We start from the raw sequence: 57,671 nt of genomic DNA on the forward strand, positions 1-57,671 counted from the left end.
CGGAAATCATTGCAAAGCACCTGCGTTCTTTGGGTATCGAGGTTAAAACAGGCGTAGCTACCACGGGTGTAGTTGGTTTATTGGTTGGAGGGAAGCCCGGCCCGGTTGTTGCACTGCGTGCCGATATGGATGGCCTCCCCGTTATAGAGCGTACCAATGTGCCTTTCGCATCAAAGGCTACATCAACTTATATGGGTAATCCTGTGGGCGTAATGCATGCCTGCGGGCACGATTCGCACATGGCGATACTGATGGGTGTGGCAGAAGTATTATCTTCTATGAAAGCTGACATCCACGGTACAGTTAAATTCATTTTCCAACCCGCCGAAGAGGGCGTACCCCCCGGCGAAGTGGGCGGCGCGCAGGAGATGGTAAAACAAGGCGTAATGGAAAATCCTAAAGTTGATGCCATATTTGGCCTGCACATACAATCATACCAGCCGGTAGGTACTATTACCTACAGCTCGGGCCCTGATATGGCGGCGGTGAACGATATGCAAATTGTGGTAAAAGGCCGCTCGTCGCACGGGGCCTACCCCTGGAACAGCGTTGACCCGGTAGTTACTTCGGCCGAAATCGTTACCGCTCTGCAAACGGTGGTGAGCCGTAACCTGCACATTACCGATAACCCCGCCGTGGTAACCATAGGCGCTATTAATGGTGGTAACCGATCAAACATTATCCCCGAGCAGATCACCATGTTGGGCACCATCCGTACGTTTAGCGATGCGGATGAAAAAATGATCATCGAACGCATCAAAACCATAGCCACCAAAATTGCCGAAGCCAATGGCGCTACTGCCGAGTTAAAAATACCTTACAGTGCCCATTACCCCGTAACCTATAACGACCCGGCCCTGGTGGCAAAAATGCTGCCTACGCTGCAAGCTACCGCCGGCCCGCAAAATATTGTACCCCGCCACCCCGAAACCGGTGCCGAAGATTTTAGCTTTTACCAGCAAAAAGTACCGGGCATATATTTGCACTTAGGCGGCTTACCCAAAGGCGGCGACCCGCTAACCGCCCCAGCTCACCACACCCCCGATTTTTTTATTGATGAAAGCGGGTTTACGCTGGGCGTTAAAGCGCTTTGTAATTTGACTTTGGATTATATGGGGATGAATGTTAAAAAATAATGTGCAAATGTGCAGGTGTGAAAATGATGAAATTGATTTGACCAGGGTTTACTAAAAATGGTATATCCCTGATGGTATATTTAAATCGTTACACTTTCAATAATGCCTAACCTCCTCTTCATCTGCAGCAAAAACCAATGGCGCAGCCCAACGGCCGAATTGTTGTTTAAAAACCATCCAAACCATAATGCGCGCTCTGCGGGTACAAGCGGGCAGGCCCGCATCAGGGTAAGCGAAAAGCTCATTTTATGGGCGGATGTAATATTTGTAATGGAGCGCAAACACCGCGACATTATAAAGCAACGTTTTGCTTCGGCTATAGCCGGAAAGAAGTTGGAAGTGCTGGATATTGAAGATAACTACCCGTTTAACGATCCTGAACTTATTGAATTGTTAAGACATGCCTTGGCGGCTTATATTAATTAAGTGCAAAGTTTACCGGCAACGTATAAAGTACCCTAACATTACGGCCATACATCATTCCCGGGGTCCATTTGGGTGAGTTTTTCAGCACGCGTATAGCTTCTTGCGTCAGCTGAGAATCGGGGCTTTTCAATATCTCTATATTGGCTACCGAGCCATCTTTTTCAACTATAAATTTGAGAATAACCCTGCCCTGTATGCCATTCTCTTTAGCTTCGTTCGGGTATCTTATCGCATAACCCAAGTATCTGTACAAAGCGCTTTCGCCTCCCCTAAACTCTGGTTCAACATTGCGTTTGGTATATCGGTATTCCTTTTTGTTCTTATCAATAGCCGCGCCGCTTATTATTTTGCCATTGGCATAATGCTCAACAAAACGTATGGTGTCGTATTTATTCTCTTCGCTGCCTTTCCACTCGCCATCCTTTAATCCGGCTTTTACATCGCCTTCTTCAAACACTCGTTTAAAGTCGCCATCATTATAACCAACGTAGTGCCCGTTGCCATCGGTAACTAAAGCTTTCCCGGTCGAGTCGTTACACGCGTCAATAAGGTAATCATCGTTCACATAACCCGTTACCTTTGCGGGATATTTTTTTGCGGCATAGAGCTTTCCGTTCGGGAAATATTCAAACGCATCGCCAAATACTTTTCCGCCGCTATATCTTAAATCTGTTTTCCTTTTACCCGATGGGAAGTAGGTGATGCATTGCCCCTCTAACACCGGCGGTTCTATTTTTGATGTCCTACCTATCAGTTTAATATTTCCTTGCGGGAAATACTCTTTTATGTTATAAAGATTTAAACCCGAGTCGGGTTCGCTAACTATCCTGATAAAATCTGCGCTGTCGCGGGTACTTACCTGCTTGCCACTATCTTTCATAAAATAAACGTTTTGGCGTTTTTGAGCGCTAACGCTTATACATATTGTTAGTAATAAACATAAACAAGTAAAGCGTTTCGCATTCATGGTTTTATTTTATGATAATATCACATTGTCAATTAAGCGTGTATTACCCACACGTGCTGCAACCAGCGCTACTATTTTTTTAGACAGTGGCGTTGCCGGGTACAGGCTGTCGCCATCGGCTATTTCAAAATAATCCAGCTTAACGCCCGGTTCGGTGTTTATAAAATCTGTAGCCAAATTAGTTAATTCGGTAAAAGTATGGTGTGCAAACTGCTCTTTTGCCAGGTTTAGCGCTTTGCTTAAAACCAGGGCATGTTCCCTGTCGGCAGCGTTCAGGTAAACGTTCCTCGAGCTCATGGCCAGGCCGCCATCTTCGCGTACAATAGGGCACATTACCACTTTAACCTTCATGTTCAGCAATTGCACCATCTTATCAATTACCAATACCTGCTGGTAGTCCTTTTGGCCGAAGAAGGCGATATCAGGTTCAATCAGGTTAAACAGTTTCGATACAATTTGTGTAACGCCCTGGTAATGGCCGGGCCTTATGGCGCCTTCAAGCAGGTGCTCCAGGTGGCCAATGTTAAGGTGCCAGGTTTCGTTGGCGGTATACATTTCGCTAACCGGTGGGTTAAAAAGTACATCGCAGCCGGCGCTTTCTAATTTTTTTATATCGCTTTCTATCGGCCTGGGGTACTTTTCCAGATCAGTTGGGTCGGTAAACTGGGTTGGATTTACAAATATGCTGCAAACCACTTCGTCGGTTTGGCTTTTGGCAAAATCTAAAAGCGATAGATGGCCATTGTGTAAAGCTCCCATGGTAGGTACCAAGCCTATGGTTTTATTATTTAAACGCCTTTCATCTAAATAATTATGAAGGTTTTCACGGGTTGTAAAGATTTTCAAGGGCTTTGGTCTTTAAAAAGAGCGCAAAGATTAATAATTGGTTAAATATTACCAAAAGAACTTGCATAAATCGTTGATATATCTTAAGATAATGCTTATATTTGCAAACTCAAATTTTTTGAGTTCTTTACATAAAATTAATACAGACTAGAGATGGCTAAATCTAAGCTTTTGTTCATAACTCATGAAATGTCTCCCTTCCTTGAACTAACAAAAATTTCTGAAATCACACGCCAGCTTCCGCAAGCAATGCAGGATAAGGGTTTTGAGATCAGGATTCTGATGCCAAGGTTTGGTAACATCAATGAGCGCAGGAACAGGTTACATGAAGTGATTCGCTTGTCGGGAATGAACATCATCATCAACGATAACGATAACCCACTCATCATTAAAGTTGCTTCTATCCCGGCTGCACGCATGCAGGTTTATTTTTTGGATAACGAAGAATATTTTCAGCGCAAGCACGTTTTTACAGATAAAGATGGTAAGTTTTATGCCGATAATGACGAAAGAACGATTTTCTTTTGTAAAGGAGCATTGGAAACAGTTAAAAAATTAGGTTGGGCACCGGATGTGGTTCATTGCCATGGATGGATGAGTGCTTTGGTACCTGCATATTTAAAAACTACGTACAAAGACGATCCTACCTTTAAAAACTCGAAAGTAGTTTATTCTATTTACGAGAACGATTTTACCGGTAAAATGAGTAATGATTTTGCACGCAAAGCAGTGATGACAGATATGACGGAAAGCAATACCGAAGTATTCCAGCCGGGTACCAACTCAGCTTTATATGCGGGTGCTATCCAGTACTCGGATGCGATAGTTCTGGGCAGTGCTAATATTGACCAGGATGTGTTAAATAATGTTAAAAACAGCAATAAATCGGTTTTAGATTACGAATCTACTTCAGATTACGAAAATTATTACAATTTTTACGACGAAATAACCAATGAAGAATTGGTGCATGTTGCATAAAAATTGTTTTAGATAAAATTATATATGAGATTTATAAAATCAGACTTATTAACCCTGTTGATAAGTCTTTTTATTTTAGCGAGTTGTAAAAATCCGGATAGCATAGGATTGGGTATCGACCCGTCCAAAAGCCTCGAGGCTAACCTGGTAGATAGTACTACAATAAACACTACCACCGCCACAGATGATACAGTTAGCACAAGCAGCATCACTAATGTGCCATTAGCGTTTTTTAAAGACCCTACTTTAGGTACAACCGAAGCTAATATTGCCACATCACTTAATTTACCCGGCGAAACGTCTTTTACCGCAATTGGCGATCCTTTGGTTATTGATTCGGCAGTATTAGTACTTAATTATGTAAAAGGAGCATATGGCGACCTGACGGGTAATTTAAACGCCACAGTTTATCAGCTTAATACACCAATAAGCACTAATAAATCATATTACAGTAATAGTACATTCCCGCATAGTTCAACGGTTTTGGGTGCAAAAACTTTTGCCCTTCGCCCTAACGATTCACTGTACATCAGGCAGATTGTTGTTGGTGGTCCTGATACATTGAAAAAAGTGCCTGCTCACATTCGCATACCTATTGATAAAACCTTTCTTAAGAATAGTTTCTTTGGTGCTTCTGCCAGCGCGCTTGCTACCAATCAGGTTTTCCAGAACGAGTTAAAGGGCTTATACATTACAGTAAATACCACAGCTGTAACACTTGCACACCCGGGAGCTGTATTGTTCTTTAACATGTCATCATCAGCTTCGGTAAATATTTACTATCGTGTGCTGCACCCAACAACTACGCCTGATACCTTACTGGCCGCCTTGCCATTAGGATACCCGCACGCCGTAGAAATAAAGCACGACCATAGTATTAACGCTGATATTGTAAACCAAACTAACCCGCTTAATCCGTCAACAGCATCATTTGCCAATGTATATTTACAAGGTTTGGCCGGTTTGCGTGGTAAATTGAGTTTCCCGTACTTAAGTGGTAAAGGGGCAAGGTTACTGCACGATATCCGTAAAAAAAGTTTTGCCGATAACCCGGCAGTTGATACCAATAGTATTATAGATTACAGTATAAATCAGGCCGAGTTACGCATTACCCCGGTTGCAGGATCGGGCATACCGTATGCACCCCTGCCAAGGTTAACCATGTATAAATATGATATTGCACACCAACGGGCATTAATACCTGATGCATACTCATCGGACCCAAGATTCTTAGGTCTGGGTTATTTTGGAGGATTTTTTGATAAATATCATCAATCATACAGTTTCATTGTTACAGGTTATATTGATGATCTGCTACGTGGTAAATTGAAAGACTACGGCACCTTTATTGCCGCAGGCGATACAACAGGCGTATCAACCGGAGGGGCTTCTATAAGCTTCGCCAGTTCGCCTCAAATATATGGCCGCTCGGTTATAGGTGGTGGTAAAAATACCGCGGGCTATAAAATGAAGTTGAACATACTTTATAATAAAGTGACGAAATAAGAATTTGTATTTCGCAACTTAATCAGATATTAGCATCAATTTTGCATTAAGCAGATTGATGCTTTTTTTTTACATTCGATAAATTTTATACTATGTGCGGAATTGTAGGTTATATAGGTTACAGGGATGCTTATCCGATCATAATAAAAGGCCTTCACAGGTTAGAATATCGTGGTTATGACAGCGCCGGTGTAGCATTGTTTGATAAAGAATTAAAAGTTTATAAAAAGGCAGGTAAGGTAAGCGACCTCGAAAATTTTGTAAAAGATATTAGCCTGAAAGGCCATATAGGCATGGGCCACACCCGTTGGGCAACCCACGGTGCACCGAGCGACAGAAACTCGCATCCCCACTCATCCGGCGATCGTAAGTTAACCATCATACACAATGGTATAATAGAAAACTATGGCATTATAAAGGAAGCTTTGCTTGCCAAGGGGCATGTTTTTAAAAGCGATACCGATACCGAAGTTTTAATACACCTGGTAGAAGATATTCAGAACGAAACGGGTCTTGACCTGCGCGAGGCTGTGCGTGTGGCTTTAAACAAGGTAGTTGGTGCTTACGCGATAGTAATTATGAGTGCTGACGACCCTGATCAGATAATAGCGGCCCGTAAAGGTAGCCCACTGGTAATTGGCGTTGGTAAAGATGAGTATTTCGTAGCTTCAGATGCTACACCGATTGTGGAGTACACCAAAAACGTAATTTATCTTAACGATAACGAGATCGCGTACATCCGCAAGGATGACCTGCTGGTTAAAAATATTGATAATACCATTCAAACCCCGTATATCCACGAGCTTGAGCTTAAGCTGGAGATGCTGGAAAAAGGTGGTTATGATCACTTTATGATCAAGGAAATTTATGAGCAGCCCCGCTCTATCCGCGATTGTTTACGTGGCCGTATTTACCCTACAACCGGCAAGGTTCAATTGGGCGGTATAAAAGAATACACAGAGAAACTCAAAAACATTGACCGTATCATCATTGTAGCCTGCGGAACATCATGGCATGCAGGTTTGGTAGGAGAGTATTTGATAGAGGAGTATGCACGTGTCCCTGTTGAGGTTGAATACGCATCAGAGTTTAGGTACCGCAACCCCATCATCACCGAAAAAGACCTGGTAATTGCCATCTCCCAATCGGGCGAAACTGCTGATACCATGGCAGCTATTGAGTTGGCTAAAGAGCGTGGCGCAACTATATTTGGTGTTTGTAATGTGGTAGGCGCATCCATCCCGCGCACCTCGCATGCGGGTATCTATACACACGCCGGGCCTGAGATTGGTGTGGCATCAACAAAAGCATTTACCGCGCAGGTTACCGCCTTAACCATGATTGCGTTTTACATAGCACAGGTACGTGGTGCCATAACCCAAAGTAAACTGATAGAATACCTTACCGAACTGAACGAGATACCTGGTTTAGTTGAACGGGCATTAGTGGCCAATGATCATATCAGGGATATTGCAGCTGTGTTTAAAGATTCGCGCAACTTCCTGTTTTTGGGTAGGGGGAGTTCTTTCCCTGTAGCTTTAGAGGGTGCTTTAAAGCTGAAAGAGATATCATACATCCACGCCGAAGGTTATCCCGCAGCCGAGATGAAACACGGCCCTATCGCTTTAATAGATGAAGAAATGCCTGTTGTATTCATTGCCACTAAAAACTCATCGTACGAGAAAGTAGTAAGCAATATACAAGAAGTAAAGGCCCGTAAAGGAAAGGTGATCGCTATCGTATCCGAAGGTGACATTGATGTAAAGGAAATGGCGGACTACGTTATCGAAATTCCCGAAACACATGAAGCATTTGTGCCACTGGTAGCAACTATTCCGTTGCAATTGTTATCATACCACATTGCGGTAATGCGTGGCTGTAACGTTGATCAGCCACGTAACCTGGCAAAGTCTGTTACGGTAGAATAACCCGTTCAATATAAATTGGAATGCCGAATTGGGATGAAACCTGGTTCGGCATTTTTATTTAACATATATAACGTAACTATTGTAACGCTTGATAAGATATTATCGTCTTACTAATATGAAAACCTTATCATATTTAATGATGGGGATAATATTGGTAATGTTGTCCTCATGTTCGCACGATGTTTATAATAACCGTTCGTATTTATCTTCGCATGATTTTAACGGGAAAAAATTAGCGGTGCTGCCTGTTGAAGTGTACTATACCGGCGTACCTGCAGCTACAACAGACGATGCCCGTACCGAAGAGAATGCGACAAGCCTTTCAACCCAAACACAGGTTGAGCAAACCTTTTTAATGCATACCTCAAAACATGGTGCTAAAAAGTTCCAACAGCAGGTGCAGATGATGAACAGCAACCAGGTGAACGACCGTATTAAAAGTGCCGTTCCCGATCTGAGAACTGCCTGGAAAATGGCACCTGATAGCCTTGGCCGTTTAGCAAGGGCCGACCTGGTACTTAAAGTGCGCCTGGTGCGTACACGATATATGTCTGAAGGATTAGCGCGCGGTATTAATACCGGTAAAGCCATATTTGATGCTGTGGTGAATACCAGCACCAACGGCCTGGCTTTTACGCCCCGTATTAAAGCATATGGCATTCAATACGAGATCAGCCTGATAGATGCCAAAACCGGTACATTGATATCCAGCTATATTAACAAGCCCGAAGATGATAAGAACGGGAATAGCATTGAAAAGGGTAACGAACTAATGGCTAAACAAGCTGCTGTGTATGCAGCCGCTAATTAAACAGATGATTTTAGAAAACGAAAAGGCGGCTAAGGCTGCCTTTTTTGTTTCAAATGAGTGTGGATTTTGATCACATTATATCATTGATTTATGGTATAGAAAAAATCAATGATATTGTTATATTTGAATAGATTAAAACTATACTGTAGATATGACCATTGTACAATTAGAATACATAGTTGCCTTAGATAGCTACCGCAGCTTTGTTTTAGCTGCCGAAAAGTGCTTTGTAACGCAGCCAACGCTAAGTATGCAGATACAAAAGCTGGAGGATACTTTGGGCGTAAAAATATTTGACCGCAGCAAACAACCTGTTGTACCTACCGAAATAGGCGAAGAGATCATTGCGCAAGCACGTGTGCTGCTATCTGAAAGCCAAAAGATAAAAGAGATCATCAGCGACAGGCAAAAAGAATTATCAGGCGAACTGAAGATCGGTATCATCCCAACGGTATCGCCATACCTGCTGCCGCGTATAATTGCCCGTTTTATCGAGAAATACCCTGCAGTTAAACTCATTGTATGGGAGCAAACCACAGAAGAGATCATCCAAAAGCTAAAATTAGGAACCTTGGATTGCGGCATCTTATCTACGCCATTACATGAGGCGGCTATTTTAGAGATCCCTGTTTTTTACGAGAACTTTATTGCCTACGCATCTAAAAACAGTAACCTCTTTAAAAAGAAAACCATCAATCCAGATGATATTGATATGGAAGAGATATGGATATTGAACGAGGGCCACTGCATGCGCGAGCAGGTATTGAACATTTGCCAACGCCGCCGTGCAACCAAAGGGTTCCAGCATTTTGAGTACAATACAGGCAGTGTTGAAACCCTGAAACGCATGGTTGACCAAAACAGCGGCGCTACTATATTACCCGAGCTTTCATTATCAGACCTGACAGAGAAGCAACTCGATAAAGTACGCTATTTCAAATCTCCCGAGCCTGTACGCGAGGTAAGCATCGTTATCCAGAAAAACTACCTTAAGCGCCGGATGATAGAGGCCCTTAAAGCCGAAATACTGGACTTTGTACCAAAACGGATGCGCAGTAAAAAGAAGAAAGAGGTTATGGAAATCCAATAATCACATCATCACTCACCGGGTGACCTGTACAGGTAAGTATCCAGCCATTCTGCATGTCCTCATCCGTCAGTACATCATTAACACTCATGGCAACTTTGCCGCTGCTGCAAATTGCCGTACAACTTGAGCAAATGCCTGCCTTGCAACTGTAAGGTAAATGGATGCCGTTTTGCCATGCCGCATCTAATATGCTTTGGTTTTCACCGACGATGAGATCGTATACCTTACCTGCAAAATCTACTTTTATTTCCCTGGTAGGATAGGTGGTAAAAGTAACTTCGGGTATGGCCTCTATCACAAAATTCTCTTTGCGTATCTGCGAGGGTTTAAAGTGCATGGTTACCAGTGTTAGCTTTATCATACGCATATACACAAACGGGCCGCACAAAAAGAACGCCGCATCGTTTGCCGGGTATTTCAAACCATTATTCACCAATTGAATAACCAGTTCATTATTTAAACGCCGTGGCCGCAAACCCTTCTCGCTTTCGCTGAAAAGATTAACAAGCGTAAACCGATTGGCGTAGGCTATGGCCATTTGGTTCAACTCTGCATAAAATAGTGTTGACTGTGTATTTCGGCTACTATAAACCAATGTAACATGGCTTTTGCCGGATTCTGAAAAAATAGTTTTTAGCTGTGAATAGACCGGCACAATACCACTCCCTGCCGCGAAGTAAAACAGATTTTTTGCTTTTTGATGATCGGCCACAACAAACTTACCCGAAGGCTCCAAGGCGTTCCAAACATCACCAATTTTAGTTTTACTCAATAAAAAGCGTGATATCTCACCATTGGGGATACGTTTTACAGTAATAGCAAGCAAAGCTTCACCGGGAGATGAACTGATAGAATAGGAACGGCGTATCTCGGTTTGATGATGCGTAAATACCAGTGTAATGAATTGTCCTGCTTTATAAGCTATATGCTTACCATCAACCTCGCTTAAAAAAAACGTAGCCGTATCTGCAGTTTCCCATTTAATGGCATATACCCGTAACTGCAGCATATTACATGCGGATAACGATCTTGCCGAATTGTGTAGAGTGCTCCATCACAGCAAAGGCCGCTTTTGCTTCATCCATAGTAAATACCTGGTCAACTACAGGTATAATGTGATGCTCATCAACCAGTTTAAGCATGGCCTCAAACTCTGTAACAGTACCCATCATAGAGCCCGATAGGTGTAATTGCTTATAAAAAAACTTACGCGCGTTAAACTCCGGGAAATTGCCTGCCGTACCGCCGAAAGTAACAATATGTGCGCCGGGTTTGCAAAGGTCGGGTATTTTGGAAAAACCCTCACCCAGGGCGCTGTCAATAACTACATCAAAACCGCCTGCCAGCTTTTTAAGCTGTTCATCCCAATCTGCATCTTTATAATTAACGCCGGCCGTTGCCCCCAAGCTTTTGGTCAAAGCAATCTTTTCGGCCGAGCCTGATGTTGTGTATACTTCGCAACCTGCCGCTACGGCCCATTGTATCAAAAATGTACCCGTACCGCTGCCCGCGCCTATAATCAATACTTTATCGCCTTTTTTGGCTTTACCTTTGGTAAATAATGCCCGGTAAGCCGTCAATCCAGCAAGAGGAATGGCCGCAGCCTGTTCCCAGCTTAAATGTGCCGGTTTATCATATAAATATTCGGCGTTTACTTTTACATATTGGGCAAAGGTGCCGTCATCTGGCAAGCCTAATATCTTAAAATCCTTACCCTGAAATTCAGGGTTATCACCATAATCATGGCTGGCGTTAATAATAACCGCTTTATTTATTAATCCGCTATCCACACCTTCACCAACCTCAACAACTACACCTGCTCCATCCGAACCTAAAATGGTTGGATATTTTATGCCCGCGTATTTGCCAACAGTTATCCAGTAATCGCGCCGGTTTAATGCCGCGGCTTTTACCTGCACCAAAACTTCGCCGGGTGATAACGTCGGTTTGGCAACTTCTTTTATAACAATAGGATTTTCGGCACTTTCCAGTACGATAGCTTTCATGGTGGGATCATTTTAAATAAAATACGTCATTGCGAGGCACGAAGTAATCCTAAATTATTCATTTGCGCCAAAGCATATCGCCTGCCTTTCTATCGAAGATTGCTTCGTGCCTCGCAATGACGTTATTCAAAAAAACGGTTGAACCAATGGCTCAACCGTTTTTAATATTTAATAAAAGACTGTATAATTAAGCTATTGCTTTTTTGTACAGATCAGCAACGTGGTTCCAGTTCACTACATTCCAGAAAGCCGCGATGTAATCAGGGCGGCGGTTTTGGTAGTGCAGGTAGTAAGCGTGTTCCCAAACATCTAAACCTAAAACCGGGGTACCTTTAACTTCGGCAATATCCATTAAGGTATTGTCCTGGTTTGGGGTTGATGTTACAGCTAATTTTTTATCGGCAGTAACAATTAACCATGCCCAGCCCGAACCAAAACGTGTAGCACCTGCATTAGCGAAGGCCGTTTTAAAATCGGCGAAAGAACCGAAAGTGCTGTTAATAGCTGCTGCCAGATCGCCTGTTGGCTCGCCACCACCATTTGGAGTTAAAATGGTCCAAAAGAAAGTGTGGTTGTAATGGCCGCCGCCGTTATTACGTACAGCAGGTGGGAATTTAGAGATATTGTGAATGATATCATCGATGCTGCTTGTAGCCTCAGGTTTGCCTTCCAAAGCTTTGTTCAGGTTGGTAACGTAAGCCTGGTGGTGCTTGCCATGGTGAATTTCCATAGTAGCTTTATCAATGTGTGGTTCAAGTGCGTCGGTAGCGTATGATAACGCTGGTAATTCAAAAGCCATAGTGATTTATTTTTAAAGGTTAAATTAGAATATGTGAAGTACAAATATAAAGGCAACTAATGGTTATTTGTTTAATTAAATGTCAACTTTTCAGTCTTTTTCGTCTGAAAAATTCTTTCACCAGTTCAGAGCATTCATTTTGCATAATGCCGCCTGTTACCAATGTTTTGGGATGCGTTACCTTTTGGTTCAACCTGCCAAAACCTAATTTTGTATCATAAGCTCCAAAAACAATTTTACCAACCTGGAACCAGTAACTGGCACCCGCGCACATTACGCAGGGTTCCATGGTAACATACAGCGTACACTCGGGCAGGTATTTACCACCCATATAGTTGGCGGCGGCCGTTAAAGCCTGCATTTCGGCATGCGCCGATACATCGTTCAGCCGCTCGGTAAGGTTATGCCCCCTGCCTATAATTTGTCCCTTACACACTACCACAGCGCCAATAGGTATCTCATCTTCGGCAAAAGCCAGTTGGGCTTCTTTAAAAGCCTCCTTCATAAAAAACTCATCGGGCACTATGGCCGGCTCATCTTCAAAATTATAATAGCGCATTGCCGTCCTTATCGAAAGTTTTATCCATATACTTTTCTGTCATCACCATCATCACAATGGGCGATGCAATGCCCGATGCCATGGCCAGCAAAGGCATGGCAGGTTCGGCATGGCTCCCTAATATTAATGCTAAAGCAATACCTCCAACAATGCATATCAGCCCTATTTTCATCATCAGCTTACCCGAATAGCTATTGGCGGCGTCCCATGTTTGCTGATTTTTTAAAGCGAGCCCCATGCGGTAGCCATAATACTTGTTGATGTGCTTTGGCGGGAAGCGGTATTGAATGAACCCAACCAAAAGCATAATTATCCCGATCAGTTGAGGGCCGATGATGAGATTTATAATTTGAAATGTTGTCATATCAGTTTGTATCCGTTTGGTACCGGTTTATCTACCCCCGAAAGAACGATATCGCCGTTCTCATCGGCAAAGCCGGTCACCAAAAATTCCGACATAAAGGTAGCAATTTGCTTTTTAGAGAAGTTAACCACCCCTATGATCTGCCTGCCTGTCAATTCTTCTTTGGTGTAATGCTTCGTGATCTGCGCGCTGCTCCATTTAATGCCCAGTTCGCCAAAATCAACCTGCAGCTTGTAGGCAGGCTTTCTGGCTTCGGGGAAATCAAGCACCTGCAACACCGTACCAACACGCAATTCAACCTTTTCAAAATCATGCCATGTTATGGTTTCCATGGTTCAAAGATAAAAGTTATTAGTTATTGGGTTGTTGAGTTATTAAGTATCCGGTAATCCAAACTTAATAACTCAGTAACTAAACAACTCAAATAATTACCTTTGCCCCATCATGATCGACGTTATACTAAAAAAAGGCAAAGAGAAAGCGGTACTACATAAACATCCCTGGGTATTTTCGGGTGCGATAGAACGTGTTAAAGGTAAACCCGAAAATGGCGAGATTGTAAAGCTGCTCGATGCTAAAGGCGCCTTCATGGCCTATGGTTTTTATAACGATAAGTCGCGCGTGGCACTGCGCCTGTTGGAATGGAATGAAGACGTAACCATCGACGAGGCTTGGTGGCGGGCAAGAGTGGCAGGAGCAGTGGCAGCAAGGCGGTTTCTTCTTGAACCCGGCGTTACCGATACCTGCCGCCTTATCTTCTCCGAATCTGACTACCTTCCGGGATTGATTGTTGACAAATATGCCGATCACCTTTCCCTGCAAATATTGACCTCGGGGATGGAGAACATCAAACCGATCATCATTGATGAGTTGCAAAAGCTGCTTAACCCTGCCAGTATATTCGATCGTTCTGACGCTTCATCGCGCGAGCACGAAGGCATGGCGCCATCATTCGGTATCCTTGCGGGAAACCAGCCGCCCGAACTGGTAGCGGTTGTGGAGAATGGCATTAAGTATCATATCAACATTGCCGAAGGGCAAAAATCAGGCTTTTATTGCGATCAGCGCGATAACCGCAAAATTGTAGCAGAATACACAAAAGGAAAGAACGTATTGGACTGCTTTAGTTATACCGGTGGCTTTACACTAAATGCCTTTAGCCATGGTGCTAAATCAGTAACCAGTGTGGATAGTTCTGAGCTGGCGATAGAAACACTTAAAAGTAACCTCGCGCTCAATGGTTTCGCTGCGGTGGAGCATCGCAGTATTAAGAGCGACGTAAACAAGCAACTGCGCAAGTTTAAAGAAGATAACGAAACATTCGACCTCATCATCCTCGACCCGCCAAAATACGCGCCATCACGCTCGGCATTAGACCGCGCCGCACGGGCTTATAAGGACCTGAACCGCCTTGCCATGCTCATTCTTGAAAAAGGGGGCTTACTGGCCACCTATTCCTGCTCCGGCGCTATGGACATGACCACCTTTAAACAGATCCTCGCCTGGGCCGCGCTTGATGCCGGTAAAGAGGTGCAGTTCATCCACCAGTTTTGCCAACCTGCAGATCACCCCGTTCGTGCCTCCTTCCCCGAAGGAGAGTATTTGAAAGGGCTGTTATGTAGGGTATTTTAGTTTAATGATTGAGTGATCAGGCGGCAGGAATGTTATAAATTTCCTTCTTCACGCTGGTTGAAGCAGGATGCTTTGACCCAAAATGTCTTAAGCTTTCAGCTTAATTTGCTGCATTATGCGACAGGCTACCACTGCGTGTGGCTACCAATTTGTTAAATCGAAATTTTTATAATAGAAAGTCCCGTTAAGGGGCTTTTTTATTATAGGGTATTGTACTGTAGTTAATACCTGAAGCAGGTCAATAATTTGAATGTTATTTTTATTTGGATTTATTCTAAATAAGAGTACTTTTGTCAAAAATATCAATATGTACCTGCCCCTTCCCCCTTAACAAGCTGATACAAAAAAACCCGATGATCCGTCGCCAAACTTCCTATCGGGTACAATCAACAGATTTTTCAAACCATTAATTATTCTTACAAACGTATGTATTCTTTTTTACGAAACAGCTATTTCTTTAGCCGATGTTTGATCGTCATCACATTATTTATCTTTTCTTTTTCGGCCTTTGCCCAGCAGGCAGGCACCATTCGCGGAACAGTAAAAACATCCGATGGTAAACCCGCCGAAATGGTGAGCATAATGCTTACCGGTACAACCAAAGGTACTTTGGTTAATCAGGCAGGCCATTATCAATTAAAAAATATTACGCCGGGCCAATACACCATTATGGCGCGCCTTGTAGGTTTGGTACCACAAAGCAAAAACATTACCGTAGCTGCGGGCCAAACCCTTACGGTTGATTTTGTACTGGCCGAAAATAACAAGGCCCTGCAGGAAGTTATTGTGACTGCCCGTAAAAACAAATTTGCCAATTTTGAAAGCAAAATGGTGGCAAGGATGCCCTTAACTAACCTGGAAAACCCGCAGGCTTACAGTACGGTTTCTAAAGAACTGATGGCCGAACAGGTAGTAACCAACTTTAGCGATGCATTAAAGAATGCGCCGGGGCTGGATAAGTTATGGACATCTACCGGCCGCAACGGCGATGGGGCTACCTATTATAGCTTACGTGGTTTTAGCACACAGGTAAGCGTTGTTGATGGTATAGCCGGCCAAACCAATGGCGATATTGACCCTGCAAATATTGAAAAGATAGAAGTAATAAAAGGCCCTTCGGGTACTTTATTTGGCGGCGCCTTAACCACCTTTGGCGGTTTGGTAAATGTGGTAACAAAAAAGCCTGTTGATACACTCGGTGGCGAGATTGGTTATACAGGCGGCAGTTTTGGCTTAAACCGTTTAACGGCCGATGTGTATGGTCCGTTAAGTGCTAAAAAGGATTTACTTTTCCGTTTAAATACCGCTTATACTAATCAGAACAGTTTTCAGGATGCCGGTTTTTCTAAATCAACATTTATAGCCCCGGCCATTGAGTACCGGGCTACAGATAAGCTAACCTTTAACTTTGGTGCTGAATTTTACCAGTACGAAGGTACCAGCCCGGCATCGGTGTTCCTTAACCGTTCGCGGGCTTTCATTGCTACAACACCTGCCGACCTGAATTACGACTGGAAACGCTCATACACCAGTAACGATTTGACCATGCAAACGCCTACCGCTAACATTCACGGGCAGGCCACGTTAAAATTATCAAATAGCTGGACATCGCAAACCATATTCTCATCAAACACACGCAAATCGGATGGATTTTACCAGTACGAGTTTATTCGTTCGGCAACTACTGATGACCTTTTGGAGCGCAACATCTCATTGCTAAATTCTACCAGTACAGCAGTTGATATTCAACAGAATTTTATTGGCGATTTTAAAATAGGCAACCTGCGCAACCGCCTGGTAGTTGGTGTTGATTACCTGAACCAGAATACCAATAACAGCAACTCGCCTTATATCGCTTTTGATGTCATCAGCGGTTCGGCTGCCAGTACAAATTACCTTGCTATTAACCGCTCGGCGGTAATGGCAAAATTAGGTGCCAGCACCGATGCGCCTACAAAAAACAGTACTTATGGCTATGTTTATAGCGTATACGCATCGGATGTGCTGAACGTAACCGACCGCCTGTTAGCGATGCTAAGTTTACGTGCCGACCGCTTTGACAGCCAAACTACAACCAGCTATACCCAAAACGCCATATCGCCAAAATTGGGCTTGGTATACCAATTGGTAAAAGACCAGGTATCTGTGTTTGGTAACTATATGAACGGCTTTAAAAACGTAGCGCCGGTTACCCAGCCCCTGGCCGATATTTCGGGTACGTTTAAACCGCAGCATGCCAACCAATTGGAGGGTGGTATAAAACTGGACGCTTTTGAGAGCAAGCTGAGCGTAACGGCAAGCTACTATGATATACAGGTAGATAATGTAACCCGTACAGATGTACTTACACGCGACGGCAAAAACTACAATATAACTGTACAGGATGCAAGCCAGTTAAGCAAAGGCGTAGAGTTTGATGTGATAGCCAACCCCATTAACGGATTGAATGTTATAGCCGGCTTTAGTTATAACGATAGCAAATACACCAAAAGTACCGTACAGTTAGAAGGCCGTAGGCCAAACTCGGCTGGGGCCGCGCAACTGGCTAACCTTTGGTTAAGCTATACCTTACACAAAGGCGACTTGAAAGGTTTGGGCATAGGCTTTGGTGGTAACTACGCAGGAAAGAACATGACGGCCAATACGCTTACTACAGGTGTGTTTACCCTGCCCGAATACATAATACTTAACGGAAGCTTGTTTTACAATACCAAAACATTCCGTTTGGGTTTAAAAATGAACAACCTTACCGGGAAAGAATACTTTAAAGGTTGGAGCACTATAGAGGTACAGGCGCCGAGGAACGTTGCCGCTAACATCAGTTTTCGTTTTTAAGCATGACTGTTAAACAAAGTATTTTATGGATACACCGCTGGCTCGGCTTTATTTCCGGGCTGGTGGTGTTTGTAGTAAGCGCTACCGGCTGCCTGTTTGTATTTCAGGATGATATTCAGGACGCCTTGTACAGCTACAGGCACGTGGTACAACAAAACAGGCCATACGTACCCCCATCGCAACTCAAAAAACAAGCCCTGGCGCTTTACCCCGGTGGCAAGGCTGGTGTCCGTATTATTTATTACGGGCCAGACCGCCCGGCTGCTATAACCGTAACAACCCCTAAAAAGGAGAGCTTTGCTTTATATTTTAACCCGTATAACGGCAAGCTGCTGCATACAGAAAACCCTGCACGTAATTTCTTTATCATAGTAGAGTTTATTCACCTATACTTATTATTACCCCCCGTAATTGGCAAACAAGTAGTGGGTATCTCCGTCATTATTTTTGTGATACTGATGATAACAGGTATAGTGCTGTGGTGGCCAAAGCGCAAAAAGGATGTGAAGCGTAGCTTAACTATTAAATGGGGCGCCCGCTGGCGGCGTGTAAATTATGATCTGCATAATGTGCTGGGTTTTTATGCCTGTGCTGTAGCGCTGATATTGGCACTTACAGGCTTATCATTCGCTTATGATTGGATGCATACAGGGATATACCAGGCTACCAACCTTGGTCGGGGTTTTCCGGATGATAAGCCGCCTGCTAAACTGAAAACTCCCGTTGATAGCGTTGTAACCCAATTACCTGTTGATGCCGCGTTTGCATATTCGGTAAGCCACTCGCCGCAGGCGCAGATGTTTTTTGTGAGCAACATTACGGTAACGGCCTATTATAAATCGATGCGCTTTTATTTGAGCGACAGGTATACATTTAATAACGGTGGAGGGTTAATTCAATTTTTACCGCAGGATAGTAAGAGCCCGGGTATGAAAATGAATGATGCCAATTACGATTTGCACACAGGGCAAATATTGGGCTTATTCGGCAAAATAATAGCCTTTTTAGCCAGTCTGATCAGCGCAAGTTTACCCATAACAGGTTTAATGGTGTGGGTAGGAAAGCGTAATAAAAAAGGTAAAAAACTAAAGGCCGCTAAAATAGCCGCAAGCTAAGTTTAACAATTTTAAGAGGCTCGGTACAACAGGTAAAAGTATAATGAACACGGTAGTGTTTTTACCATACCTGTTTTTAACAGCTTCCGCCGTAGTTGGTGTTACCAACACAGGTGTTCGGAAGATTAATAGAACTACCAAAACTCCTTCCTCGGGGAAGGGTGCGGCTGAATGGTGTAGTGGTGGGTAGGGGTAAATGCACGATGCAATGTCGCATAAACCCCTCCCTATACCCTCCCTTTGGGAGGAAATCGCACAATACCAACGCTTTTTTAAATCTCAGAACAGGTCTGGTGTCATTAATAACTCTTTGGGTGTTGATTCCCGATTCTTGCCTCCTGATTCTATAACCCTCCCATTGGCCCATCATAACTATACTTAAACCAATCGAATAGCGCCACGCCGCCATCTTGCTTTACGTTATAACTGAATAAGCCCGGCCGCACACCTTTCCAGTAGTTTTTGCGGCTCAGTGCACATTCATCGCCCAGTTGCATAAAGCTTTTGCCGTCCAAACTGTATTGCATTATGGTGTGGTTGCCTTCCAGGTCGGCGGCAAGGCGCAGGTAAATGGTTTGTTGCGATAGTACTGCCCCCAATATTATCTTTCCATTATTATTCGCGAAAAGCATGGTTTTACCATTGGTATCTATTACACCTATTTCGTAAATATTTTGCCCTAATAGCGCCAGGCCTGCACGCTGGCCTTCTGCCAAATTTTGCAGGTCGAGCTTTGTAGTCATTGCGCCTTTTTTACCCATCAGCTTTTGAGTGATGGTGTTTTTGGCTAATTTATTATTTGGCGATTGTATAGCTGTTAAGCTCAAATATCCTTTCGTATTCGTTAAGCTCCATTTGCCATCTACCGGGTTATGGTTCCATTGCCATTGCAGGCCTAAGTTTGGTTTATTAAACTCGTCGGATGTTTGGGGGGCGCTGATCTTATAACTCTTCGCTACGTTGGGTTTCTTGTAAACAGCTACCGGCTCGCCTACGCCGTTACCGTCAATATCAACGCCCATAACGGGCCAGTCGTCTACCCACTTCATGGGTTGCAAATGCACAACACGGCCAATAGGCCCATCGTCCTGAAAATGCATGAACCATGATTCGCCCGAATCCAGTTCTACCCAGCCGCCCTGGTGCGGGCCATTTACTTTGGTAGTCCCTTTTTCTAATACGATCTTGCGCTCATACGGCCCGTAAATGCTTTTCGACCGAAGTGCGGTTTCATAACCGTTAGCTACACCACCTTCGGGGATGATGATATAATAATAACCATTGCGCTTATAAATTTTGGTGCCCTCGGCTGTCGGCCCGCGGTAAACCACGGTACCCGTATCCAGCAACTGCGTACCATCGGCACTCATTTTATGGATAATGATGGGCCCGGCACCTGTACGGCTATGCCCTAAATATGCCTGTCCGTTATCATCCCAAAAAGGGCAGGGGTCTTCCCATTTAGCCACCCGCTTTACCTCAACTAATGGCGACCATTTGCCCGCCGGATCGGTAGCAGTACTCATATACAAACCCTCCTCGGGTGTGCAAAAATAAATATAGAATTTACCATTGTGATAGCGTAGCGCCGGTGCCCAGCTACCCTTGGCATACTTGGTCATGTTGCTGTAGCCAGGTTCAATATCCATGCGGTTATACACCTGGGCAATAATGGTCCAGTTCACCAGGTCGGTAGAGTGCAGCACCGGGATCCCCATAAAATGAAAATCGGAGCATACCATATAAAAGTCGCGCCCTACTCGTATCACATCCGGGTCTGAGTAATCGGCGTTAAGCACCGGGTTTTTATAAGTGCCGTCACCTTGGTCGCCCCAAACGCCAACTTGTTTTGCTGTGCTTTGCGCCAAAGCGGTATTGAAAGTTAAGGCTAAATATACCATCAGAAAAAGCAGGTAAAAACAGGTATTTTTCAAACTTAATTTACCCGCCATGTCATTGCGGGCAATAGCATGGGAATCACCGGGGCATATATATTTGCAGATATTCATTTTATTCAGGATGTTCAATTTAGGTTGAGTTATTATGCTCTCGATTCTGACAAATTTTTACAGGCCGGTTTATGTAACAGGGGAGTAAAAGTAGGTATTATCAAAAATTTTTAGAGGTTTAATTGGTTTAAATCTTCTCATACAAATATACAAAATTTGGCATTGGTAATGTCGCGTCAACCACAGTTATTTGTACATTTATGATATGATAGACGCTTCTCAACTTATCAATACAATAAATAATCTGTCTATTTTATCTGTCGAACTTCAAGATAAAATAACATCATATTTAGTAGAAGAGCATTTTAATAGGAAAACCCTTTTATTAAAAAGCGGCCAGGTAGCGCATCGCATTTACTTCGTTAAACAAGGTTTATTACGCTCATTCTTTCATCAAAATGCCAACCAGTATACCAACTGGTTTATGGGCGAAGGTGAATTTATTATTTCAGTATATAGCTTTTTTACACAAAAGCCGTCGTTCGAAAATATCGAGGTGCTGGAAGATTGTGATTTGCAATCCATTACCTGGGATCAACTGCAAAGTCTTTATCAGCAATATCCCGAGTTTAACCGTACAGGCCGGTTGATTACAGAAAGATATTATATCCGTAACGAAGAAAAAACAATTCAGTTGCAAACCCTATCGGCTGCGGAGCGATATCAGGCTTTACTAAATAATTATCCTGGTATCCTGCAACAGGCATCGCTTGGACACATCGCATCATTTTTAAATATTAAGCAAGAAACGCTTAGCAGAATAAGAGCAGGAAAGTGATTTTTTGACCTAAGTCAAAAGGAACCAAAAACAATAGGCAGACATTTGACTAAACAAAAAATCAAACGTTATGCTTATCATTATTCTTATTTGTTTCGCAGCCTGTTTTCTTATTGAAAGGCTCATCCCCGGCTGGAAACTTCCCGAGGTGCCTACATGGACCATACGTGTACTGGCCATCAACTTTTTCCAGTTATTAATAGTTACACTTGCAGGCTATAGCTGGGAAAAATGGCTGTCAGTAAGTTCAGTATTTAACCTTTCGGCGATAATGCCCGATTGGGCAGGTGGCATTGTTGCTTATTTTATTGCCACTTTTATTTTTTACTGGTGGCACCGCTGGCGCCATCAAAGCGATTTGTTGTGGCGACATTTTCACCAGATACATCACAGCGCCCAACGGATTGAGGTTATCACTTCATTTTACAAACATCCGGTCGAAATGCTGGTCAATTCAATTATCGGCAGTCTGTTAGTTTACACCTTGCTGGGCTTGAGTTTGGAAGCAGGTGCCATATATACCCTTTGTACCGCTCTTGGCGAATTTTTCTATCATACCAACATAACCACACCCCGGTGGATAGGCTATATATTTCAACGGCCCGAGATGCACCGTATACATCATGAGTATGAAAAGCATAGCAATAATTATGGCGATATTGTTTGGTGGGATATGTTATTTGGCACTTATAGTAATCCGGAAAAATTTACTACTTCCTGCGGTTTTGATACCGACAAAGAATTGAAACTGATTGACATGATAAAGTTTAAAGATGTACATAAACCCGATTAATTATTTCAAAAAACATTCGCCTAAACCGTTCAAAAACCTATCTTTGCATCCCGAAGCCGAAAACGGGAATTTGCCCAATTCAGCGCATAGAAAAAGTCCTATACTATCAGACTTTTAACTTAGAACTTTTGACTTTCATATCAAAGCCCTATGCCCAAAGATAACTCCATAAAATCCATTTTAATTATTGGTTCAGGCCCTATTATTATTGGTCAGGCCTGCGAATTTGATTATGCCGGCTCGCAAGCGGCCTTGTCATTAAAAGACGAAGGTATCTCGGTATCCATCATCAACAGTAACCCCGCTACCATCATGACGGATAAGGTTATTGCCGATCATGTTTACCTGCTGCCCTTAACCACTGCCAGTCTTGAGCAAGTTTTACAGGAGCAAAAAATTGATGCCGTATTGCCAACTATGGGTGGCCAAACTGCATTAAACCTTTGTATTGAGGCTGATGAGCAAGGCCTTTGGAAAAAATACGGGGTTAAAATTGTAGGTGTTGATATTGCCGCGATAGAGAAAACTGAAAACCGCGAAGCCTTCCGCCAGTTGATGGTAGATATAGGTGTTGGTGTGGCAACTTCAAAAATTGCCAACTCATTCCTTGAAGGTAAAGAAGCCGCCCAAACCATTGGCTTCCCGCTGGTTATTCGCCCAAGCTATACGCTTGGTGGTAAAGGCGCGGGCTTTGTACACAAAAAAGAAGATTTTGACGCCGCCCTTAGCCGTGGTTTACAGGCCTCGCCTACACACGAGGTTTTGGTAGAGCAGGCTGTTTTGGGTTGGAAAGAATATGAGTTAGAGTTGCTGCGCGACAGTAACGATAACGTGATCATCATCTGTTCGATAGAGAATTTCGACCCGATGGGTATCCACACCGGCGACTCGATCACCGTGGCCCCGGCCATGACACTGAGCGACCGCTGCTACCAGGAAATGCGTAACCAGGCCATCAAAATGATGCGTGCCATTGGTAACTTCGCGGGTGGCTGTAACGTGCAGTTCTCGGTTAACCCGGCTGATGAATCGATCATCGCTATAGAGATCAATCCGCGTGTATCACGTTCATCAGCCCTGGCATCAAAAGCTACAGGTTATCCTATTGCCAAGATCGCTGCAAAGCTGGCTATCGGTTACAACCTTGATGAAATAGAAAACCAGATCACCAAAACTACTTCGGCCTACTTTGAGCCTACTTTGGATTACGTGATCGTTAAAATACCACGCTGGAACTTTGATAAGTTTAAAGGCGCTAACCGCGAGTTAGGCCTGCAAATGAAATCGGTAGGCGAGGTGATGGGCATTGGCCGCAGCTTTATTGAAGCGCTGCAAAAAGCTTGTCAGAGTTTAGAGATCGGTCGTGCCGGACTTGGTGCCGATGGCCGCCAGAGCCGTAACCTTGACGAGATTATGCACAGCCTGGAAAAACCAAGCTGGGACAGGCTGTTCCACATTTACGATGCGATGAGCCTGGGTGTGCCAATGGAGTCTATCCGTAAAGCTACCAAAATTGACCGTTGGTTTTTAAACCAGATTCAAGAGTTGATTTACCTGGAGGCCGAATTGCGCCGCTACTCGGTTGGCAACATCCCATCCGACTTTTTGCGTACCCTTAAAGAAAAAGGCTTCAGCGATGTGCAGATCGCTTTTATACTGGGCAATAGCACTACCGAAGAAGAAGTTTACCAGCGCCGCAAGGCCTTAGGCATAAACAGGGTTTATAAAATGGTTGATACCTGTGCGGCAGAGTTTCAGGCTAAAACCCCGTACTACTATTCAACTTACGAAGGCGAGAACGAATCTGTCCCATCGGATAAAAAGAAGATCATTGTTTTAGGCTCGGGCCCTAACCGCATTGGGCAGGGTATTGAGTTTGATTACAGCTGTGTACATGGTTTGCTTGCCGCTAAAGAGTGTGGTTACGAGTCGATCATGATCAACTGTAACCCCGAAACTGTATCAACCGACTTTAACATGGCCGATAAGCTATACTTTGAGCCGGTATTCTGGGAGCACGTTCGCGAGATCATAGAACTGGAAAAACCTGAAGGGGTTATCGTTCAGTTAGGTGGCCAAACAGCCCTTAAAATGGCCGAGAAGTTGCATGAGCACGGTATCAAGATTATCGGAACATCTTTTGATAATATGGATATTGCCGAAGACCGCGGTCGTTTTTCTGATCTGTTGAAAGAACTTGACATTCCATACCCTAAATACGGCGTTGCCGAAAGTGCCGAAGAGGCTATTGAAGTAGCCCACGCGGTTGGCTACCCGGTATTGGTGCGCCCTAGCTACGTGTTAGGTGGCCAGGGCATGAGCATTGTGATAAACGATGAAGACCTGGAAAAAGCGGTAGTTAACCTGTTAAAAAATCTTCCCGGAAACCGTGTTTTAATTGACCACTTTTTAGATAGGGCAGAAGAGGCTGAATCAGATTCGATTTGCGATGGCGAGGATGTACACATTATTGGTATGATGGAGCACATTGAGCCTGCCGGTATCCACTCGGGCGACTCGTACGCCGTACTGCCACCATTCAGCCTGTCGGACAATGTGCAAAAGCAAATGGAAGAGCACAGCATAAAAATCGCGAAAGCTTTAAATGTAAGTGGTTTACTTAACATCCAGTTCGCCGTAAAAGACGAGAAGGTTTACGTTATAGAGGCTAACCCGCGTGCAAGCCGTACGGTGCCTTTCATCGCCAAAGCGTATGATGTGCCTTATATCAATATCGCCGCCAAGGTAATGCTGGGCGCCAATAAAATAAAAGACTTTACCATTGAGCGTAAGCTAAAAGGGTATGCTATTAAGGAACCTGTATTCTCATACGATAAGTTCCCTGAAGTAACCAAAGAGCTTGGACCTGAAATGAAATCGACAGGTGAGGCTATCCGCTTCATCCCCGATCTGCAGGACCCATACTTCCGCCATTTGTACAAAGAGAAATCGATGTACCTTTCTAAGTAAGAATCAAGATACAAGAATCAAGAGCCAAGACAAAAAAGTCCTGGCTCTCTTGTTTAAATGGTAAGCCATGGTGTATCAAAGATATCTAGGCTCTTGATTCTTGCCTCTTTCTTCTAAGCTTTAGTTAAAAAACGTTAAATACAGGTTACAGTAGTGTTTTTTCATCAAAATTTCATTTTCACCCGGGACTTTTACCCTCATGAAAATGAAAACCTTACCTTATCTGTTCGTTTGCCTTTTATATGTTGTTTTATTATCGCAAGGTTGCAGTAAATCAAGCAGCAGCGATGATATTCAACCCTCTATTTATACCTTTCCTTTAGCCGGTAGTGTAACCGGTACATCCGCACAAACTTTTGGCGTGCTGGTTAGCAGTGGCCTTAGTTCAGTAACATCAATGGGTATTTGCTATAGCGCCACCAATCAATCACCTACCGTTGCCGATTCAAAGACAACAGTAAGTGTTGATACCTTAACTTTTGCCAGCAAATTAAGCGGCCTGGCACCCAATACTATCTACTATTACCGCACTTATGTTATTACGGGCACGGCAACTGCTTATGGCAGTGTTGCCCAGTTTAAAACGGCTACTGCTACCTTTGCTTTGAATACCACAGTAACCACATTTGCCGGAATAGGCACAAGTGGTTATGTTGACGGTGCAGGTACCATAGCTCAATTCGGCAATCCGCTTGGCCTTTGTACAGATGCTGCCGGTAATATTTACGTTGCCGATTTTTACAATAACGTTATCCGGAAGATAACGCCTGCAGGTGTTACATCTACCTATGCCGGTAGCGGAACCTTAGGTTATCAGGATGGCGCTGCTGCTACAGCACAGTTTTATGGCCCGCAGGGTGTAGCTATTGATGCCGCAGGTAATGTTTATGTTGCCGATATGGGTAATAACATGATCCGTAAAATAAGCACCGCAGGGATGGTAACCACATTAGCCGGTCGCGGCTATACAGGTTATGCCGATGGTGCAGGTGCCAGCGCTGTATTTAACCTGCCTGCAGGTGTAGCAGTTGATGCTGCCGGTAATGTTTACGTTGCCGACCGCGGCAATAACATGATCCGTAAAATAACAACAGCGGGTGTAGTATCTACACTTGCCGGCATCACTACCGCCGGTTTTGTTGATGGTACAGGTACGGCAGCACAGTTTGCATCGCCGGGTGCCATTGCTGTTAGCAGTACCGGTACCGTATATATTGCCGATCTTACAAACAGCGCTATACGTACCATTACCCCTACCGGGGCGGTGTCAACATTAATTGGTACTACAACATTAAGTACAGTGCTGGGTGCGCCATGGGGTATCGCTCTTGATGCTGCCGGTAACGTTTATACTACGGATGGTAATGGTCGCGTGTTAAAAATAACTACAAACAACGTAATCTATCCTTTAGCAGGTGTATCTGCAACTGCAGGCTTTGTAAATGGCTTAAATACGGCAGCATTGTTCAATAGCCCGCGCGGTATAGCCATAGATGCATCGGGCAATGTGTTTGTTTCTGACTATGGCAACCATGCCATCCGCAAGCTTTCGATAGTTACTACGCCATAGCTAATTGAGCAAAGAATAAAGAACAAGGAGTAAGGAAATGCCTGCATAAATCTTTACTCCTTATTCCTTGCTCTTTCCTCCTCCAAATTATCCGAACAACAGGTTAAAGGCTTCTTCTATCCTGGCCACAGGTATCACCTTGATGCTGAAGCGTGAAAAATCGAGCATCTTTTTATCCTTGGCAGCAGACGGAATATTGTATTTGGATATGTATATTTCTTCGAAACCCAGCTTTTGAGCTTCGGCAATGCGTTGTTCTATTTTATTGACGGCACGTATCTCGCCAGATAAACCCAGCTCGGCAGCAAAACAGGTTTTAAACGGCACAGGAATATCCTGGTGCGATGAGATGATAGCCGCTGCCAAACCCAGGTCGATAGCCGGGTCTTCAACACGGATGCCACCGGTAATATTCAGGAAAACATCCTGCGTCCCCAACCTAAAACCGCAGCGTTTTTCCAGCACGGCAAGCAGCATGTTCATGCGCTTTGTATCAAAGCCCGTGGCTGACCGCTGAGGTGTTCCGTAAGCTGATGTACTCACCAATGCCTGTGTCTCTATCAGCATAGGCCTAACGCCTTCTAAAGTGGCTGATATGGTAACCCCACTAATAGGCTCTTCCCTTTGCGATAACAATATCTCGGATGGATTAGAAACCTCGCGCAAGCCTTCGCCCAGCATTTCATAAATACCCAACTCAGATGCCGAACCGAACCTGTTTTTGATGGCACGCAATATCCGGTACACATGATGCCTGTCGCCCTCAAATTGCAAAACAGTATCTACCATATGTTCCAATATTTTCGGCCCGGCTATCATACCATCTTTAGTGATATGGCCTATCAGAAATACAGGGGTAGCTGTTTCCTTGGCAAATTTAAGTAGTTCGGCTGTACACTCCCGCACTTGCGATACACTGCCCGGGGTTGATTCGATATGCGAGGAGTAGAGCGTTTGGATAGAATCTACCACTACCAGGTCGGGCTGTAATTGCTCTATCTGTTTAAATATGTTTTGTGTGGATGTTTCTGTCAATATAAAACACCCGCCACCCGCTTTACCCGCGTTTGGCGAAAGCCGTTCGGCACGCATTTTTATCTGCCGGTCACTTTCCTCGCCCGAAACATATAACACCTTTAACGCAGGCATATTCATGGCCAGTTGTAGCATCAGGGTTGATTTGCCTATGCCGGGCTCGCCACCTATCAGCACCAAACTACCCGGAACAATACCACCACCTAAAACGCGGTTAAATTCCTTATCGGGAGTAAGCATGCGGTGGTCTTCCTCAAATACAACATCCGAAACCAATACCGGTTTGTTTGATCGTTGCATGGATGTTGATGTAGAAGCCGCTTTCCAATCGGGGATGGAACCGTTCGATTTCTCGATGATCTCTTCTACAAAAGTGTTCCACTCCTGGCACGACGGGCATTTACCCAACCATTTTGGCGATTCGTAACCACAGCTCTGGCAGAAATATGATGTTTTAGTTTTAGCCACGTTTCTTTAATGTGCGTATTTGAAGATGTGCAAATGTGCAAATTGATTTTGATAATTACTAATTTTATTAGTAATTATATCTATTTCAGCTTATGCCCGGTGTTATCACCGCACCATATCCTGTACTAATAATTTTTTAAAACCAATAATATACATCTTTGTTAGGGGATAACATGATAAAACAAACATCCCTGACAGTATGCGGTGAAACCCACAGCACACCAATGCATATTTGTGGTTTTTTTGATGGTGAAGACGAACGTTACGATGTTATCCTTCCATACCTTAAAGAAGGCCTGGAAAATAACGATGAGATATTAAATATACTGGAGAGCACATCTTACAACGATCATTGCCATCGGCTGCAAAATGCTGGCATTGAGGTTGATAGTAAACTTGAAAGTGGCCAATTGAAAGTACTATCGGCCGATGATACCTATTTACAAGGAGGCTATTTTGCTGCCGATAAAATGTATAAAAAGTTAGAAGATGCCCTTATTTCCAACGAAGATGCCGGTTACGATAGCTTTAGGGCCTGCGGTGATATGGCGTGGGCGTTAAAAAATGTTGCCGGCACCGACGAACTGATCGAGTATGAGGCTAAGCTGAATCAATTGGTTCCGCAGCATGTATGCTCTTTAATATGCATGTATGATATTAACCGCTTTAGCGCCAGGGTACTGGTAGATGTACTTGCAACCCACCCTTATGTTATTTTGAACGGCAAGATACACAAGAACCCTTATTACATCGAACCGATAGCTTTTCTGCGTGATCTGGTTAAAAAACCCAAACGCCCGCTACTTCGGCACGATGACTGATGAACCTTGATGCTATTCAGTTTAAAATCTTAGCGCCTTTTTCACTAAACTAAAATGTGCAAACAGCTCATCACCATTTGCACATTTACTCGTCTGTACATTTGCAAATTACTCCAACGTATTATAATAATCAAATAACTTGCCCAGGTCGGCATCGTTTTTAAACTTAATTCGGTTGGATTTGATGAAGGTAGCTATTTGTGGCTCCTTATCGGTTAAAGCAGCCAATATATCCTTTTCATCACGTTTAACGGCTGTCATGGCGCCATTTTTCAGGATATAATAATCCTGTTCATCCTTAAATGATTTTGTAGTGCTCGTTGCACCGGGGTCGCTAACTTCGGTAATGGTTTTAGCATAATGCTTTAGCAGTTTTATCTTGCCATCACATAGCACTTCGTAAAACGATTTCGCAGTCAAATTATCCACTGCCGGAAAACCGTTTTTAAACTTTGCCACATCCAATCCATCAAAATCTTTTAAAGTAAAACCGTTCACATCGGTAAAAACCGGTACATCGCTTTCGTTTTTGCTGTTTTCAAATACAATCTGGTCATCGTACTCATCATACCTTAATTTAAGGTTATAGTACTTCTCGTTATCGCTGCGGCTTATCGTTCCGTCGCTCCAGTCTATGCTTATATAAATGCTGCCGTCAATTTCTCTTACCGCGTCGCTCATTTCTATTGGTTTACCTTCAGCATCAGGTAAACCCACCTGTTGCGCCCAGCCTGGTATTGCCGACAATAAAATAAGTGCTAAAACTACCCCGATAAAGGTTAACGTTTCACCAAAAGTGGCGCTGTTTTTTGATTGATTGTTTGTTGCTTGTTCCATGGTTTACTTTTTAATAAAATAACCGATCGTTTTATTAATGAATAATGATTTAACCACTTAAAACAAGCAAGGTTTAACTGTCACTAAAATGTTATGATTGTTCAGTTAAAATGCATGTTGAATGAAAATTTAATTCTTACCCCGTCTGGTTTTTACCTAAAACAAAAAATGTGCAAACGGTTTACCACCATTTTGCACATTTACTCATCTGCACATTTGCAAATTAAAGCTTTATCTCCTCGCCCTTCCCCGAAAGGAAATGGAACTCGGTGATCTGGTAGGCAGGGTTGCTGCTTACTTTAATCCACTGGCTGTATTTAAAGTACCATTTCATCTGGCGGTTAAATACACCTTTTTTAATGTAGGCCTCAATGTACGGGTGTACACAAAGGGTAATATTTTTTTCGTTTTGCTCTTTTAGTATGTAGTTGAAGTTATCTTCAATATCATCTATCAGCAATACCGTAGGCCTAATGGTGCCTGTGCCGCCGCAAGCGGGGCAAACTTCGGTAGTAACAATGTTCATTTCGGGCCTTACGCGCTGGCGGGTTATTTGTACCAGGCCAAATTTACTTGGCGGCAAAATAGTGTGCTTGGCGCGATCGAGGGCCATTTCATCGCGTAAATAATCAAACAGATCTTTACGGTTGTTCGGTTTATGCATGTCGATAAAATCGACAACTACTATGCCGCCCATATCGCGCAGGCGCAACTGGCGGGCAATTTCTTTTGCTGCTTCTTTATTTACCTGGAAAGCGTTGGTTTCCTGGTTTTCCTTGTTAGCCGTGCGGTTACCGCTGTTCACATCAATAACGTGCAGTGCTTCGGTATGCTCAATAACCAAATAAGCGCCACCGGCAAGGTTTACCGTTTTACCAAAAGCGCCTTTTATCTGCTTATCAACACCAAAGTGCTCAAAAATGGGCTCTTTGTGTTTATGTAGCTTAACAATTCCTTCCAGATCCGGCGATATCTGTTTGATGTACGTGCGTACCTCTTCGTAAATGCCAACATCGTTAACATAAATATTCTGGAAATCGGGATTCAGTATATCGCGCAGGATGGTGGATGTGCGGTCCATCTCGCCCAATATCTTTTTAGCGGGTTCGGTTGATGGCAGGCGGGTGATGAACGATTCCCATTTGGAAACCAGATCAAGCAAATCCTTCTGCATCTCTTCAACACCTTTACCTTCGGATACCGTACGGATGATCACACCAAAGTTTTGTGGCTTGATGCTTTCGATAATTTTACGCAGGCGGTTACGTTCGGTATTGCTCTTTATCTTTTTGGATATAGAAACAGCATCCGAAAACGGAACCAGGATAACATACCTTCCGGCGATAGAAAGATCAGAACTTAAACGGGGCCCTTTGGTACTGATAGGTTCTTTAGCTATCTGTACGGGTATCAACTGGTTTTTAGCCAGTACCTCGCCAATTTTGCCCGCCTTGTTTATCTCGGGCTCCATTTTAAAATTATCAAGCAATTTGGTTTGATAGCTGCCGCCACGTACCTGCTTGGCCAATTTCATTAAGCTTTGCACCTGCGGACCAAGATCCAGGTAGTGCAAAAACGCATCTTTCTCGTAGCCTACATCCACAAAAGCAGCATTTAAACTCGGCATGATTTTTTTGATCTTGCCGAGATAAATATCGCCAACAGCATAATTGTTGTTGGTTTGCTCTTTGTTTAGTTCTACAAGTTGTTTATCCTGTAATAAAGCAATAGTAGCCCCACTGGGGGTTGCATCGATAATTAATTCTTTTACCAATGGCTACTCCATTTCTTTTTCAAACCACATAGATGGTTTTACGTTAAAAATACGATGGTTTAAACAATAACATCAATTGCCCTTTAAGGGCAATTAACAAACAGAGAAAGCTGCTTATTTCTTTTTGTGCCTGTTTTTTCTCAAACGTTTTTTGCGTTTGTGAGTGGCCATTTTATGTCTCTTTCTTTTTTTACCGCTTGGCATAATAATAAATTTTAATTTTTTAATTCCTTTATAAACTCATCAATACGTTGTCCGAACGCGGGGTCCGGCAACAATGTTTTGCAATTTTGGTAGGCTTCAATAGCCTCTTTTTTCATACCCAGCTGTTTGTAACTTTCAGCAAGGTAAAAGTATGGCTCAACCTCCTGCTTTTGGGTTATCATACCCTTAAAGCGCTCAACGGCTTTTTCATACTGGCCCGATTTCATGGCAAACAAACCTAAATTGAGGCTTGCTTTGCGATTGCCCGGATCTTTCTTTATTACTTCGAGCAATAAAGCTATCCCCTGCATCGGGCTTGGTGCACCTCCATTTACGTAGGCAATACCTAAACCTGTTTTGGCATCAAGGCCATCGGGGTTAAGTTTTGCGGCATTCTCAAACGCTTCAACAGCGTTGGTAACATACACCGGCTGTGCTAATGTATCTACCCCTGCTTTGTAAGCGTCATTAAACCTGTCGCCTGCATTTATCCAGTTTTGGTAGGTGTTTTCACTCCGGGCAATGGCCTGGTAATAAAAAGCTCCGGGTGCGGGTTGATTTACGTCATCCCATTTTTGTGCCAGTTGCTTTTCTAACTTAAGCTTATCGGCATCGTTGCCTGCTGTCTTTAAATTTGCTTCTAATGCCCCTATCTCGCCTGCCAGGTTATTGCCTATGGCTTGTTTGGCGGCTACCGATACATACTCAACATTAATGTTGGTTGCTGTAGCGGCTTTAGCTTCGGTAACATTGGCTCCTGCACTGCTGCGGGTTTCTTTAGGTTTAATTAAAGCAACCGGTTTTAATGAAAACAAATAGCCCATTATGGCAACAACTGCTATAATAAGGGCTATTTGACTTTTTTTCATCGCTTAAATTATTTTACTGCTTTTGTTTTGTTACCTGTACGTACTTTTTCAACAAAAGTTTTAGCCGGTTTAAAGCTTGGTACAAAATGTTCCGGAATAATAATGGCAGTGTTTTTTGAAATATTACGAGCGGTTTTCTTTGCTCTCTTTTTTACTACGAAACTTCCAAAACCTCTAACATATACATTTTCGCCACCTACCATCGAGGTTTTAACTACTTTAAAAAACGCTTCAACAGTTTCCTGTACATCAACTTTCTCTATGCCTGTTTTAGATGAGATTTCAGCTATTATTTCTGCCTTGGTCATACCTGTTTTTCTTTATTAATTTTTGTAAATACTTAACTGTTTTGGGGTTGCAAAAGTATTGCTAAAAAACGAAAGAGAAAAATAAAAAATAAGATTTTTACAGAACGTATCCAAAATACTATACAGGGCACTATTAAGCAAAACACTTACCTTTGATATTGATGAATTTTTCGGAAACTATTGTACACTGGTATCAACAAAATAAACGCGACCTGCCCTGGCGAAATACTACTGATCCGTATGTTATCTGGCTGAGCGAGATTATCTTACAACAAACACGTGTGGAGCAGGGGATGCCTTATTTTTACCGCTTTGCCGAAAAATATCCTACGGTAACACACTTTGCCGCGGCAAGCGAAGATGAGGTTTTAAAGCTATGGCAGGGATTGGGTTATTACTCGCGGGGGCGCAACATGCTCAAAACGGCACAACTGGTAAAACAGCAGTTTAACGGCGTATTCCCGTCTAACTATAATGACCTTATCGCCCTTAAGGGTATAGGCGAATATACCGCCGCGGCCATATCATCATTTTCGGCAAACCAGGCTAAAGCCGTTGTTGATGGCAATGTTAACCGGGTTATTGCACGCTATTTTGGTATTGACGAACCTATTAATAGCACTAAAGGCAAAAAGCTGTTCCAACAAATGGCGGATGATTTGCTTAATAAGGAATACCCGGCCTTGCACAACCAGGCCATGATGGAGTTTGGCGCCCTGCAATGTAAACCCAAAAGCCCCGATTGCGGTATTTGCCCTTTGCGGGATGGCTGCTTTGCCTATAATAACAGCGCGGTTAACACCCTGCCGGTTAAACTTAAAAAGCTCACGGTTAAAAACCGCTATTTTAACTACTTCGTAGTTATTGATGAAGATAGAATATTACTGAACAAGCGGGACGATACAGACATTTGGGCAAACATGTACGACCTGCCGATGATAGAAACTGATGGAGAACAGAATGTGGAGAAATTATTTTCGTCGGTAGAAATGACTAACCTATTCGGAATTATGCCACATATTATTAAAGAATATCCTCAAAAAAAGCACATATTAACGCATCAACACATACATGCGCGTTTATTTCATATTGCTATAGGTGTAAATAACATTAATTTAAAGGCATCCTATTTTTTCATAGAAGTGGAAAAAATAAAAAACTTGGCGTTACCTAAATTAATTTTTCTATTTTTAACTAAATTTATTGAGTTATAGAATAATTGTACGCCCTGATTAAATAATATGTCTGGAATAAACAAAGTAATACTGGTTGGCCATTTAGGCAAGAACCCCGATGTTCGTACGCTTGAAGGCGGGGTATCAGTAGCAAGTTTCCCTTTAGCAACTTCGGAAACGTTTAATAAAGAAGGCCGTAAGGTTGAGCAAACCGAGTGGCATAACATTGTAATGTGGCGCGGCCTTGCCGATGTGGCGGCAAAGTTTTTGCAAAAAGGTAAACTGGTTTACATTGAAGGCAAATTACGCACCCGTTCTTTTGAAGATAAAGAAGGCATCCGCAAATACACTACCGAAGTAGTGGCAGAAAACTTTACCCTGCTGGGCCGCAAAAACGACTTTGAAAGCGACGGCATTACAAGCGATGATCTGACCGTGTCGAACGATAGCGACAAAAACTATCAATAACCGGTGGTAATTCATATTAAAAGAGCCCTCATTCATCAGCTGATAAATGAGGGCTCGGTATGTTTATGCTATTATTTTAAGGCATTATTAACCGGCTGGCTATCTACAAACTGCTCGAAGCTTTTAATTTTTCCATCCTTCAGTTTCCAAACATGGGCTACCCGGGCTTCTATTGCCTTGCCGGTTATTTTGTATGTGCCGGTGTAAGTGCCATAGGCTACAACTTTATCATCGCTTGCCACATAATCTTCCGGAGTAAACTTATAATCTATCCACTCACTTCCCAAACGGCTAAAAACGTTTTTGGTAATGCTATCCAAACCTATATAGGTGCCGGCATACGGAAAGCCTTTGGCTTCTGTCCACGTGAGGTCTTCGGCCGCGTAGCTGGCCAAATTTTTTCCGTTCTCTTCAGAAGTTTTGCCTTCATAAGTGCTTTGTATAATTTCAAGATTCGTCATTTTACTTTTATTTAAATATAACCATCGGTGTAATTAGTATTGCCAGGTTAACGGTAAGCTATTGCTTACCACTTCATTTCGCCGGTGTTTACTTTCGCGCCCAATTGCAAGGCAATATCAAAAGTTAAGGCAGGGTACTTTGCTTTTAATGTCGCGATAAGCGCTGCAGATGTTTTGTTGGTTTTTAAAGCTTCTTCATAAAACCGGATATAGCTTTTGGTATGTTGCACCGTACTCAGATCGAACGGGCTTGCGGTATTAGCGTGGGCCGGTACTACGATAGCCGGGTGCAGCGCTTCAATTTTGTCTAACACATCTATCCATTGCTGACGGGCTTCTGCGGTTTGCGCATCGGCCATCCAAAGGTGAAAAGTAGTTCCGAATACATTGATGCCGCCCACAACAGCTTTGGCAGAAGGTATCCAAACAAAAGTTTTAGATGGAAACTCTTCCAGGCCGATGACCTCTAATTGCTCACCTTCCAACTCAATGCTCTTTCCTTTTAAAACCTGTGGTAAAACAACATTTGATGTTATGGCTTTACCCAACTGGCCTCCCCAAACGTCTAATTTTTTCTGTGCCGAAGCTTTTATATATTCTATTGTAGCTGGCGATGCATAAACAGTAACCCCGGGAAAATGCTTTTTGAATACTTCCAGTCCGAAATAAAAATCGGGGTCGCCAAAAGAAACATAAATTGTGGTTAATTTTTTGCCCGAATTTTTTATCTGCTGTGCTACTTTCTCAGCATCGGCCAGGGTAAATTGCGCGTCTATCAAAACCGCGTCTGTTTTTCCGGATACGATGACCGATGCTACGCCAAAACTGTTTTCTGATGCGTTGTAAACTTCTAATTTAAAACTACCTGTTTCAATGGTTTTGAAACTTTGTGCCTGTGCTTCCATTTTGAATAAGATTAAGATGATTAAAAATGCTGTTGAAATAATTGGTTTCATTTTATTGTGCTTAATGATGATACAAAGATGCGATCATCCCATACCCAAAAACATTGAACAAGTTCAATAAATGAAATCTGCCTTATTTTTTATTGGCAATTTTGTGCCTTATCTTACTCAAAAATTCGTGGCTGATGCCTAAGTAGGCGGCTATTTGAAGATTGGAAAGCCGCTGGTAGAATTGGGGGTATTTTTCGATAAAGTCGAGATAGCGCTGATCGGCTGTCTTGCTCAAATTATCTATCAATCGCCTTTGCAGGGCAACGTGCGTTTTTTGGGTCATTATCCTAAAAAGTTTCTCTATCTGCGGCAAATTTGCATAGGCAAACTCTTTATCTTTTTTTGAAATTAAAAGCACCTCGCTGTCTTCAAGCGCTTCGATAAAAAGCTGCGACGGCCTTTCGTTAGTAAAACTGTCGATATCGGTTATCCACCAATTCTCTATCGCGAAGTACAGTATTTGCTCGGCCCCGTCTTTATCAATGTGATACACCCTGAAAATTCCTTTGGTAACAAAGCCTTCAAACTTGCACACTTCGCCCGCTCTTAATAAAAAGCTCTTTTTCGTGATCAGCCTGTGTTGAAATAAACTGCAAAACGCTTCCGTTTCACTTTCAGAAAGCGAAATATGCCGGGCAATATTTTGTTTGAGAAGACTTATCATAAATAACTACCTGCCACCCGGCGGGCAATGCTCTTTTAAATATTGGGTGAACATGGTGCCAAGGTGCAGCCTTGTGCCTTCACCTTCAGATATGGAATGTGTGCGGTTAGGGTAAGGCATTACCTGGAATTGTTTGTTGTATTTTATCAGTTCATTTATCAGCTTTTCGGCATTCTGGTAGTGTACGTTATCATCCCCCGTGCCATGTATATATAGTAGGTTGCCCCGGAGGTTCTTCGCATACGTAACCGGCGATCCGTTTATAAAGGCAGCGCGCCCGGCATCGTCAATGGGTACGCCCATGTAGCGCTCCTGGTAAATATTATCGTATGATAGCTGCCAGCCCACCGCCGCTATGGCTATCCCTGTTTTATATATCCCGGGGTACTGGAACATCAGGTTCAGGGTTGATGAGCCGCCGCCGCTCCATCCCCATACCGCCACACGGCTGGTATCGGCATAGGGCCATTTCAAAACTTCTTTGGCAGCCATGGCCTGGTCGCGAATGTTAACAATACCTATCTTTTTATATATCGCTTTACGCCACTCGCGCCCGCGCGGTGCCGGAGCGCCCCGGTTCTCAACCGATACATACAGGTAACCATCGTCCGCCATGTTGCCGCGGTATAAACCGGTGCGCCCAATGCCGTACGTATCAGTAACAGTTTGCGATGCCGGCTCGCCATAAACATAAAATACAACGGGGTATTTTTTGGCAGGGTCAAAATTAGCCGGCTTTTTTACCCAACCGTCAATATCAATGCCATCGGCAGTTTTTACCCTGAAAAACTCGGGAGCATTTTTGGGCTTATTAGCTTCATCAACAATAATGTTTGCCCCTGCAATATGTTTGTTATCCGGCAGGCTCACCACTTCCTGCGCGGGTGGTGTATAACTGTTTGAAAAATCGTGCAGCGCAAGCCTGCCGTTGGTCGAAATATCGTAGTTATGTGTTCCCGGCAAGTTTTCGGGTGTAATGCGCTGCGCGTCACCACCGCTTAGCTTTACGCGATACAGATACCGTTGCGTTGGGTTAGCGGGTGATGCCGTGAAATAGATATAGCCGTTCGCTTCGTCAACGCGGTTCATTTCGGTAATATCATAATTGCCGGGGGTAAGCAGGGTTTCTTTACCGTCAAGGCCCATGCGGTATAAATGCCGCCAGCCATCCTTTTCACTGGCCCAAATAAAGGCCTTGCCTTTTTCTATCCAATCCCAGCCCACTTGTTCACCTCCATTCCATGCCGAGCGTACATCAACCCAGGCATTATCCTTCTCGGTCGATATGGCTTTTGCCGTACCTGTTTTGGCATTGCAGGTATAAATAGTGCTTTGTGTTTGGGCGCGGTTTAGCTGCTGCAAAATAATGTCGTTGCTGCCTGCCACCCACTCCATACGGGGGATGTAATGCTGTACCGCGTCGCCGGGTACTTTCATCCAGGTGGTAATGCCTGTTGTTGTATTAACTACGCCAACTTTACATACACTGGGGTCTTGTCCGGCGGTAGGGTACTCTACGGGTACAACAAAAGGGTAGTCCGCATCGGTAGTATTCAGCATCAGGTAATTATTTATCTTACGCGCATCTATCTGCCAGTATGCTATTGACCTGCCATCGGCCGACCATCGGAAACCATCCCTGCAGTCAAACTCTTCCTCGTACACCCAATCGAACGTGCCGTTTATCAGCTTTGCAGAGCCATCTTTAGTGAGTTGCTGCGCTGCACCTGTTGCAAGGTTTTCTACATATATGTTATGGCCGCTTACATAGGCCACTTTTTTACCATCGGGCGAAAATTTGGCAAACATGAGCGATGATGCCGGCCGTTTTTTGCCTACCTGTTTCAGGCTTTTGGTGGCAAGGTTATACACCCAGTAATCGCCACGGGTATCATAACGCCAAACCTTCTGGGTATTGGTATTGATCAGTACCGAGTTCCCGTCATCCGCGAAAGCGAATCGTGTTACACCAATGGCCGGTTTACCTGCAGGGCTAAGTACCTGCTGGCTTACAATTATTTTGCTCGAACCATCCCGCGCGTCCGTTTCAACTATCTGCCCTGCATCAGCACTATAATAATGAAAGCCATCTTTGCTCCATTGAGTTTCATTGCCATATTGCGCAATAGCGGTATTTGTTGCAGTTAGTAATATAATTGCAAACAAACTTGCCTTCAATCTGTAAAAGTTAATAGTCATTCCGTTTCGAATTATTTTTTTCAGCACTTTAAGATGTTTCGCTTTAGCTTTACTGTATATTGGTTGCAATTTATGAGAAAATCTGTAATACTAGTTCCCCTGTGTCTTATTCTATTTATAACAAGCGCTTTAGCGCAAACCATTAACCGCACTAAATTTATTGCCGATAGCCTTGATGCCTATATTAACCGTGCATTAACTAACTGGCGTGTACCAGGCGCCGCGATTTGTATTGTAAAAGATAACAAAGTGGTACTAATGAAAGGCTACGGGGTTAAAGAGCTTGGCCTGAATAATAAGGTTGATGAGAATACCCTTTTTATGATAGGCAGCAATACAAAAGCTTTTACAGCCACCGCCCTTGCCATACTCGAAGATCAAAAACAGCTTTCGCTGGATGATAAGGTTACTAAATATATCCCCACTTTTAAGCTGGATAACCAATTAGCCGGGCAAGACGTCCGCTTGCGCGACCTGCTTTGCCATCGCCTTGGCTTTGGTACCTTCCAAGGCGATTTTACCTATTGGACAAGCGACCTGAGCCGCGATGAGGTGATAGAAAAAATGAGCCATGTAAAAGCTTTGTACCCCTTCCGCACCAGGTGGGGATATACAAATGCCGCCTTTGTTGCCGCGGGGCAGGTAATAACCAAAGTGACCGACCGCTCGTGGGAATCGTACATTAAAGATTATTTTTTTGCCCCCCTGGGCATGGGCTATAGCAAAGTATTGAGTAAAGATATGCCGACTGTATATAATAAGGCTGCTGCACATACCATTGCCGATGGCCGCCTGGTACCAATTACCTATCCTATGATAGATAATTTGGCCCCGGCTGCCAGTATCAGCTCATCGGTTAACGATATGAGTAAATGGGTGCTTTGCCTGTTAAACGATGGCAAGGTAGGGCCGCGACAGGTTATCCCCTTTTCGGCGATAAAAGCTACCCGCACCGCACAGGATATTATTGGAGAAGATCATCACCCTGATGGCAGCACCAGCGATCTGTTATACGGCCTTGGCTTTGAACTGGAAACGTATGCGGGCCATCGCATAGTAATGCATACCGGCGGCGTTAACGGTTTTGTATCATCAGTAACAATGGTGCCCGATGAGCGCCTGGGAATCATCATCCTCACCAATACAGATCAAAACGAGTTGTACGATGCCCTGAAATGGGAGATCATTGACGCTGTAAACAACAAACCCTACCAAAACTACAGCGATAAATACCTTGCCCGGTACAAGGCAAACGTAGCGAACGAACAGCAGCAGGATAAAAAATTACGCGACACCGTAGCTTTAAAGCTTGCGCCCGGTTTGCCGCTGAGTGCCTACACCGGCCGGTATACTAATGATCTGTACGGAAATATGACCATTGACATGGGCGGAGAAAATAATACCGAATTGCAAATGCATTTTGAGCATCACCCTAAAATGTTTGCGTTGATGCAGCCCCTGGGCCAAAACCGTTTCTATGTAACGTTCTCCGACCCGGAATTTGGCAAAGCGGTATTTCCGTTCAGTGTTAAAAACGGGCAGGTAACGGCTGTACGTGTAAAAGTTGCCGACTTTATTGAATACACCACTTACGATTTTAAGAAACTACCATAGCTTAATACAGGGATGCGAATTAAGATACGCGGGGCTTGCTCTTTTGTAAGTTAGCCACCGTATAATTCCTTTAAGGCGCTCTCCACATCAGGGTAACTAAATTTAAACCCTGTTTGCTCAATTTTACCCGAAGAAACTTTGGTGCTGCCTAATACTACCAAACTCATTTCGCCTAAAAGCAGCTTTAGGGCAAAGGCGGGCACACGTGGCGCCCAAAGCGGGCGGTGCAATTGTTTAGCAATAGCTTTGGTTAATTGAGCGTTGGTAACAGGGTTGGGGGCAACCATATTATAAACGCCTGTAAGTTTTTCATTTGTTATGCCGAGCAAATACATAGCTACCACATCCCGGTGATGTATCCAGGGTATCCATTGTTTGCCGCTGCCCAGTGGCGAGCCAACAAAAAATTGAACAGGCTTAGCCATTAACGGCAACGCCCCGCCGGCCGGGCTAAGCACAACCCCCGTACGAAATTTTACTACCCGTAGGCCAAGGGCTTCGCCTTCATCAACAGCTTTTTCCCATTGTACACAACAATCGCTCAAAAAATCATGAGCTGGTGGGCTTGTTTCGGTCAATAGTTCATTACCCCGGTCGCTGTAATAACCCGTTGCCGAAGCCGAAACAATATGTTTAACCGTATGTGGTGTTGATTTGAGCAGTTTATAGATCAGCCCGATTGATTTGGTACGACTTTCTATGAGCAGCTTTTTACGCTCCGTTGTCCATCGCTTTTCGGCAATGCCTTCTCCCGCAAGGTGCACAATGGTATCAATACCGTTAATACATTCGGGGTCAATTGTCCCTTTTGCAATATCCCACAAAAAGGTTTTAACTACAGCGTTATTCCCGGCTCTGCGGCTCAGGTGGCTTACATTGTGGCCTTGTATAATAAGCGCATCGGTTAATTGTTTGCCCAGTAATCCCGTGCCGCCTGTAATGAGGATGTTATTCATATGGAAGATGTAAAAGGTAAGATGGAAGATGTGAAAAGCAATAGAAAAACATCTTCCATTTTACATCATCCACTTACATAAGTTAGCTGGCTATATAACTCTCCAGTTGCTGAATTGTTCTTTTTTGATCTTCGATAATGAATTTTACCACATCGCCAATAGATACCATACCGGTAACGCGGTTATTATCAATAACAGGCAGGTGGCGTATTTTATGATTGCTCATCATTTCCATGCAATGATCTATTGATTCGTTGAGCGCTATGGTGAATAGGTTAGCTGTCATAATTTCCCCTATAGGCGTTTCTTTTGATGAACGCCCCATCAGCACTAATTTACGGGCATAGTCACGTTCCGTAAAAATGCCTTTTAACACTTCGCTTTCCATGATGAGTAATGAACTGATATTTTTTTCCATCATCATATGTAATGCATCGTAAACCGAGGTTTCGGGAGTTACAGAGTACACCTGGTGACCCTTATCTTCGAGGATGTGCCTAATCTTTTTCATGAAACGGGGGTTTAATAGAGGTTTATACTAAATTAATAAAATCTTTTTTAAATTTCAAAGTTTCAGGTCAGATAACCGTTTTTTATCCCGGTAACTAATAATTTCGCGCGCCATGCCTTTAAAAATAAACAAGTGGAACGGCCACATTAAATACCAGTACGCGCGCCCCCACAAACCATTGGGCCTAAAGGTGGCTACCTCGTTCAGGTAATTTTTTCCCTCTTTTTTTATGATCTTAAATTCAAGCCAGGCTTCGCCGGGCAATTTCATTTCGGCGTAAAGCAACAGGCGGCAATTCTTTTTATCGGCCAGCAGCACCCGCCAAAAATCAAGCGCATCGCCCGCTTTAATGCTCACATTACTGGTACGGCCCCGGCGTGAGCCCACCCCGCCAACAATTTTATCGATAAAACCCCGCAGGTTCCATATCCAGTCCCAATAGTACCAGCCGCGGTTACCACCTATCGACCAGATGTTTTTCAGCACAGTATCGCTATCCTGCTCAAATTCGGTATTTACCTTAAACTCAACCGTCCCGTTTTGTGGTACCTTTATCTGGTCCATAAAGTTATAGTCGGCATGCAGGTAGCCCTGGTTAAGGGCATCTTTCCAGCTTGATACGATCGAGTTTTGCTCGATCTTTACAAATGCAAGGTCGAGCGCTTCCTGGTAAGTTAAACACTTTCGTGGGACGATAGCATCAATGCTATGGTCCTTCATGATAGTCTCGTTCTTCATGCTGTCAACCAAACTCTGCGCAAGCTGATAACTTGTTGAAGTAACAAAATACAACCAGTACGATGATATTTTTGGCGATAGAAAGGGTAGTACGATAATCCTACGGTTGAGTTTGCGGGCTTTAGCATAGCCCATCAGCATTTGTTTGAAGGTGAGTACCTCGGGGCCGCCAATATCGAACGTTTTATTGAAAGCCTGCTCGTTAAGCAGTACACCCTCCAGGTAACCCAATACATCGCGTATAGCGATGGGCTGGCATTTGGTATTCACCCAGCGCGGGGCTGTCATCACCGGGAGTTTCTCGGCCAGGTCGCGGATGATCTCGAAGGAGGCGCTCCCCGAACCGATAATGATGGCAGCCCGTAACACAGTAACAGCAGCATTACCCTCACGCAAAACATCCTCCACATGCTTGCGCGATTTGAGGTGTTTGGACAGGTTGCCATCGTTTACTATCCCGCCTAAAAAGATAACCTGTTTACAGGTGGTGGTATTTAAAGCTTGTATAAAGTTGTGTGCCGAGAGTGCTTCCAGCTGTGCAAACTCCGGCGTATCCGTCATGCTGTGCACCAGATAGTAAGCCGCATCAATATTGGGCGGGAATGCCTGCATTGTAGAATCTTTGAGCAGATCGCCGGTAATAATGGTTACCTTATCGCCATAATCGCTCATCTCGCGAAAGCGGCGCTTATCGCGAACAAGGCAAACAACATCATGTCCCTGCTCTAACAATACAGGCAACAACCTCGTACCCACATATCCATTTGCTCCGGCTATCAACACTTTCATAATTATTGCAACAAGAGAAAAGGGGAGTGGTTTTAAAATGTTAGTACATTAATACTCAAGCAGCACATGCGGTTTGTACGTATCCGTCTTTACTTCAGCTTTCAGCTCATGCAAAATGTTGTATAACCCAAAGTTAGTGCGGTTAACATATATAAAATGCTTTACGCCGCGGGCTTGTTTAAACTCGGGCATGCGGGCTATTTTTTCGCCGAAGTTGTACAGGTTATCAAAAAAGTCGGATTGGCTAAAATCGAACGTTTCTGTTAAATACGGTTTGGCAAACAGTCCGATCATTTCCTTATACATTCCGTAGTAGAACTCTACCTGCCCAGGGCTGTCTTTTGGTAATATCATTTCTAACTGGCGGAAAGCTTTCAACGTTTCTTCTTTATTGTCGATCAGTTCATTTGAAGTAGTGGAGAAGAACGGGTAATAAAAATCATCGGGCATTTCTTTAATGCAGCCAAAATCTATCACTCCTAATTTACCTTCGGGTGTGATGAGGAAGTTACCCGGGTGCGGATCGGCGTGTACTGCACGTAACTCATGTTGTTGAAAGTTGTAAAAATCCCAAAGGGCTTGACCTATTTGGTTACGCAATTGCTGACTCGGGTTGGTGGCTAAAAATTCTTTCAGGTGCATCCCTTCTATCCAGCTCATGGTAATTACCCGTTTGCCGGATAACTCAGGAAAGTATTCCGGGAAAACGATATTGTCCAAATTAGCGCATGCCTGCGAAAATTCGATGGAGCGGCGCACTTCCAAATCGTAATCAGTTTCTTCCAGCAGGCGCTCTTCCACCTCTTTCATGTAAATATCCAGTTCCTTTTCGCTCATCCCGAGTAAACGGAACGCAAAAGGTTTTACCAGTTTCAGGTCGGATGAAATAGAATCGCCAACGCCGGGGTACTGGATCTTTACAGCCAGTTTACGGCCTTTTAATTCAGCACGATGTACCTGGCCAATGGATGCCGCGTTGGTAGAGCGTAGCTCGAATTTATCATAGATCTGCTCGGGCGTTTTGCCGAACAGCTTGCGGAAAGTTTGAACAATAAGCGGTCCTGATAAGGGTGGCGCATTATATTGCGACAGCGAAAACTTATCTACATAAGCCTTCGGCAGCAGATTTTTATCCATGCTCAGCATCTGCGCCACTTTGAGCGCGCTGCCTTTCAGTTCGCTTAGCGATTCGTAAATATCTGCCGCGTTATCCTGGTTCAACTCATCGTTGTTCATATCAGGATTAAACAACTTTTTGGAGTAGTGTTTAATGTAGTTACCGCCAATTTTAAACCCCGTGCCCACAAATTTGGCCGAGCGTTGTACTTTACTGGTTGGAATACTGTTTTGTTCTTTCATGTTTAGTTATTGAGTTACTTGGTTACTAAGTTGTTGAGTGGCCTTCAACCTAATAACTTCCCTCAAAATCCCATCTTTTCTTTTATACCGCCGTTGTTCACTAAAAACTTACCGTACTCGAGCAGGTTATCTATCGGTGAACGTTGGAACAGGTCGAACGTAACATTCACGCCGCGCTCAATAGCCTCGTCCGTTTTTTCAAACCCGGCCGAAATATCGTTTATCCCAAAATTGAGTGTAAATACAAACTGCACCCAAAGGGCGTCTTTGTACCGGTCGGCAAAAAATTTGCGGTCGGCAAGCTCAGTGCTTTCAATGCCCTCCTGTAAAATGCTGATGCTTAACGCTTCAAACTCGCTTTTTAAGCCTTGCCATACCATTGGCGTAGCAAAGCCTTTATGTATCTTCTTCACGCTCCAGGTGGCAAAACTGCGTTTGCTTTTCAGTAACTCAAAAAAGCTATAGAAAAACGATAAAGCCTTTTCGCGCGCCGAATACCCGGCCCAAACCTGCTGGCCTTTTACTTCGGCAATAGCTGTAGCCGCAAGGTCTGTCCATATACTTTGTTCAATGGCTTCGAACGAGCCAAAAACTTTGTAAAACTCCTCCTCTGCCATTTTTTGCTTTTTGGCAAAAACATAAACAGATTTTGGTTGCTCACCATCGGTTAACACATAATCGATGTAAGCTTTTTGGATTGATTCCTTAGTTACCATGGTATTGCTATTTGATTTTACGGATTGTTTTATAATGATTAAACGCTCAAAGGTTCGGGATGTTTCCCCGGCCTGGCATAAGCTAAACGGCCAAGGCTTTGTGTGGTGTGATAACTATCTAACCCGGCTACCGTTACCGAGCCTGCTTCTTCCAGACTTACATAGCCATCCGGGCTTATCAGTTGCTCATCTAAAATTAAGTATATTATTTCGCCAATTACGATACAGGTATTGTTAATTGACACTTCGATGATCTCGCTCAATTTTAAACCTATTTTTATTGTAGCCTCTTTAACGAAGGGTGCTTTAAAACCTTCAATATATTGCTCATTAAAGCCACAAGCCTCAAACTCCGATTCGCCGGCCGCGTACCTTGCGCTTGTTTGGTGCGCTTGTTCATACCATTGTGGTAATATGTTGTTTAAAGTGTACGTGCCTGTAGCCTTAATATTATTTAGGGTTTCGTGTTCGGCCCCGTCGGGTCTTATTACCATTCCCAACAACGGCGGGTTTGCACCAACGTGGAAAATGGAATTAAACAAAGCCAGATTAGTGATACCTGCATCGTTTGCTGTGCCTACCATCTGCAAACTTTTAAATCCGGATACACTATTAACAAAATTTGCGCGATAACGCTTGTCCATGGCAAGGATATCGGTATTGGATATGATCATCTCCTTGTTATACATTCCTCAAATTACCTAAACCTCCATCAATACCTATCACCTGGCCGGTCATCCAGGTACTTTCGTCCGACAATAAAAACTTTGCCGCCGCCGCGATATCATCAGCTGTTCCAAATTTACCCAACGGGTGGCGTTTGGCCGATGCTTCCTTTTTTTCGGGTGTATTTAATAATACCGCGGCCAAAGGCGTATCAGTTAACGACGGGGCGATAACATTTACACGAATACGGCTCGGAGCCAATTCTGCCGCTAAGGATAGTGCTAAGCCCTCAACGCCACTTTTTGCCGCCGCGATACTGGCATGGAACCCCATGCCCGCCTTAGCTGCAACGGTACTAAATAATACTACGCTGGCCTCGGGAGTGTTTTTTAAAGCCTTTAAAGCTTGCTGTATCACCTCGGCAGCACCTACAACATTTAGTTGGTAATCATTCAAAAAATCATTTTTGGTTAGGCGATGGAAAGGTTTTAAGTTAATGCTACCTACGCAGTAAACCAGGCCATGTAGTTGTTCAGGCAGCTGCGCGGCCAATGTGCCTACATCCGCTAACACATCCAGCTCTATATGTGTTACACCATCGGGCCACCCGGTTGATACATGCCTTGATGCATTATATACCGTGGCCCCTGCATTACGTAATTGCCTTACCAACGCCAATCCTATCCCCGAACTACCCCCAACCACTAAAATGTTTTTTCCTTCAAATCCCATTATGCGATATGTTTTAAAAATTCAGCTTTTGTATCTGCATCTAAAAATTTGCCGCTGTATTCGGCTGTTACTGTAGAGCTATCCGTATCCTTTATCCCGCGTGATGATATACACATATGGTGCGCGTCTATCACTACAGCAACATCTTCGGTGTTTAATATTTCTTTTAATTCGTTGGCTATCTGTATGGTCAACCTTTCCTGCACCTGCGGCCTTTGCGAGTAGTATTGTACAATGCGGTTCAATTTTGACAGGCCAATAACTTTCCCGCTGCTGATGTAAGCCACATGGGCCTTGCCGGTTATGGGTACAAAGTGGTGTTCACAATTACTGTAAACAGCAATGTTCCGTTCCACCAGCATTTGTTTATACTGGTATTTGTTTTCAAACAGGGTTGGTTTAGGTTTATTTTTAGGATTTAGGCCCCCAAAAATTTCTTTAACATACATTTTGGCTACACGTTTGGGCGTTCCTTTCAAACTATCGTCGGTAAGGTCGAGCCCTAAAACGTTCATTATTTCTTTAAAATGCTTTTCAATCAGTTCAATTTTAAGATCGTCGTCTAATTCAAAAGCATCTGTTCGCAATGGGGTGTTAAAGTTGGTGGCAATATGATCATCGCCGATCGTATCAATTAAGTCTTCCGTAGCAGCGAATGCTGATTTTAATTGTTGTTGGTCTGTCATGCAGTTTGTTAGCGTATAATTGTGCAGCAATATTAAACACTATACGTAATGGATTATGCCGCGGGATTTTTAATTTTGTCAGTCTTGTGTTAAAAAACCCTGTATGCCTGCCGGAGTAAAAAAAGAGAACCTGCCACAAAAGGTTTGCGAAGTTTGCAAACGCCCGTTTACCTGGCGAAAAAAGTGGGCCAAATGTTGGGATGATGTCAAATATTGCAGCGAAGCATGCAGGAAAAATAAAAAATTCGCAATTTTACCGGATTAGCTGTACGTTAGGTTAAGATATGAGCGAAAAGACAATACTGGTTTGGTTTAGAAATGATCTTCGCATTCACGACAATGAAATTTTAGTGGAGGCCATCCGTAAGGCCGATAAAGTTTTGCCCGTGTTTTGTTTCGATCCTTTCTATTTTAGAACCACACAGTATGGTACGCTTAAAACAGGTAATTTCAGGGCAAAGTTTCTTATCGAGTCGGTGCAGAACTTACGCGATACTTTGCGTGGCTTAGGGGGCGAACTAATTGTGCGCATGGGCGATCCGGTGCAGATCATCCCGCAATTGGCAGAACAATACCAGGTGGCCGAAGTTTATCATCACCGCGAAGTAGCTTTCGAAGAAACCAATATATCATCAAAAGTTGAAGCCGTGCTCTGGAAGATAAAACTTAATCTTAAACATTTCATTGGCCATACCTTTTATCATAAAGAAGATCTTCCCTTTCCTATTAAAGATATCCCGGATGTGTTTACCGTATTCCGTAAAAAAGTAGAACGCGACAGTGATATCCGCCCTTGCTTTGAAACACCAACTGCAATTACAGTACCATCAATTGCGGATGCAGGCGAAATGCCAACCATTGCGCAGTTAGGTTTAACAGAGCCGGTTGATGATAGCCGGGCAGTAATGCAGTTTACCGGAGGCGAAACAGAAGCATTGCAACGCATGAACCATTATTTCTGGGGAAGCGATAAGCTTAAAGCCTATAAGCTTACCCGAAACGGCTTGCTTGGCGCCGATTATTCATCAAAATTTTCGCCATGGTTATCTGTCGGCTGCTTATCAACCCGGCAGGTGTATTGGGAGGTAAAGCGTTATGAGCAGGAGCGGGGCGCAAACGATTCTACCTATTGGCTCATATTTGAATTGCTTTGGCGCGATTATTTCCGGTTTATGTTTAAAAAATATGGTAATCAGTTTTTTAAAGCAGGTGGTTTTAAAGGCGAAGCTCCCGAAGTTTCAGCGAACCAGGATGAACTGTTCGAAAAATGGAAGAATGGCCAAACGGGCATGCCTTTTATTGATGCTAACATGCGAGAGCTTAATGCTACCGGCTTTATGAGCAACAGGGGCCGCCAAAATGTAGCCAGCTTTTTAGTAAGAGACCTAAAAGTGAACTGGACCCGTGGCGCAGCTTATTTTGAAGAAAAACTGTTAGACTACTCGCCTGCCAGCAACTGGGGTAATTGGGCCTATGTAGCCGGTGTAGGGAATGATCCGCGTGAGAACCGCCATTTTAATATCATTAAGCAAGCCACCGAATACGATCCTAAAGGCGAATACGTAAAAACCTGGTTGCCCGAACTGAAGGATATCCCCGCCAAGCTGGTACAAACCCCTTTCGCGTTAAGCATAAACGAATTAAATATGTACCACGTACAATTAGGCGTAAATTATCCTGGGTTTATTGCAGAAACAACTGAAAAAATTCTGCCTGTTAAAGTGTAACATTCGTCCTGTGTTGACGTTATATTACATATCAAACTCAAACAGCTTTGAACTCTTTTGAAGAATTTACAGTAATAATTGGCTTGCTGGCTGTCGGCATCGAGGGGGTTTCATTATTTGTGCAATACCTGCGCAAAACTTTAACGCACAAAACAGGTTTAAAATAAGGCTAATATCATTATTGTACCGATTGGTATAATAATTAGGCTTTTGCCCGATTTTGCTGAGAAAAATCATTAAACACTGCTTTTTAAGTGTAATTATTATCATTTTCTTAAAAGTTATTTCTAATTTGATAGGTTTTTTGTGGCTTTTATATTTTAATTTTGCATTGATTATAGATTTTTTACATGGATCGTCTCAATTATATAAACCCTGCCAACGCAGACTACATTAATTCTCTTTACGACGCCTTTAAACAAGATCCCGAATCGGTTGATTTTGGCTGGCAAAAGTTTTTTGAAGGCTTTGATTTCGGACAAGGATCAGCACCGCGTGTTGCTACCGGCGGCACAACTGCCGATGCCGGCAGTAATGAGCATTTCTTAAAAGAGATCAATGTACTCAACATGATCAATGGTTACCGTTCGCGCGGGCACTTGTTCACCAAAACAAATCCGGTACGCGAGCGCCGCCAGTATTTCCCGGGTAAAGAACTCGAAACTTTCGGCTTTACTGATGCTGACCTGGATACCGTTTTTAACGCGGGCGTTGAGGTAGGCCTGGGTGCCGCTAAACTGCGTGATATACACGACTTATTAGAACAAACGTACTGCCAGGCTATTGGTGCCGAGTATAAATACATCCGTAACCCTATAAAAATAAAGTGGTTTGAAGACAGGATGGAGAAGGTGCGCAATACACCAAATTTTTCTATCAACGAGAAAAAGCAGATACTGAGCAAACTTAACGAAGCCGTTGTATTTGAGAACTTTTTAGGAACTAAATTTTTGGGCCAGAAACGTTTCTCGTTAGAAGGTGCCGAAGCCGTTATACCGGCCCTTGATTCGGTTATTGAAAAAGGTGCCGATCTGGGCCTGGAAGAGTTTGTTATCGGTATGGCTCACCGCGGCAGGTTGAACGTGTTGTGTAACATCATGAAGAAACCTTATAAAGAGATCTTCTCAGAGTTTCAGGGCAAAAGCTATGATGCAGAGTCGTCATTTGGTGGCGACGTGAAATATCACCTGGGTTACTCAAATGATATTGAAACCGTTAACGGTAAAAAGGTTCACTTAAGTTTAGTGCCAAACCCATCGCACCTTGAAACGGTTGACCCGGTTGTTGAGGGTTTAACGCGCTCAAAAATTGATTTTAAATACAATGGCGATTATAAAAAGATAGCACCTATATTGATACATGGTGATGCATCTATCGCGGGTCAGGGTATTGTTTACGAAGTTTTACAGATGATGAAACTTGACGGCTACCGCACAGGCGGCACCATTCACCTGGTTATTAATAACCAGATAGGTTTCACTACTAATTATAAAGATGCCCGTTCAAGTACTTACTGTACTGATATTGCAAAGACTGTATTATCGCCGGTATTCCACGTAAATGGCGATGATGCCGAAGCTTTGGCTTACGTGGTTAACCTGGCTATGGAGTATCGTCAAACTTTCCATGATGATGTGTTTATCGATATTTTATGCTACCGCCGTTACGGCCATAACGAGGCAGATGAGCCTAAATTCACTCAACCGTTATTGTATAAAGCTATCGAGTCGCACGCTAACCCGAAAGAGATATACAATCAAAAGCTGTTAGACCAGGGAAGCATTGGCGCTACTTACGCTGCCGAATTGGAAAAAACATTCCGTGCGCAATTACAAAAAATGCTCGACGAGTCAAAAGCCGAAGAACACTTTACCCAAACCAGACCAATGTTTTTAGGCGCCTGGCAGGGTTTACACATTGCTAACGATAAAGAATTTAACTTATCGCCCGAAACAGCCATCTCCGAAAAGGAATTGCTGGAAATAGGAAAAGGTATTTCAACGCTGCCGGCCAATAAAGATTTCTTTAAAAAGATAGAAAAACTTTTTGAGGAGCGTAAAAACATGGCCAACAAAACCCAAGTGTTTGATTGGGCAATGGGCGAGTTAATGGCTTATGGCTCTTTGTTAAAAGAAGGCCACCATGTACGCCTGAGCGGCGAAGATGTTAAACGCGGTACCTTCTCGCACCGCCACGCGGTATTAACGCTTGAAGACTCGGAAGAAGAATATACACCATTAAATACTTTAGGTACCGAAGCTAAGTTTGAAGCTTTTAACTCCCTGCTATCTGAGTATGGCGTTTTAGGTTTTGAGTATGGCTACGCCCTTGCCGACCCGAATACATTAACCATTTGGGAAGCTCAATTTGGCGATTTCTTTAATGGTGCCCAAATTGTTGTTGACCAGTATATTACCAGCGCCGAAACTAAATGGCAACGTGGTAACGGTTTAGTAATGTTATTGCCACACGGCTATGAAGGCCAGGGGCCTGAACACTCATCGGCACGTATTGAGCGCTTTATGGAGCTTTGCGCCGATAACAATATACAGGTGGCTAACTGTACTACCCCTGCAAACTTTTTCCATATACTGCGCCGCCAGCTACACCGCGATTTCCGTAAGCCTTTGGTTATTTTTACGCCTAAAAGTTTATTGCGTAATCCTAAATGTGTATCGCCTATCAGTGAGTTTACCAAAGGTAAATTCCGCGAGTTGATAGATGATGGCTATGCTAACGATAAAGCGGTTAAACGCGTACTATTCTGCTCAGGTAAAATTTATTATGACCTGTTGGACAAACAACAAGCAGATAAACGCAAAGATGTAGCCATTGTACGTGTGGAACAACTGTACCCAACACCTACAGTTCAAATGCTGAAAGTAAAAGCTAAATATGCTAATGCTAAAGAGTTTTTATGGGTGCAGGAAGAACCTGAAAATATGGGTGCCTGGCCTTATATGTGCCGCAAATTCCGCAAAAGTGAATTACAGTTAGATGTGATCTCCCGTAAGGAAAGCAGCAGCACGGCTACAGGTTATGCAAAACAACATACATCACAACAAATGTATATTGTTGGTAAAGCATTCGAATCTCCGGCAGGAGAACAAGTAAAAAAAGCAGTTAAAAAAACGGTTGAAAAAATGGCCGAAACCAGCGCCGATTAATTAGTTTACACGATATAATATTATGAGTTTAGAAATCAAAGTTCCGCCGGTAGGCGAATCAATTACAGAAGTTACTTTATCGCGCTGGTTAAAAAAAGACGGCGATGTTGTTGCAATGGATGAGGTGATAGCTGAATTAGAATCGGACAAAGCGACATTTGAGCTGACTGCCGAGCAAGCCGGAACTTTAAAAACGATAGCTAAAGAAGGTGATACCATACCGGTAGGCGCTGTTGTATGCAAAATTGAAGATGGTGGTGCTGCGCCTGCAGCTGCCCCGGTTGCTGCTGATAAAGCACCTGCCGCCCCTGTTGAAGAAAAAGCTGCACCTGCAACTCCTGCCGCTGCTGCAAAAACATTAGAGGTAAAAGTTCCACCTGTAGGCGAGTCTATTACCGAAGTAACATTATCGCGCTGGATCAAAAAAGACGGTGATACTGTTGCAATGGATGAGGCCATTGCCGAGTTAGAATCAGATAAGGCAACATTCGAATTAACTGCCGAACAAGCAGGTACATTAAAAACCATTGCTAAAGAAGGTGATGTATTGCCAATTGGCGCTGTGGTTTGCAGTATTGCCGGTGGTAGCGTGGCTGGTGGAGGCGCTCCTGTTGCTGCTGCTCCTGCCGCTGCTTCAGCACCTGCACCAACTGTTCAGGCAGATTCAAAAGGAAACTACGCATCAGGCACACCATCGCCTGCTGCAGGTAAAATATTAGCCGAAAAAGGTATTGATGCTGCATCAGTATCCGGTAACGGTGTAAATGGGCGCATCACTAAAGAAGATGCGTTGAACGCGCAGAAACCTGCCGCCGCCGCGCCCGCTGCTAAACCTGCTGTTGTTGCTGCGCCTGCCGCTGCACCGGGTTCACGCAATGAGCGCCGCGAAAAAATGTCGTCGTTGCGTAAAACGGTAGCTAAACGTTTGGTTGCTGTTAAAAACGAGACTGCCATGTTAACCACCTTTAACGAGGTTGATATGCAGCCGATAATGGAATTGCGTAGCAAATACAAAGATAAATTTAAAGAGAAACACGGCGTTGGCTTAGGCTTTATGTCGTTCTTCACCAAAGCGGTTTGCGAGGCATTGAAAGAATGGCCTGCCGTTGGCGCACGTATTGAAGGCGAAGAGATTGTATACAGCGATTTTGCTGATATCTCTATCGCTGTATCTGCACCTAAGGGTTTGGTGGTTCCGGTTATCCGTAACGCGGGTGCCATGAGCCTTGCCGAAATTGAGAAAGCCGTAGTTGTATTAGCAGGTAAAGCCCGCGAAAACAAACTGACCATTGAAGAAATGACCGGCGGTACCTTTACTATTACCAATGGTGGTGTATTTGGCTCGATGATGTCGACGCCGATCATCAACTCGCCGCAATCGGCTATCCTGGGTATGCACAACATTATTGAGCGCCCGGTAGCCATAAACGGACAAGTAGTTATCCGCCCTATGATGTACTTAGCCATGTCTTACGATCACCGCATCATCGATGGCCGCGAGTCGGTAAGCTTCCTGGTTCGCGTTAAGCAATTGTTGGAAGATCCTGCGAGGTTGTTATTGGGCGTTTAGCCCCTACGATTATCTGAAGAGAAATATAAAACCCGGTTTATCCGGGTTTTTTTGTTCCTTGGCAGATTTGACAACTTTTTAAAAGTTGTCAAATCTAATCCGTGTTACCCTACCAACTTCCTCATCGCCACAATGGTTCCAATATGCAAACCTTCGTGAAAAGGTAAAAATGCAACTGCCTCGGCAACGCTGGTCAACTCCGCACCGTAACGGGTTACCCATGCCGGGTAATTACTAAACATATCAGTTTGCAGGTCAGCCTCCAATTGGGTAAGCGTAGTACTGAACAGGCTGATGATATTTTCTACCTCGGTAGTATCAAAAATCCTTTCTGGCTTTGTGCCGGGTTTAAAGGTGTTAAAAAACTCCTCGCCAACAATGGTATCCAGGCCCGCGCGTTTGTAACATATTCCTTGTTGGGCGGCAATCATATGCCCGGCATTCCAGATAATGTTATTATTAAAACCGGCAGGTATGGTATTTAACTGGTCAATGCTCAGTTCTTTAAGTATCTCTATCGCTTTGGTACGGGGCGCTGCTATAATTTCGAAAGCTTTGGTCATGTGATAATTGGTTATGGTTTACGTTTCAATATTACACAATAGGAAGTAATAGATTTGTCAACTTTTAAAAACCTGATAAGTAGCATTATTTCTATAAATTTGAAGCGATATATAGCACATGCAGCAACCCGGTTCACTTCAGCAATCCAACAAGCCCATCTGGTATTTCCTGCTGCTTTGGACGTTGCTAAACGCCATACAAGCCTACACGCTCGAACTGCATGGCGATGAGGCTTACTATTGGGTATACTCCAGGTTTTTAGACTGGGGGTATTTTGACCACCCGCCCATGGTAGCTGTTTTTATTAAGATAGGTGATACCCTGATGCATAATGAATTGGGCCTGCGCCTGCTCACAGTATTTACCAATTCGGCATCTGTGTACCTGTTATGGCTTGTCCTCAAAAAGTATAACGCCAGCGACAAATGGTTTATTTTGGTGGTATCGGGGCTATTCATATTTCACATTTATGGCTTTACCACCACGCCCGATTCGCCGCTGTTATTCTTTACCGTACTGTTTTACTATTTCTACCAGCGCTATATTGACGAAGATAAATGGACTTTAGCTTTCATACTCGCCATAGTTGCCGCTTGTTTGCTGTACAGTAAATACCACGGCATTATATTGCTGGGTTTAACAATACTGTCAAACCTTAAACTGCTTACAAGGCCAAGTTTTTACCTCATTGTTTTGGGCGCGATGCTGCTTTTTATACCCCATATTTTATGGCAGGTACATCATGATTATCCATCTATAAAATACCACTTGTTTGATAGGTCTGCAAGTGTGTACCGGTTGGATTTTACTACGCTTTACCCATTAGGGCAACTGGCTATGGCAGGCCCGTTTGTGGGCTGGTTTTTATTCTATTCGGCAGCAAAGGCCAGGGTGAACGATAGTTTTATCCGTTGCCTGCTTTTTAATTTTATCGGTACGTTCCTGTTCTTTTTCATTACTACGTTAAAAGGCGAAGTACAGCCACACTGGACATTGATAGCCTTTGTACCCTTACTCATGCTGGCGCTTATCCGTTTTGCGCAGGCAGGTAACCCGCCCCAATGGTTTTATAAGCTGGCCCTTATCAATATCGCGTTTATCTTATTTGTGCGCTCCGCGTTGTTGTTTCAGTATCCTTTTGTGATGAACATCGGGCAGTTTAAAAGCTATTTCGGTTTCCGTACATGGGCAAAGCAATTACGCAGCCGCATCGGCGAAAGCCACCTGATCATCCGAGATGGTTTCCAGGATCCGTCCAAATACAATTATTACACCAACTCCACCAGGGCCATGAGTTATGATTCGCGCTATTACCGCAAAAATCAATATGATATATGGCCCATTGAAGATAGCCTGCAGCATGAGCGTATTTATTACCTGCAGGATAATCCCGAAAAGGGTTTAACTACCGACTCGGTTGTTGATGAGTATAACCGCAAATACTACAGCGGCTGGGTGAGCGATGCCCGGACTTACCAGAAAGCCGGGATCGATATTGCGCCCGGAAACGTGAAGGCGAAACCAGGGCAGTTAGTTTATTTTAACCTTACTATCCATAACCCATACGCGCACCCTATCAGTTTTGGCGATGAGGGGTACCTGCATAAAGCATTTTTAGATGCCTGCTTTTTTCAGGGTGGTGATATCAAATATCAAACCCAGGCCCCTGCGGATTTTAATATGATTAACATCCCGCAAAAGGGGCAGGCAAAATATGCTTTCCCGGTAAATGTGCCAATGGCGAAAGGTAAATACGAGCTTTTTTTCTCTATCCGCACCGAGCCTTTTGCAGGCTCGCGGAATAGCGGGATGATCAGCTTTGTGGTGGAGTAAAAACAAAAGGCGATGGTTTTACCCATCGCCTTTTCCCTATCCACTAATTATACTATTTTACATTCTGTGTATCTCGCCTGAGCCATGGGCCGATGTGGTCACCTGTGAAGCGCCACCGGTATACCTGATATCGCCCGAGCCTGAAACAGCTGCTTCAAGTTTCTGACTGGCGTTAACCGTTGCATCGCCCGAACCCGAAACACGGATAGTGGTACCCACAGTGGCCAGGTCGCGTGCGGTATAATCACCCGAGCCCGAAACGCTCACCGTAGCATTATCGGCATGGCCAGAAACCTTGATATCACCCGAGCCGGAAACGATCGCTTCTAAGGTTTTAACAGACAGTTTACCATACACATCGCCCGAGCCTGATACACGTACTTTTAAAGCATCCGCATTAATACCTTCTTTAAAGTATACATTGCCCGAACCGGATATGCCAAGGCTGTTCACGGTTTTGATATTGACATAAACCGCTACTTTTTTATTGCTCCAACTCCAGTTCCACGAGCCTTTTTTGGTATATATTTTTAATACACCGTTCTGTACTTCGGTAACAATACGTTCTATCTCATCATCAGGGGCTTCTACCTTTACCGATTCGGTATTGCCCTGTGTTATATATACATCATAAGATCCCGAAAGGCTAATGGCATTAAAGCCGCTCAAATGCCTGTCTTCTGTTT

Annotated in this window: 51 protein-coding genes (2 of these 51 only partly in view); 23 read left to right on the top strand and 28 right to left on the bottom strand. The window is 43.7% G+C overall.

Going from position 1 to position 57,671, the window contains the following annotated elements:
- Together KXQ82_RS01370 and KXQ82_RS01375 are read left to right on the top strand one after the other, a co-directional pair.
- Positions 1 to 1,136 carry the 3' portion of an amidohydrolase gene (locus tag KXQ82_RS01370; protein WP_219486131.1) on the top strand. Its footprint begins 175 nt before the window's first position, so 1,136 of the gene's 1,311 nt are visible here — the last part of the coding sequence; its start codon lies beyond the left edge, outside the window; it ends in the stop codon at positions 1,134 to 1,136.
- Between the two features lie 102 nt (positions 1,137 to 1,238).
- Positions 1,239 to 1,562: a low molecular weight protein tyrosine phosphatase family protein gene (locus KXQ82_RS01375; protein ID WP_219486132.1), complete on the top strand. Its 324-nt coding sequence runs from the start codon at positions 1,239 to 1,241 to the stop codon at positions 1,560 to 1,562.
- Here KXQ82_RS01375 and KXQ82_RS01380 read toward each other — a convergent pair.
- Together KXQ82_RS01380 and panC are read right to left on the bottom strand one after the other, a co-directional pair.
- Positions 1,555 to 2,442, bottom strand: a complete 888-nt coding sequence (locus KXQ82_RS01380; RefSeq protein ID WP_219486133.1) for an energy transducer TonB — start codon at positions 2,440 to 2,442, stop codon at positions 1,555 to 1,557. The genes KXQ82_RS01375 and KXQ82_RS01380 overlap by 8 nt on opposite strands.
- Before the next feature lie 96 nt (positions 2,443 to 2,538).
- Entirely contained in the window at positions 2,539 to 3,375 is an 837-nt protein-coding gene (gene panC, locus KXQ82_RS01385; protein WP_219486134.1) for a pantoate--beta-alanine ligase, read from the bottom strand.
- 153 nt (positions 3,376 to 3,528) lie between these two features.
- On the opposite strand from panC, the gene KXQ82_RS01390 reads away from it, so the two are divergent.
- The 5 genes from KXQ82_RS01390 (at position 3,529) to KXQ82_RS01410 (ending at position 9,688) form a co-directional block, all read left to right on the top strand.
- Complete coding sequence (locus KXQ82_RS01390; protein WP_219486136.1) at positions 3,529 to 4,353, top strand: glycogen/starch synthase; 825 nt, start codon at positions 3,529 to 3,531, stop codon at positions 4,351 to 4,353.
- A 24-nt stretch (positions 4,354 to 4,377) separates the two neighbouring features.
- Positions 4,378 to 5,859, top strand: a complete 1,482-nt coding sequence (locus tag KXQ82_RS01395) for a DUF4270 family protein (RefSeq protein ID WP_219486138.1) — start codon at positions 4,378 to 4,380, stop codon at positions 5,857 to 5,859.
- 92 nt (positions 5,860 to 5,951) lie between these two features.
- Entirely contained in the window at positions 5,952 to 7,787 is a 1,836-nt protein-coding gene (gene glmS, locus KXQ82_RS01400; RefSeq protein ID WP_219486140.1) for a glutamine--fructose-6-phosphate transaminase (isomerizing), read from the top strand.
- 115 nt (positions 7,788 to 7,902) lie between these two features.
- Positions 7,903 to 8,598: a hypothetical protein gene (locus KXQ82_RS01405; RefSeq protein ID WP_219486142.1), complete on the top strand. Its 696-nt coding sequence runs from the start codon at positions 7,903 to 7,905 to the stop codon at positions 8,596 to 8,598.
- A 151-nt stretch (positions 8,599 to 8,749) separates the two neighbouring features.
- Positions 8,750 to 9,688, top strand: coding sequence for a hydrogen peroxide-inducible genes activator (locus tag KXQ82_RS01410; protein ID WP_219486145.1), 939 nt, complete (start codon positions 8,750 to 8,752; stop codon positions 9,686 to 9,688).
- On the opposite strand, the gene KXQ82_RS01415 is transcribed toward KXQ82_RS01410, so the two are convergent.
- The 6 genes from KXQ82_RS01415 to KXQ82_RS01440 form a co-directional block, all read right to left on the bottom strand.
- Entirely contained in the window at positions 9,672 to 10,697 is a 1,026-nt protein-coding gene (locus KXQ82_RS01415) for a flavin reductase family protein (RefSeq protein WP_219486147.1), read from the bottom strand. The two genes, KXQ82_RS01410 and KXQ82_RS01415, sit on opposite strands and share 17 nt — an antisense overlap.
- Before the next feature lies 1 nt (position 10,698).
- Complete coding sequence (locus KXQ82_RS01420; protein ID WP_219486149.1) at positions 10,699 to 11,694, bottom strand: quinone oxidoreductase family protein; 996 nt, start codon at positions 11,692 to 11,694, stop codon at positions 10,699 to 10,701.
- Between the two features lie 187 nt (positions 11,695 to 11,881).
- The gene (locus KXQ82_RS01425) at positions 11,882 to 12,493 is read right to left on the bottom strand and encodes a superoxide dismutase (RefSeq protein ID WP_219486152.1); all 612 of its coding nucleotides are present in this window, start codon (positions 12,491 to 12,493) and stop codon (positions 11,882 to 11,884) included.
- 82 nt (positions 12,494 to 12,575) lie between these two features.
- Positions 12,576 to 13,052, bottom strand: a complete 477-nt coding sequence (locus KXQ82_RS01430) for a nucleoside deaminase (protein WP_219486154.1) — start codon at positions 13,050 to 13,052, stop codon at positions 12,576 to 12,578.
- Entirely contained in the window at positions 13,039 to 13,416 is a 378-nt protein-coding gene (locus KXQ82_RS01435) for an SdpI family protein (protein WP_219486156.1), read from the bottom strand. Before KXQ82_RS01435 ends, KXQ82_RS01430 begins: the two co-directional genes overlap by 14 nt.
- Positions 13,413 to 13,748, bottom strand: a complete 336-nt coding sequence (locus KXQ82_RS01440; RefSeq protein WP_219486158.1) for a tRNA-binding protein — start codon at positions 13,746 to 13,748, stop codon at positions 13,413 to 13,415. The genes KXQ82_RS01435 and KXQ82_RS01440 overlap by 4 nt, the downstream gene beginning before the upstream one ends.
- A 112-nt stretch (positions 13,749 to 13,860) precedes the next feature.
- Between KXQ82_RS01440 and KXQ82_RS01445 the strand changes: the two genes are divergently transcribed.
- The 3 genes from KXQ82_RS01445 (at position 13,861) to KXQ82_RS01455 (ending at position 18,998) form a co-directional block, all read left to right on the top strand.
- Positions 13,861 to 15,048 carry a class I SAM-dependent rRNA methyltransferase gene (locus tag KXQ82_RS01445; RefSeq protein WP_219486160.1) on the top strand — a complete coding sequence of 396 codons (1,188 nt, stop codon included), beginning with the start codon at positions 13,861 to 13,863 and terminating at the stop codon, positions 15,046 to 15,048.
- A 468-nt stretch (positions 15,049 to 15,516) separates the two neighbouring features.
- Positions 15,517 to 17,883: a TonB-dependent receptor gene (locus KXQ82_RS01450; protein WP_255563342.1), complete on the top strand. Its 2,367-nt coding sequence runs from the start codon at positions 15,517 to 15,519 to the stop codon at positions 17,881 to 17,883.
- A 2-nt stretch (positions 17,884 to 17,885) separates the two neighbouring features.
- A complete protein-coding gene (locus KXQ82_RS01455) occupies positions 17,886 to 18,998 on the top strand; it encodes a PepSY-associated TM helix domain-containing protein (RefSeq protein WP_219486164.1) in 1,113 nt (370 codons plus the stop codon).
- Between the two features lie 344 nt (positions 18,999 to 19,342).
- On the opposite strand, the gene KXQ82_RS01460 is transcribed toward KXQ82_RS01455, so the two are convergent.
- Positions 19,343 to 21,007 (bottom strand): glycoside hydrolase family 43 protein, encoded by a 1,665-nt coding sequence (locus KXQ82_RS01460; RefSeq protein WP_219486166.1) that lies wholly within the window; start codon positions 21,005 to 21,007, stop codon positions 19,343 to 19,345.
- 205 nt (positions 21,008 to 21,212) lie between these two features.
- On the opposite strand from KXQ82_RS01460, the gene KXQ82_RS01465 reads away from it, so the two are divergent.
- The 4 genes from KXQ82_RS01465 to KXQ82_RS01480 all read left to right on the top strand — a co-directional run bounded on the left by KXQ82_RS01465 (position 21,213) and on the right by KXQ82_RS01480 (position 27,118).
- Positions 21,213 to 21,785 (top strand): Crp/Fnr family transcriptional regulator, encoded by a 573-nt coding sequence (locus tag KXQ82_RS01465; protein ID WP_255563343.1) that lies wholly within the window; start codon positions 21,213 to 21,215, stop codon positions 21,783 to 21,785.
- A 70-nt stretch (positions 21,786 to 21,855) separates the two neighbouring features.
- Positions 21,856 to 22,578, top strand: a complete 723-nt coding sequence (locus KXQ82_RS01470) for a sterol desaturase family protein (RefSeq protein WP_219486168.1) — start codon at positions 21,856 to 21,858, stop codon at positions 22,576 to 22,578.
- Between the two features lie 150 nt (positions 22,579 to 22,728).
- Complete coding sequence (carB, locus tag KXQ82_RS01475) at positions 22,729 to 25,548, top strand: carbamoyl-phosphate synthase large subunit (protein WP_219486171.1); 2,820 nt, start codon at positions 22,729 to 22,731, stop codon at positions 25,546 to 25,548.
- Positions 25,549 to 25,753: 205 nt separating this feature from the next.
- Complete coding sequence (locus tag KXQ82_RS01480) at positions 25,754 to 27,118, top strand: NHL repeat-containing protein (protein WP_219486173.1); 1,365 nt, start codon at positions 25,754 to 25,756, stop codon at positions 27,116 to 27,118.
- An 87-nt stretch (positions 27,119 to 27,205) separates the two neighbouring features.
- Here KXQ82_RS01480 and radA read toward each other — a convergent pair whose 3' ends face one another.
- The gene (gene radA, locus KXQ82_RS01485) at positions 27,206 to 28,621 is read right to left on the bottom strand and encodes a DNA repair protein RadA (RefSeq protein ID WP_219486175.1); all 1,416 of its coding nucleotides are present in this window, start codon (positions 28,619 to 28,621) and stop codon (positions 27,206 to 27,208) included.
- Between the two features lie 173 nt (positions 28,622 to 28,794).
- Here radA and KXQ82_RS01490 point away from each other — a divergent pair, with 173 nt between their 5' ends.
- The gene (locus tag KXQ82_RS01490; RefSeq protein ID WP_219486177.1) at positions 28,795 to 29,442 is read left to right on the top strand and encodes an MEDS domain-containing protein; all 648 of its coding nucleotides are present in this window, start codon (positions 28,795 to 28,797) and stop codon (positions 29,440 to 29,442) included.
- Between the two features lie 108 nt (positions 29,443 to 29,550).
- Here the strand turns inward: KXQ82_RS01490 and KXQ82_RS01495 are convergent, their stop codons facing one another.
- The 4 genes from KXQ82_RS01495 to KXQ82_RS01510 all read right to left on the bottom strand — a co-directional run bounded on the left by KXQ82_RS01495 (position 29,551) and on the right by KXQ82_RS01510 (position 33,434).
- Positions 29,551 to 30,279, bottom strand: a complete 729-nt coding sequence (locus KXQ82_RS01495) for a hypothetical protein (protein ID WP_219486179.1) — start codon at positions 30,277 to 30,279, stop codon at positions 29,551 to 29,553.
- Between the two features lie 223 nt (positions 30,280 to 30,502).
- On the bottom strand, positions 30,503 to 32,053 hold the full coding sequence (locus tag KXQ82_RS01500; RefSeq protein ID WP_219486180.1) for an Rne/Rng family ribonuclease: 1,551 nt from the start codon (positions 32,051 to 32,053) through the stop codon (positions 30,503 to 30,505).
- Between the two features lie 215 nt (positions 32,054 to 32,268).
- Entirely contained in the window at positions 32,269 to 33,126 is an 858-nt protein-coding gene (locus KXQ82_RS01505; RefSeq protein ID WP_219486181.1) for a tetratricopeptide repeat protein, read from the bottom strand.
- 8 nt (positions 33,127 to 33,134) lie between these two features.
- Complete coding sequence (locus KXQ82_RS01510; protein ID WP_219486182.1) at positions 33,135 to 33,434, bottom strand: HU family DNA-binding protein; 300 nt, start codon at positions 33,432 to 33,434, stop codon at positions 33,135 to 33,137.
- A 161-nt stretch (positions 33,435 to 33,595) separates the two neighbouring features.
- Here KXQ82_RS01510 and mutY point away from each other — a divergent pair, with 161 nt between their 5' ends.
- Positions 33,596 to 34,648 carry an A/G-specific adenine glycosylase gene (mutY, locus tag KXQ82_RS01515; RefSeq protein WP_219486183.1) on the top strand — a complete coding sequence of 351 codons (1,053 nt, stop codon included), beginning with the start codon at positions 33,596 to 33,598 and terminating at the stop codon, positions 34,646 to 34,648.
- 27 nt (positions 34,649 to 34,675) lie between these two features.
- Complete coding sequence (locus KXQ82_RS01520; protein WP_219486184.1) at positions 34,676 to 35,077, top strand: single-stranded DNA-binding protein; 402 nt, start codon at positions 34,676 to 34,678, stop codon at positions 35,075 to 35,077.
- 71 nt (positions 35,078 to 35,148) lie between these two features.
- Here KXQ82_RS01520 and KXQ82_RS01525 read toward each other — a convergent pair whose 3' ends face one another.
- The 4 genes from KXQ82_RS01525 to KXQ82_RS01540 all read right to left on the bottom strand — a co-directional run bounded on the left by KXQ82_RS01525 (position 35,149) and on the right by KXQ82_RS01540 (position 39,357).
- The gene (locus KXQ82_RS01525; protein WP_219486185.1) at positions 35,149 to 35,538 is read right to left on the bottom strand and encodes a nuclear transport factor 2 family protein; all 390 of its coding nucleotides are present in this window, start codon (positions 35,536 to 35,538) and stop codon (positions 35,149 to 35,151) included.
- 65 nt (positions 35,539 to 35,603) lie between these two features.
- Complete coding sequence (locus KXQ82_RS01530; RefSeq protein ID WP_219486186.1) at positions 35,604 to 36,494, bottom strand: MBL fold metallo-hydrolase; 891 nt, start codon at positions 36,492 to 36,494, stop codon at positions 35,604 to 35,606.
- Between the two features lie 82 nt (positions 36,495 to 36,576).
- Positions 36,577 to 37,158 (bottom strand): Crp/Fnr family transcriptional regulator, encoded by a 582-nt coding sequence (locus KXQ82_RS01535; RefSeq protein WP_219486187.1) that lies wholly within the window; start codon positions 37,156 to 37,158, stop codon positions 36,577 to 36,579.
- 6 nt (positions 37,159 to 37,164) lie between these two features.
- On the bottom strand, positions 37,165 to 39,357 hold the full coding sequence (locus tag KXQ82_RS01540) for a S9 family peptidase (RefSeq protein ID WP_219486189.1): 2,193 nt from the start codon (positions 39,355 to 39,357) through the stop codon (positions 37,165 to 37,167).
- A gap of 72 nt (positions 39,358 to 39,429) precedes the next feature.
- Here KXQ82_RS01540 and KXQ82_RS01545 point away from each other — a divergent pair, with 72 nt between their 5' ends.
- On the top strand, positions 39,430 to 40,971 hold the full coding sequence (locus tag KXQ82_RS01545; RefSeq protein ID WP_219486192.1) for a serine hydrolase: 1,542 nt from the start codon (positions 39,430 to 39,432) through the stop codon (positions 40,969 to 40,971).
- 50 nt (positions 40,972 to 41,021) lie between these two features.
- Here the strand turns inward: KXQ82_RS01545 and KXQ82_RS01550 are convergent, their stop codons facing one another.
- The 8 genes from KXQ82_RS01550 to folE all read right to left on the bottom strand — a co-directional run bounded on the left by KXQ82_RS01550 (position 41,022) and on the right by folE (position 48,124).
- Positions 41,022 to 41,927 carry a TIGR01777 family oxidoreductase gene (locus tag KXQ82_RS01550; protein ID WP_219486194.1) on the bottom strand — a complete coding sequence of 302 codons (906 nt, stop codon included), beginning with the start codon at positions 41,925 to 41,927 and terminating at the stop codon, positions 41,022 to 41,024.
- Between the two features lie 82 nt (positions 41,928 to 42,009).
- Positions 42,010 to 42,438 carry a CBS domain-containing protein gene (locus KXQ82_RS01555; RefSeq protein ID WP_219486196.1) on the bottom strand — a complete coding sequence of 143 codons (429 nt, stop codon included), beginning with the start codon at positions 42,436 to 42,438 and terminating at the stop codon, positions 42,010 to 42,012.
- Between the two features lie 54 nt (positions 42,439 to 42,492).
- Positions 42,493 to 43,965, bottom strand: a complete 1,473-nt coding sequence (locus KXQ82_RS01560) for an SDR family oxidoreductase (RefSeq protein WP_219486198.1) — start codon at positions 43,963 to 43,965, stop codon at positions 42,493 to 42,495.
- A 48-nt stretch (positions 43,966 to 44,013) separates the two neighbouring features.
- Positions 44,014 to 45,324 carry an ABC1 kinase family protein gene (locus KXQ82_RS01565; protein ID WP_219486199.1) on the bottom strand — a complete coding sequence of 437 codons (1,311 nt, stop codon included), beginning with the start codon at positions 45,322 to 45,324 and terminating at the stop codon, positions 44,014 to 44,016.
- A 62-nt stretch (positions 45,325 to 45,386) separates the two neighbouring features.
- Complete coding sequence (locus KXQ82_RS01570) at positions 45,387 to 46,040, bottom strand: TetR family transcriptional regulator C-terminal domain-containing protein (RefSeq protein WP_219486201.1); 654 nt, start codon at positions 46,038 to 46,040, stop codon at positions 45,387 to 45,389.
- 38 nt (positions 46,041 to 46,078) lie between these two features.
- Entirely contained in the window at positions 46,079 to 46,729 is a 651-nt protein-coding gene (locus KXQ82_RS01575; RefSeq protein WP_255563347.1) for a flavin reductase family protein, read from the bottom strand.
- Positions 46,722 to 47,438, bottom strand: coding sequence for an SDR family NAD(P)-dependent oxidoreductase (locus KXQ82_RS01580; RefSeq protein WP_219486204.1), 717 nt, complete (start codon positions 47,436 to 47,438; stop codon positions 46,722 to 46,724). The genes KXQ82_RS01575 and KXQ82_RS01580 overlap by 8 nt, the downstream gene beginning before the upstream one ends.
- A complete protein-coding gene (gene folE / locus KXQ82_RS01585; RefSeq protein WP_219486206.1) occupies positions 47,438 to 48,124 on the bottom strand; it encodes a GTP cyclohydrolase I FolE in 687 nt (228 codons plus the stop codon). The genes KXQ82_RS01580 and folE overlap by 1 nt, the downstream gene beginning before the upstream one ends.
- A 103-nt stretch (positions 48,125 to 48,227) precedes the next feature.
- Between folE and KXQ82_RS01590 the strand changes: the two genes are divergently transcribed.
- The 4 genes from KXQ82_RS01590 (at position 48,228) to odhB (ending at position 54,588) form a co-directional block, all read left to right on the top strand.
- Positions 48,228 to 48,389: a DUF2256 domain-containing protein gene (locus KXQ82_RS01590; protein ID WP_219486208.1), complete on the top strand. Its 162-nt coding sequence runs from the start codon at positions 48,228 to 48,230 to the stop codon at positions 48,387 to 48,389.
- A gap of 19 nt (positions 48,390 to 48,408) precedes the next feature.
- Positions 48,409 to 49,851 carry a DASH family cryptochrome gene (locus KXQ82_RS01595; protein ID WP_219486210.1) on the top strand — a complete coding sequence of 481 codons (1,443 nt, stop codon included), beginning with the start codon at positions 48,409 to 48,411 and terminating at the stop codon, positions 49,849 to 49,851.
- Positions 49,852 to 50,201: 350 nt separating this feature from the next.
- Positions 50,202 to 53,018: a 2-oxoglutarate dehydrogenase E1 component gene (locus tag KXQ82_RS01600; protein WP_219486212.1), complete on the top strand. Its 2,817-nt coding sequence runs from the start codon at positions 50,202 to 50,204 to the stop codon at positions 53,016 to 53,018.
- Between the two features lie 22 nt (positions 53,019 to 53,040).
- A complete protein-coding gene (gene odhB / locus KXQ82_RS01605) occupies positions 53,041 to 54,588 on the top strand; it encodes a 2-oxoglutarate dehydrogenase complex dihydrolipoyllysine-residue succinyltransferase (RefSeq protein WP_219486214.1) in 1,548 nt (515 codons plus the stop codon).
- 104 nt (positions 54,589 to 54,692) lie between these two features.
- Here the strand turns inward: odhB and KXQ82_RS01610 are convergent, their stop codons facing one another.
- The gene (locus tag KXQ82_RS01610) at positions 54,693 to 55,151 is read right to left on the bottom strand and encodes a DinB family protein (protein ID WP_219486216.1); all 459 of its coding nucleotides are present in this window, start codon (positions 55,149 to 55,151) and stop codon (positions 54,693 to 54,695) included.
- Between the two features lie 118 nt (positions 55,152 to 55,269).
- On the opposite strand from KXQ82_RS01610, the gene KXQ82_RS01615 reads away from it, so the two are divergent.
- Positions 55,270 to 56,985: an ArnT family glycosyltransferase gene (locus tag KXQ82_RS01615; RefSeq protein WP_219486217.1), complete on the top strand. Its 1,716-nt coding sequence runs from the start codon at positions 55,270 to 55,272 to the stop codon at positions 56,983 to 56,985.
- Positions 56,986 to 57,042: 57 nt separating this feature from the next.
- Here KXQ82_RS01615 and KXQ82_RS01620 read toward each other — a convergent pair whose 3' ends face one another.
- On the bottom strand, positions 57,043 to 57,671 hold the 3' portion of the coding sequence (locus tag KXQ82_RS01620; RefSeq protein WP_219486218.1) for a head GIN domain-containing protein. The gene runs 67 nt beyond the window's last position; only the last 629 of its 696 coding nucleotides appear in the window; the start codon falls outside the window, past its right edge — the gene reads right to left on this strand; the stop codon is at positions 57,043 to 57,045.

The sequence above is a fragment of the Mucilaginibacter rivuli genome (assembly GCF_019391655.1).
GTDB classification, from domain to species: Bacteria; Bacteroidota; Bacteroidia; order Sphingobacteriales; family Sphingobacteriaceae; genus Mucilaginibacter; species Mucilaginibacter rivuli.

What these genes read in the sequence shown, in the direction of transcription:
- KXQ82_RS01375 (WP_219486132.1), top strand. Translation starts at nt 1,239, where the DNA reads ATGCCTAACCTCCTCTTCATCTGCAGCAAAAACCAATGGCGCAGCCCA.
- KXQ82_RS01380 (WP_219486133.1), bottom strand. Translation starts at nt 2,442, where the DNA reads ATGAAAGATAGTGGCAAGCAGGTAAGTACCCGCGACAGCGCAGATTTT.
- KXQ82_RS01390 (WP_219486136.1), top strand. Translation starts at nt 3,529, where the DNA reads ATGGCTAAATCTAAGCTTTTGTTCATAACTCATGAAATGTCTCCCTTC.
- KXQ82_RS01395 (WP_219486138.1), top strand. Translation starts at nt 4,378, where the DNA reads ATGAGATTTATAAAATCAGACTTATTAACCCTGTTGATAAGTCTTTTT.
- glmS (WP_219486140.1), top strand. Translation starts at nt 5,952, where the DNA reads ATGTGCGGAATTGTAGGTTATATAGGTTACAGGGATGCTTATCCGATC.
- KXQ82_RS01405 (WP_219486142.1), top strand. Translation starts at nt 7,903, where the DNA reads ATGAAAACCTTATCATATTTAATGATGGGGATAATATTGGTAATGTTG.
- KXQ82_RS01410 (WP_219486145.1), top strand. Translation starts at nt 8,750, where the DNA reads ATGACCATTGTACAATTAGAATACATAGTTGCCTTAGATAGCTACCGC.
- KXQ82_RS01415 (WP_219486147.1), bottom strand. Translation starts at nt 10,697, where the DNA reads ATGCTGCAGTTACGGGTATATGCCATTAAATGGGAAACTGCAGATACG.
- KXQ82_RS01420 (WP_219486149.1), bottom strand. Translation starts at nt 11,694, where the DNA reads ATGAAAGCTATCGTACTGGAAAGTGCCGAAAATCCTATTGTTATAAAA.
- KXQ82_RS01425 (WP_219486152.1), bottom strand. Translation starts at nt 12,493, where the DNA reads ATGGCTTTTGAATTACCAGCGTTATCATACGCTACCGACGCACTTGAA.
- KXQ82_RS01430 (WP_219486154.1), bottom strand. Translation starts at nt 13,052, where the DNA reads ATGCGCTATTATAATTTTGAAGATGAGCCGGCCATAGTGCCCGATGAG.
- KXQ82_RS01435 (WP_219486156.1), bottom strand. Translation starts at nt 13,416, where the DNA reads ATGACAACATTTCAAATTATAAATCTCATCATCGGCCCTCAACTGATC.
- KXQ82_RS01440 (WP_219486158.1), bottom strand. Translation starts at nt 13,748, where the DNA reads ATGGAAACCATAACATGGCATGATTTTGAAAAGGTTGAATTGCGTGTT.
- KXQ82_RS01445 (WP_219486160.1), top strand. Translation starts at nt 13,861, where the DNA reads ATGATCGACGTTATACTAAAAAAAGGCAAAGAGAAAGCGGTACTACAT.
- KXQ82_RS01455 (WP_219486164.1), top strand. Translation starts at nt 17,886, where the DNA reads ATGACTGTTAAACAAAGTATTTTATGGATACACCGCTGGCTCGGCTTT.
- KXQ82_RS01460 (WP_219486166.1), bottom strand. Translation starts at nt 21,007, where the DNA reads ATGAATATCTGCAAATATATATGCCCCGGTGATTCCCATGCTATTGCC.
- KXQ82_RS01465 (WP_255563343.1), top strand. Translation starts at nt 21,213, where the DNA reads ATGATAGACGCTTCTCAACTTATCAATACAATAAATAATCTGTCTATT.
- KXQ82_RS01470 (WP_219486168.1), top strand. Translation starts at nt 21,856, where the DNA reads ATGCTTATCATTATTCTTATTTGTTTCGCAGCCTGTTTTCTTATTGAA.
- carB (WP_219486171.1), top strand. Translation starts at nt 22,729, where the DNA reads ATGCCCAAAGATAACTCCATAAAATCCATTTTAATTATTGGTTCAGGC.
- KXQ82_RS01480 (WP_219486173.1), top strand. Translation starts at nt 25,754, where the DNA reads ATGAAAACCTTACCTTATCTGTTCGTTTGCCTTTTATATGTTGTTTTA.
- KXQ82_RS01490 (WP_219486177.1), top strand. Translation starts at nt 28,795, where the DNA reads ATGATAAAACAAACATCCCTGACAGTATGCGGTGAAACCCACAGCACA.
- KXQ82_RS01495 (WP_219486179.1), bottom strand. Translation starts at nt 30,279, where the DNA reads ATGGAACAAGCAACAAACAATCAATCAAAAAACAGCGCCACTTTTGGT.
- KXQ82_RS01505 (WP_219486181.1), bottom strand. Translation starts at nt 33,126, where the DNA reads ATGAAAAAAAGTCAAATAGCCCTTATTATAGCAGTTGTTGCCATAATG.
- KXQ82_RS01510 (WP_219486182.1), bottom strand. Translation starts at nt 33,434, where the DNA reads ATGACCAAGGCAGAAATAATAGCTGAAATCTCATCTAAAACAGGCATA.
- mutY (WP_219486183.1), top strand. Translation starts at nt 33,596, where the DNA reads ATGAATTTTTCGGAAACTATTGTACACTGGTATCAACAAAATAAACGC.
- KXQ82_RS01520 (WP_219486184.1), top strand. Translation starts at nt 34,676, where the DNA reads ATGTCTGGAATAAACAAAGTAATACTGGTTGGCCATTTAGGCAAGAAC.
- KXQ82_RS01525 (WP_219486185.1), bottom strand. Translation starts at nt 35,538, where the DNA reads ATGACGAATCTTGAAATTATACAAAGCACTTATGAAGGCAAAACTTCT.
- KXQ82_RS01530 (WP_219486186.1), bottom strand. Translation starts at nt 36,494, where the DNA reads ATGAAACCAATTATTTCAACAGCATTTTTAATCATCTTAATCTTATTC.
- KXQ82_RS01535 (WP_219486187.1), bottom strand. Translation starts at nt 37,158, where the DNA reads ATGATAAGTCTTCTCAAACAAAATATTGCCCGGCATATTTCGCTTTCT.
- KXQ82_RS01540 (WP_219486189.1), bottom strand. Translation starts at nt 39,357, where the DNA reads ATGACTATTAACTTTTACAGATTGAAGGCAAGTTTGTTTGCAATTATA.
- KXQ82_RS01545 (WP_219486192.1), top strand. Translation starts at nt 39,430, where the DNA reads ATGAGAAAATCTGTAATACTAGTTCCCCTGTGTCTTATTCTATTTATA.
- KXQ82_RS01550 (WP_219486194.1), bottom strand. Translation starts at nt 41,927, where the DNA reads ATGAATAACATCCTCATTACAGGCGGCACGGGATTACTGGGCAAACAA.
- KXQ82_RS01555 (WP_219486196.1), bottom strand. Translation starts at nt 42,438, where the DNA reads ATGAAAAAGATTAGGCACATCCTCGAAGATAAGGGTCACCAGGTGTAC.
- KXQ82_RS01560 (WP_219486198.1), bottom strand. Translation starts at nt 43,965, where the DNA reads ATGAAAGTGTTGATAGCCGGAGCAAATGGATATGTGGGTACGAGGTTG.
- KXQ82_RS01565 (WP_219486199.1), bottom strand. Translation starts at nt 45,324, where the DNA reads ATGAAAGAACAAAACAGTATTCCAACCAGTAAAGTACAACGCTCGGCC.
- KXQ82_RS01570 (WP_219486201.1), bottom strand. Translation starts at nt 46,040, where the DNA reads ATGGTAACTAAGGAATCAATCCAAAAAGCTTACATCGATTATGTGTTA.
- KXQ82_RS01575 (WP_255563347.1), bottom strand. Translation starts at nt 46,729, where the DNA reads ATGTATAACAAGGAGATGATCATATCCAATACCGATATCCTTGCCATG.
- KXQ82_RS01580 (WP_219486204.1), bottom strand. Translation starts at nt 47,438, where the DNA reads ATGGGATTTGAAGGAAAAAACATTTTAGTGGTTGGGGGTAGTTCGGGG.
- folE (WP_219486206.1), bottom strand. Translation starts at nt 48,124, where the DNA reads ATGACAGACCAACAACAATTAAAATCAGCATTCGCTGCTACGGAAGAC.
- KXQ82_RS01590 (WP_219486208.1), top strand. Translation starts at nt 48,228, where the DNA reads ATGCCTGCCGGAGTAAAAAAAGAGAACCTGCCACAAAAGGTTTGCGAA.
- KXQ82_RS01595 (WP_219486210.1), top strand. Translation starts at nt 48,409, where the DNA reads ATGAGCGAAAAGACAATACTGGTTTGGTTTAGAAATGATCTTCGCATT.
- KXQ82_RS01600 (WP_219486212.1), top strand. Translation starts at nt 50,202, where the DNA reads ATGGATCGTCTCAATTATATAAACCCTGCCAACGCAGACTACATTAAT.
- odhB (WP_219486214.1), top strand. Translation starts at nt 53,041, where the DNA reads ATGAGTTTAGAAATCAAAGTTCCGCCGGTAGGCGAATCAATTACAGAA.
- KXQ82_RS01610 (WP_219486216.1), bottom strand. Translation starts at nt 55,151, where the DNA reads ATGACCAAAGCTTTCGAAATTATAGCAGCGCCCCGTACCAAAGCGATA.
- KXQ82_RS01615 (WP_219486217.1), top strand. Translation starts at nt 55,270, where the DNA reads ATGCAGCAACCCGGTTCACTTCAGCAATCCAACAAGCCCATCTGGTAT.